The following is a 55,761-nucleotide window of genomic DNA, read 5'->3' on the forward strand; positions in this document are numbered from 1 at the left end:
CCGCGTCGGGTGCACGCCGGGTACGCGCTGGGCTCTCTGGCCACCGGGGCGTTCGGCACCGTGCCGGGGCTGTTGCTGCTGCCCTACCTCACCGACACCCTCGGCGTGGCCGCCGGGGTGGCCGCCCTGCTGGTGCTCGGGCCGAAGGCGTGGGACGTGCTGGTCAACCCGGTGGCCGGGCGGATCTCCGACCGCACCCGGTCGCGCTGGGGTGCCCGCCGGCCGTACCTGCTGGTCGCCGGGGTGGCCATGGCGGTGCTCTTCGCGGCCATCTTCGCCGGGCCGGTGGACGCCGGCCCGGCCGCCGGGGCGTACGTGGCGGTCGCCTTCCTGGCCACCGCCACCGCGTTCGCCTTCTTCCAGGTGCCGTACGTGGCGATGCCGGCCGAGCTGACCGGCGACTACGCGGAACGGACCCGGCTGATGAGCTGGCGGATCGCGCTGCTGGCGGTGGCCATCCTGGTCTCCGGGGCGGTCGCCCCGCTGATCGTGTCGGCCGCCGGTGGCGGCGTCGCCGGGCACCGCTGGATGGGGCTCTTCGTCGCGGCGCTGATCGTGCTCGGCGCGGTCGGCGCGTTCCTCGGCACCCGGGGCGCCCCGACCGGCACGGTGGCCGAGAGCGAGCCCACGCTGCGCGGGCAGCTCGCGGTGGCCGCCCGGAACCGGCCGTTCCGGGCGCTGCTGGTCTGCTTCGTGGTGCAGTCCGCCGGGGTGGCCACCGTCCTGGCCGGGGTCAACTACTTCGCCGGGCAGATCCTGCGCGACCCCGACGGCGGGCCGACCCTCCTCTTCGTCTGCTTCGTCGGGCCGGCGCTGCTGGTGATGCCGCTCTGGACCCGGGTGGGCGCCCGGGTGGGCAAGCTGGCCGCCCTGGTCGCCGCGTCGCTGATCCTCGCGGTCGGCGCGCTCGCCCTGGTGGCCGCGCCGGTGCTGCCCGCGGTGGCGGTCTACCTGGTGGTCGCGCTGGTCGGCTGCGGGTACGCCGGGCAGCAGGTCTTCGCGCTGGCCATGCTCCCGGACTGCATCGCCTGGGACGAGGCGCGCACCGGCCGGCGGCAGGCGGGGGTGTTCACCGGGCTCTGGACGGCCGGGGAGACCTTCGGGCTGGCGCTCGGCCCGGGCATCTACGGCCTGGTCCTCCAGGTCTCCGGCTACGTCCCGTCCGACACCGGGGCGGCGGCCGCCCAGTCCGACACCGCCCGCCTCGGCGTGCTGCTCGGCTTCACCGTCCTCCCCGCCCTGCTGGTGGCCGTGGCCCTCGTGGCGCTGCGCCCCTACGACCTCACCCCCGCCCGCCTCGCCGAAGCCGGTCGCACCGGCGAGCCCGCGGCCCCGCGGGGCGACGACCAGCCGCTGATCAGCACGGAAGGGGCACCACGAACTCCATGACCGACGAGGAGAAGGACGCGCGGGCGCTGCCAAGGCGGGGCGTGCCGGCGGACCGGGTGCTGGCCGAGGTCCGGGAACTGCGGGGCCTGGACCGGCCGACGCACGGGGGCCGGCTGTTCGCGTACGTCTACGACCCGGCCGTGCCGGGGCTGGACGAACTGGCGGTGGCCGCGTACGCGGAGAGCGCGCACGTCAACGGCCTCGACCCGACCGCCTTCCCGTCCCTGCTGGCGATGGAGAACGCGCTGGTCGGCGCGGCGGCCCGGCTGCTCGGCGGCGGTCCCGGCAGCGCCGCCCCGGAGGTCGTCGGCAGCGTCACCAGCGGCGGCACCGAGTCGCTGATCCTGGCCGTGAAGGCGGCCCGGGACGCCCACCCCGGGATCACCGCACCGCGGATCGTGGTGCCGGCCAGCGCGCACGCCGCGTTCGCCAAGGCGGCGCACTACCTGCGGGTGGCCCTGGACACCGTGCCCGTCTCCGCGGCGACGCTGCGCCCCGACCCGGCCGACGTGGCCGCCGCGATCCGCCCGGAGACCGTGCTGGTGGTCTGCTCCGCCCCGTCGTACGCGCACGGCGTCGTCGACCCGGTCACGCAGATCGCGGAGGTGGCCGCGGCGGCCGGGGTGCGCTGCCACGTGGACGCCTGCTTCGGCGGCTGGACCCTGCCCTGGCTGCGCCGGCTCGGCCTGCCGGTGCCGCCGTTCGACTTCGCCGTGCCCGGGGTCACGTCGATCTCGGTGGACCTGCACAAGTACGCCTACGCCCCGAAGGGGGTGTCGGTGCTGCTGCACCGGGACGCGTCGCTGCGCGCCCCGCAGTACTTCGCGTACGCCGACTGGCCCGGCTACACGATGATCAACCCGGTGATCGCCTCCACCCGATCCGGCGGGCCGATCGCCGCCGCGTACGCCACCCTGCGGCACCTCGGTGACGACGGCTACCTGCGGCTGGCCGGGCTGACCCGGGACGCGGTGGCCGGCCTGGCGGACGCGGTGCGCGGCGTGGCCGCGCTGCGGCTGATGGCCGAGCCGGAGTCCACCGTCGTCTGCTTCACCAGCACCGACCCCGAGCTGGACCTGTTCGTGCTGGTCGACGAGCTGGCCGCGCGCGGCTGGCACACCCAGCCGCAGCTGTCGTACGCCGACCTGCCGGCCAGCGTGCACCTCACCGTCACCGCGTCGGTCGCGCCCCGGGTGGTCGAGTTCGGCCCGGACCTGGTCGCCGCGGTTGCCGCGGCCCGGGCCGCCGGGCCGGTGCGGCTCCCCGACGAACTGCGCGCCCTGGCCACCGCGTTGACCCCGGACGCGCTCACCCCGGACCTGGTCGCCGGTCTGGCCGCCGGCCTCGGCCTGGGCGCCGAATCCGACCCGGCCCCGGCTGGCGGCGGCGCGCCACCGGAGCGGATGGCCCTGGTCAACGCGCTGCTCGACGCCGCGCCGCCGGCGCTGCGGGAGCGGCTGCTGGTCGAGTTCGTCGGCCTGCTCCAGCGTCCGACGTACTGAGTGCCCGGTGCGGCGGGTCGCCGACGCCGCACAGGGACCCCGGCCTCACCGCCAGACGATCGTGTCCTGGTTGTCGCTGTCGTCCCGTTCCAGCAGGAAGTTGCTGCCCGGCCCGAGCGCCGCCACGCTCAGCGGCGCGGTCCCGGCAGGCAGGGCGACCCCCGGCCGCACCCGGACGGCCAACCGCAACGGCAGTTCCCCGCCGGGTTCGAGCGACCCGAACCGGCAGACCAACGGCGTACGGTCAGCCACGTCGGCGCCGCAGCCACCCCAGCCGTCGACGTCCGGTTCGAGCTGCGCGGGCAGCTCCAGGCGCAGCTGGACCGCGGTGACCTCCCGACCGCCGAGGTGGCGGATCCGCGCCTCGATCCAGCCCACCCGGGAACCGTCGTCGGCCTCGGTGAGCCGCAGCTCCGCCACACTGATCGCGAGGTTGGCGGAGTACGGGTTCGGGCCGAAGGACGTCGGCCCCTCGGTCTGCCCGAACCGCTCGCCGTTCCAGCGGTAGCCGCGCCACTGTCGTTGCGACCACTCGCCGGGCCACCCGCCGCCCGGTGCGAGGTCGGCGACCTGCACCCGGACCAGGCCGTCGGGTCGGACCTCCACCCCGGTGAGCCACTGTGGAGTCTCCCGCGCGGTGGCCACCACGCGGCCCAGCGTCACCACCCTGCCGGCCGGATCCCGGTCGAACGCCACGACCTGCGCCGGCCCGCCGGTGCCGAGCAGGCAGTGCACCAGCGCGACCGTCTCGGTGGCGCCGTCGCCGTCGACGTCCCCGTGCGCGAGCCCCTCCAGCACGTTGGTCCCGTCCCGCACGGGGTCGCCGGCCAGCCGGACGTCGGTGACCGGGCAGCTCGGGCCGGGCCGCCAGCCCGGCAGGGAGACCGGTGCGGCGAGCAGTTGCGCCCGGCTGATCCGGCCGTCCGGTGCCCGGGTCGGGCTGGCGCTGGTCGGCTCCGGCGACGCCGACGGGCTGGCCGAGCCGGTCGCCGACGGGGAGGCGGACGGGCTGCCGGTCGGATCCACCGGCCCGGGTCGCGGGCCCGGATCGGTCAGCGCCGCGTACCCGAAGATCGGGCCGGTGCCCAGGGCGAGGACCGCCGCGACGGCCGTGCCGAGCGTCCGGCGCCGGCGCTGCCGCACCACCCGGCGGACCGCCGCCGGCCCCGGCGGCTCGACCTCGGTCAGCACCTCGCTCCGGTACCGGGCGAAGCGCTCGGCCAGGGCGACTGCATCGTGCTCAGACATCGCGTGCCTCCTCGGTGTCCCGCAGCGACGCGGCCAGGGCGCTCCGCCCACGGTGCAGCCAGGACTTGACGGTTCCCTCGGCGACGCGTTCCTGCGCCGCGATCTCGGCGACGCTCAGGTCGGCGAGGTAGTGCAGCACCACCGCCCGGCGCTGCCGGGGCGGCAGCAACGCCAGCGCGGCGTCCAGCGCCACCCGGTCCGGGGTCGGTCCGGCCACGTGCACCTCGCGCTGCCGGTGCAGGAACGCCTGCGCGGTGCGCAGCCGCCGCCACCGGCTGTGCGCGAGGTTCCAGGCGACCCGCCGGATCCAGGCCAGCGGGTCGTCGTAGCCGGCCACCCGGTCCCACCGGGCGAAGGCCCGGCAGAACGCCTCCTGCACCAGGTCCTGGGCCTGGCCCAGGTCGCCGGTGTACGCCCGCAGCTGCACCACCAGACCACGGAAGTGCGCGTGGTAGAAGTCGTCGAAGAGCACCGGCGGCCCGTCGGGTGCCGCCCCGGGTAAGGGGCCGGGCGCTGCTCCGCCGGCCCGCGCGTCCTCCGTCACAGCCACTCGTCCTCCCCCGTGGATGCCCGGGGCGGTGAGCCCCGACACCGGTCACACCGGTCGATGGCGGCAAAGGTTGCAGTGGGTCCGGGGACCGTACTGTCGGGTCGCCGTCCGCCCGGCCCGGGGTGCCGCGCTCATCATCCCGACAGCCGGCGTCGATCTGCCCGGGCGCGCCGTCACCCCGGCAGGCGCGGCTCTCGGCCCTCGGGTTGCGGCCACGGCGCTGTGGTTGACTGTCGGGTGAAGGACAGGAAGGGGGCGGTCGTGCAGTTGCCGGGGGTGCTCGGCGAGCCGATCCGGTTCGTGCTGAACTGGGGCCGCCGCTACTCGCTCTGGGTCTTCAACTTCGGCCTGGCGTGCTGCGCCATCGAGTTCATCGCGAGCAGCATGGGCCGGCACGACTTCATGCGGCTGGGCGTCATCCCGTTCGCCCACGGCCCGCGGCAGGCCGACCTCATGGTGGTCTCCGGCACGGTGACCGACAAGATGGCCCCGGCGATCAAGCGGCTCTACGACCAGATGCCCGAGCCGAAGTACGTCATCTCGTTTGGCGCCTGCTCCAACTGCGGCGGTCCCTACTGGGACTCCTACTCGGTGACCAAGGGCGTCGACCAGCTCATCCCGGTGGACGTCTACGTGCCCGGCTGCCCGCCCCGGCCGGAGGCGCTGCTGCACGGCATCCTGCGGTTGCAGGAGAAGATCGCCGCCGAGCAGTCCGGCCTCGGCGGGGTGCCCCGGCCGGATCCGCTCGCCCCGCCGGTGGACGTCCGGCCCCGGGACGGGGCTGCTCCGCGCTCGGCGGAGTCGCTCACCGCGCCGCCGGTCCGCCCGCCGGCCTCCTGAACCGCCCGACCGGCCGCCCGGCTCCGCTCGGTCGGCCGAGCGTCCGGCTGGTGTGCGCGGGCTAGCCTGCGCACCATGAGCAACTCCGCGGAACGGCGTTCCGCCCACATCGTCGACGTGCTGACCGAGGAGTTCGGCGCCTCGATGGCGCTCGACCCGGCCGCCTTCCGGCGCAAGTTCCGCAAGATGGCGGCCTCGCCGTTCGCCTTCTACCGGGGCAGCGCCTCGCTCTTCTACGCCGACCAGCTCGGCGACTTCGCCGACGACCGGTTCCTCGACGGGCGGACCAGCCGGGTGTGGATCCACGGCGACCTGCACGCGGAGAACTTCGGCACCTACATGAACGCCTCGGGCCAGCTGGTGTTCAACGTCAACGACTTCGACGAGGCGTACGTCGGGCCGTTCACCTGGGACCTGCGGCGGCTGGCGGCCAGCGTGGCCCTGCTCGGCTACGGCAAGGCGCTCTCCGACCGCTCCATCGGCGACCTGGTCGCCGGCTTCGCCCGGTCGTACCTGACCGAGCTGCGGGCCATCGCGGCCGGTGGGGACGACGCGATCGGCTCGATCACCCTGGACAACGCCGACGGGGTGCTGCGCCGGGTGCTCCAGCAGGCCCGCCTGAACACCCGGGTCGACCTGCTCGCCACGCAGACCACCATCGACAACTACGAGCGCCGGTTCTCCCTCGGCGACGGGGTCTTCGAGGTCGACGCGGAGACCCGGGACCGGGTCCGCGCCGCCTTCGAGCAGTACCTCGGCACCCTGCCCCCGTCCTCGGCGCGGCTGCGCCCGGTGGCGGCGCGGATCAAGGACGTGGTGCTGCGCAAGGGCGTCGGCATCGGCTCGGCCGGGCTGCCGTCGTACAACCTGCTGCTGGAGGGGCACACCCAGGCGCTGGAGAACGACGTTGTCATCTACATGAAGCAGGCGCAGGTGCCGGCGGTCGCCCGGCACATCCGGGACGGGTCCGTCGCCGGCTACTTCCAGCACCAGGGGCACCGCACCGCCGAGTCGCAGCGCGCGCTCCAGGCGCACGCGGACCCGTGGCTGGGCTTCACCGAGCTGGACGGGGTCGGCCAGCTCGTCGCCGAGGTCTCCCCGTACGCGGCCGACCTGGACTGGGCCGACGTCAACGAGCCGGAGGAGCTGGCCGGGGTGCTCTCCGACCTGGGCCGGGCGGTGGCCCGGATGCACTCGGTAGCCGACGACGAGTCCAGCCACGACCTGGTCGACTACTCCACGGAGGAGGCGATCGTCGCGGCGGTGGACGCCGACGAGGCGGGCTTCGTCACCCACCTGGTGGACTTCGCGCACACGTACGGCGACCGGGCCCGACAGGACCACCAGCTCTTCGTCGACCTGTTCCGCAACGGCCGGCTGCCCGGCATCTGACCGCCGGCCGCGCGGCCCGTCCCGCCGGCGGGCCGCCCTGGTCGGGCGTCAGGCGGCGAAGTCCAGCACCACCTTGATGTCGTCCGGCTCCGGCGTGTACGCCTCGACGTAGCCGTTCACCGGCACCCGCCGGGTGATCAGCGACTCCAGCCAGGACTGGTCGGCCCGGGTCAGCGCGTCGGCGGCCCTGTCCCAGTGCCGGCGGTTGGCGTTCACCGAGCCGAAGACGACGTTGTTCTCCAGCACCAGGGTGCGGTTCAGCGCCCCGGCGTCGAGGTCGATCGTGCGGCCGCCGCTGGAGACGCCGGCCAGGCAGACCACGCCGGTCGGGGCGGCCTGGCACATCACGTCGATCACGACGCTCGGCGCCCCGGTGCACTCGACCACCACGTCCGGCTCGAAGTCCAACTGGTCGACCTTCGTCGAGTGGTACGTCGCGCCGAGCGCGCCGACCAGCGCCGGCTTCGGACCCTCGGTGGCCAGGTCGAGCACGTGCACGGAGAGCCCGCGCTGGGTGGCCAGCAGGGCGGCGAGCAGGCCGATCGGACCGGCGCCGGTGACCAGCGCGGTCTGCGGCTGCCACTCGGCGCGGTGCCCGATCCGGTCGATGTGGTCCCACGCCTTCGCCACCACGCTGGTCGGCTCGAGCAGCATGCCGACCCGGGCCAGCGCCGGGTCCAGCCCGACGGCGAACCGGGGCGGGATGCGCCAGCGGTCCCGGGCGAATCCCGCCAGCGCCTTGATGCCGTGCTCGGTGTACCGGCCGTTGCGGCACATGTCCCACTCGCCGACGGCGCAGTTCGGGCAGGGCACCGGGTCCGGGTACCGGACGATCCCGGCCACCAGGTCGCCCGGCTGGAGGGTGCCGGTCGGGTCCTCCAGCACCCGGCCGAGCGACTCGTGGCCGAGCACCAGGCGGTCCATGCCGGGCGGCGCCTCGCCGTAGTGCCCGCCGATGATCTCGTGGTCGGTCCCGCAGATGCCGACCGCGAGTGCCTCGACCAGGATCGCGCCCTCCTCGGTCGCCGGTTCCGGGTAGTCCTCGGTGAGCGACAGCGAGTTGGCGACACCGGGGGTCACAGTCACAGCGCGCACGAGACTCATCCTTCCCCGCCGGCCGGCCCGCCGCCGGGTAAAGCCCGCAGATCGCCCTGCCGGGGCGGGCCGGGGACGCCGTCCGGGCCGCCCGGGTGCCCGGCTCGGACCGGCGCGCCCGGCGGAGCAGGCCCTAGGATCAGCCGCATGACTCCGGAAGAGGTCGGCCAGCGGATTGTCACGCTGCTCGCGCCGGCCGAGGCCACCGCGTCGGTCTCCGGCGGTCAGGCGCACGCCCGCGCCACCGTCGACGTACCGCCGGCGAGCTGGGCGGAGGCGTTGCGCGCCGCGCGCGACGACGCCGAGCTGGGCTGCGACTTCTTCGACTGGCTCTCCGCGGTCGACGAGCTGGCCGACGGCTTCGCGGTGGTGGCCCACCTCTGGTCCACGGCCCGCCGGCACGGCGTGCTGCTGCGCACCCGGGTGCCCCGCGAGGCCCCCGCGGTCGCCTCGGTGGTGGACGTCTACCCCGGCGCCGGTTGGCACGAGCGGGAGACGCACGAGATGTTCGGGATCGACTTCACCGGCCACCCCGGCCTGCGGCCGCTGCTGCTGCCGCCCGAGTTCGAGGGGCATCCGCTGCGCAAGGAGTTCGTGCTGGCCTCCCGGGTGGCCAAGCCGTGGCCGGGCGCGAAGGAGCCGGGCGAGTCCGAGGCGGGCGGCGGACGCCGGCCGATCCGGCCGCCGGGGGTACCCGCGCCGGGTGAGTGGGGGACGACGCCGACGCCGGCCGGCGCGGGCGGGGCCGGCGAGGGCCCGCGCGGCGGCGTCCCGGCCCGCCCGGCCCGGGAGCGCCCCGCCCGGCCGCCCCGTGCCTCCCGGCCCGCCGCCGGCCCGCCGCCGGCCGACCCGGCCGCCGCCGACGCCGGCCCGCTGCCGGGCGCGCCCGGTGGCCGTGGCGCGGGGACCGCCCGCTCCGGTCCGCCGGCGGACCGGCCGTCCGAGCAGGGGCCGGCCGCGACCGAGCGGGCCGGCGACGACGGAGGTACGGCCTGATGCCGCTCTGGCTGGAGCTGGTGATCCGGGTGGGCGGCGTGCTGGTCGCCTTCCTCACCCTGCCGCTGCTCGTCGGGCAGGCCGAGCACAAGGTGATGGCGCACATGCAGGGCCGGCTCGGCCCGATGTACGCGGGCGCGTTCCACGGTTGGGCGCAGCTGATCGCCGACGGGGTGAAGTTCGTGCAGAAGGAGGACGTCACCCCGGCCGAGGCGGACCGGGCGGTCTTCCGGCTGGCCCCGGCCGTCGCCCTGGTGCCCTACCTGCTCGTCCTGCTGGTCATCCCGCTCGGCCCCGGCGACCTGGTCGGGCAGCCGCTGGACATCGGCCTGTTCTTCGTGCTGGCCGTGGTCGGGGTCGGCGTGGTGGCGGTGCTGATGTCGGCCTGGGCGTCGGCCAACAAGTACAGCCTGCTCGGCGGGCTGCGCGGCGCCGCGCAGCTGCTCGGCTACGAACTGCCGCTGGTGCTCGCGGCGGCGTCGGTGGCGATGGCGGCGGGCACGCTCAGCCTGCCCGGCATCGTCGAGGCCTGGCAGCCCTGGTGGCTGCTCTGGCAGGCGCCCGCGATGATCATCTTCTTCGTGGCCGGGCTGGCCGAGATCCGCCGGCCGCCGTTCGACATGCCGATCGCCGACTCCGAGCTGGTGTTCGGCTACATGACCGAGTACACCGGCCTGCGGTTCGCCTTCTTCCTGCTCGCCGAGTACGTCGGGATCGTGGTGATCGCCGCGCTGACCACCGTGCTCTTCCTCGGCGGCTGGCACGGCCCGTTCGCCGACGCGCAGCTCGGTTGGCTCTGGACGCTGCTGAAGGTCTTCGCCGTGTCGTTCCTGGTCATCTGGCTGCGGGTGGCGTTCCCCCGGCTGCGCGAGGACCAGTTGCAGCGGCTGTGCTGGCTGGTCCTGGTCCCGGCCGCGCTGGCCCAACTGGTCCTCACCGCCGCCGTCCGCGTAGCCCTCTGACCCGGGCGCTCCCCGCCAGCCCCGCGTTGATCATGAGGTTGACGGCGTCGCCGTCGGCGTGTCGCGCCGCCAACCTCATGATCAACGGGATCGGGTTACCCGCCGGGTCAGCGGAGGGGGGTGTGGGTGGGGTCGATGCGTTCGGCGGTGGGTGGGGGTGGCGGGGGAGTGCCGTCGCCGAAGGGGCGGCCGCCGAGTGCCTCCCGGCCGTGCGGGGTGAGCCAGTTCGTGAGGTCCGGCCCGAGCGGCACCACCCCGGTCGGGTTGATGTCCCGGTGCACCTCGTAGTAGTGCCGCTTGATGTGGTCGAAGTCGATGGTGTCGCCGAATCCGGGGGTCTGGAACAGGTCCCGGGCGTACGCCCAGAGCACCGGCATCTCGCTGAGCTTGCTCCGGTTGCACTTGAAGTGGCCGTGGTAGACCGCGTCGAAGCGGGCCAGCGTGGTGAACAGCCGCACGTCGGCCTCGGTGATGGTGTCGCCGACCAGGTAGCGCTGCCCGGCCAGCCGCTCGCTGAGCCAGTCCAGCCGGTCGAAGAGCCGGCGGTACGCCGACTCGTACGCCTCCTGGCTGCCGGCGAAGCCGCACCGGTAGACGCCGTTGTTGACGTCCCGGAACACCATCGCGTTGACCTCGTCGATCTCGTCGCGCAGCCGCTCCGGGTAGAGCTCCGGCGCGCCCTCGCGGTGGTACGCCGTCCACTCGGTGGAGAGGTCCAGGCTCATCTGCGCGTAGTCGTTGGTCACCACCTGCCCGGTCGGCACGTCCACGATCGCCGGCACGGTGATGCCCCGGTCGTAGCCGGGGAACCGGGCGAAGTACGCCTTCTGGAGGCGCTCGATGCCGAGCACCGGGTCGCGCCCGCCCGGGTCCAGGTCGAAGGTCCAGCTCCGGGCGTCGTGGGTCGGCCCGGCCACCGCCATGGAGAGCACCCCCTCCAGCCCGAGCAGCCGGCGGACGATGATCATCCGGTTGGCCCAGGGGCAGGCGAAGCTGACCGCCAGCCGGTAGCGGCCGGGCTCCACCGGATAGCCGTCCCGCCCGTCGGCGGTGACCCGGGTGGCGATGTAGCGCTGGTCCCGGGTGAACTCGCCGCCCGGCTCGACGTACTTGCCGCCGGTCGTCCCGCCTGATTCGCCGCCCACGCCGTCTCCTCCGGTGCCGTCGTCGTCTGTCCCCATCATTGCGGATCTCCGGCCGGCCGGCCCGGGGTGCGCTGACTACGCTGCCGGGATGACCGATGTGGAGGCGGCGGCCCGACGCTTCATCGCCGATGTCTGGAACGCCGGCCGGGAGGAGTCCGCGTACGACCTGATCGCCGCGGAGTGCCCCGGACCGGGCGGCTCCGGGCCGGAGGCCACGCTCGCCTGGCACCGGGACCGCCGGGCGGCCTTCCCGGATCTGCGCTACAAGATCGTGGACCTGGTGGCCGCGGGGAACCGGGTGGCGGTGCACTGGCGGGCGGCGGGCACCCAGGCCGGGCAGTTCGGTCCGGTGCCGCCGACCGGCCGGGTGGTCAGCTACTCCGGCGCCACCTTCCTGCGCTTCGACGACACCGGCCGGATCATCGACGTGTGGAGCTGCAACGAGCTGTTCCAGGTCCTCCAGCAGCTCGGCGTCGAGATGCTCCCGCCCGTCGGCGGCGTCAGCGCGACCGGGGGGTGATCCGGCCGAGCCGGGCACCGGGGGGTGGTCGCGCGCGCCGCGGGCACAGGGCAGGATGGTCGGCATGAGCGACCGCAGCGAGCGCAGCGAGGCGGGCGGCACCGGTGATCGCGGCCTGCCCGGCGCGGGTCTGGTCAAGGGGCTGGCCGTCACGCTGAAGACGATGACCCGGCGCTCCACCACCCAGCAGTACCCGGACGTCGCCCCCGAGCTGCCGCCCCGGTCCCGTGGCGTGATCGCGCTGCTCGAGGAGAACTGCACGGTCTGCATGCTCTGCGCCCGCGAGTGTCCGGACTGGTGCATCTACATCGACTCGCACAAGGAGGAGGTGGCGGTGCCCGGCGCCGCCCGCCCCCGGCAGCGCAACGTGCTCGACCGGTTCGACATCGACTTCTCGCTCTGCATGTACTGCGGCATCTGCGTCGAGGTCTGCCCCTTCGACGCGCTCTACTGGTCGCCCGAGTTCGAGTACGCCGAGTACGACATCAAGGACCTGCTGCACGACAAGGACCATCTCGGGCAGTGGATGGGCACCGTGCCGCCGCCGCCGGCGCACGACCCGAACGGCGAGCCGGCCAAGGAGGAGACCGCCGCCGCGCGCAAGGCCGCCGTCCCGGCCGCCCCCGCCGACCGGCCGGCCGCCCCGACCGTGCGCCCGGAGCCCGGCGAGGGCACCCCGTGAGCGCGAGGAGTGAGCCGGGGTTGCGAGCCCCGCAGTCGCGAGCCGAGGCCGGCCCCGTGAGCGCGAGGAGTGAGCCGGGGTTGCGAGCCCCGCAGTCGCGAGCCGAGGCCGGCCCCGTGAGCGCGAGGAGTGAGCCGGGGTTGCGAGCCCCGCAGTCGCGAGCCGAGGCCGGCCCCGTGAGCGCGAGGAGTGAGCCGGGGTTGCGAGCCCCGCAGTCGCGAGCCGAGGCCCGCCCCGTGAGCGCGCCCGCCGGCCGGGCCGGGACCGCAGGGGTGGCGCGGTGACCGGTGCGGACGTGCTGCTGCTCGCCCTGGGCGCGGTGGTGGTCGGCTCGGGTGCGCTGGTGGTGGGCACGAAGCATCTGGTCCGGGCCGGCCTCTACCTGGTGGTCTGCCTGGGCGCGCTGGCCGGGATCTACCTGGTGCTCGGCGCCGAGCTGGTGGCCTGGGTGCAGGTGCTGATCTACGTGGGCGCCGTGGTGGTGCTGCTGCTGTTCGCGGTGATGCTGACCCGGGCTCCGATCGGCGCCTCCGACGACCTGGACCGGCCCGGCTGGCCGGCCGCGCTGATCGGCGGTGGGTCCGGGCTGGGGCTGGCCGCCCTGCTGGTCGACGCGTACCGCTGGACGGCGGTGGAGCTGCCCGACGCGGGCACCGCGGAACGCCTGGGCGAGGAGATCTTCGCCAGCTGGGTGCTCCCGTTCGAGGTGCTCTCGGTCCTGCTGCTGGCCGCCCTGGTCGGCGCGATCGTGCTCTCCCGTCCCGACATCGGCCGGCCGGGCGCCGGGCGGGACCGCGCCGAGCAGGGGCGGTCGCGGTGAGGCCGGTCATCCCGTACGTCACCGCGGCGCTGCTGTTCGGCCTCGGCGTCTACGGCGTGCTGCGCCGGCGCAACGCGGTGCTGGTGCTGATGGCGGTCGAGCTGATGCTCAACGCGGTCAACCTGGTGCTGGTCACCGCGGACACCACCGCGAAGGCGGCGCTGCCGCACGGCGGGCAGGTCTTCGCGCTCTTCGTGATCGTGCTGGCCGCCGCCGAGATCGGGGTCGGGCTGGCGATCGTGCTCCAGCTCTACCGGCTGCGGGCCACCGTCGCCGTGGACGAGGTCCCGCTGACCGAGCCCGCGACCGAGCCGAGCCCCCTCGCCGTCGAGGCGGGAGCCCGGTCCGGGGCGGCCGACCGCCCGGAGGGGGAGCGGTGAGCACGACCACCCTGCTCGGCGCGCTGCTGCCGGTCGTACCCCTGGTGGCGGGCCTGCTCGGCCTGCTGCTGCCGCCCGCGCCCCGCGACGCCGGTGCGGGCCGGGCGCGTCGCGCGGCGATCGCCCTCGGGGTGGCCGGTGCGGCCGGCGCGCTCGCGCTCGCGGTGGCCCTGCTGGTCACCCTCGACGGGGCGGCGGAGGCCTCCACCACGTGGGTCGACCTGGGCGGGTTGACCGTCACCCTCGGGGTGCGGCTGGACGGCGCCGCCGCGCTGGTCGCCGTCGCGGTCGCCGCGGTGGCCCTGGCCGTGCAGGTCTACTCGATCGGCTACCTCAAGCGCGGCCCGCACGACGACGTCGACGTCGACCACCGCTACCCGCCCTACGCCGCGCAGATCAGCCTCTTCACCGCCGCCATGCTGCTCGTGGTGGTCGCCGGCGACCTGGTCCTGCTGCTGGTCGGCTGGGAGGTGATGGGCATCTGCTCCTACCTGCTCATCGCGCACGACCGCCGGCTGCCCGAGGCGCCCGCGGCCGCGATGAAGGCGTTCCTGGTCACCCGGGTCGGCGACGTCGGCTTCCTGCTCGGCATCGCGCTGCTCGGCGTCTCGGCGGGCAGCTTCCGGATCGCCGACGTGCTGGCCCACGACCACGCCACCGGCACGCTCACCGCCGCCTGCCTGCTGCTGCTGGCCGGGGTGGCCGGCAAGAGCGCCCAGTTCCCGCTGCACACCTGGCTGCCCGACGCGATGGCCGGCCCGACCCCGATCTCCGCGCTGATCCACGCCGCCACCATGGTCGCCGCCGGGGTGTACGCGGTCACCCGGCTCTATCCGCTGTTCCAGCGCGCCCCGGTCGCACTGGCCGTGCTCGGGGTGATGGCCGCGGTGACCCTGCTGCTCGGCGCGCTCGCGGCCACCGCGCAGGACGATCTCAAGCGGGTGCTCGCCTGGTCGACGGTCTCCCAGATCGGCTACATGACCGGCGCGCTCGCCGTCGGCTCGCCACCGGCCGCGCTGTTCCACCTGCTCACCCACGCCGCGTTCAAGGCGCTGCTCTTCCTCGCCGCCGGTGCGGTGATCCACGCGGTCGGCACCACGCTGATGTCGCGGATGGGCGGGCTGCGCCGGAGCATGCCGCTGACCTTCTGGTGCACGGTGATCGGTCTCGGCGCGCTGGCCGGGCTGCCGCCGCTGTCCGGCTTCTGGAGCAAGGACGGTGTGCTCGCCGCCGCCCAGGAGGCCGCCCTGCACGACGCCGGCCCGGCCGCGTCCTGGGTGGGCTGGCTGGTCTGGCTGGCCGGTCTGGCCGGCGTCGCGCTCACCGCCTGGTACGCCACCCGGCTGCTGCTGCGCACCTTCTTCGGCACGTCCCGCACCCCGCTCGCCGCGCCGCACGACCCGCCGGCGGTGCTGCGCTGGCCGGTGCTGCTGCTCGCCGTCCCGGCCGCGCTGCTCGGCCTGGCCGGCTTCGCCGGTCCGTTCGCCGACCGGGTCCGGCCGGCGCCGCTGGCCACCCCCGAGTTGCCGTCCGACCTGCTGCCGCCGGCGGCGCTGGTGCACCTGACCCCGGCCGTGCTGCTGCCGCTGGCGCTGCTGGCCGTCGGGGCCGGGCTGGCGTGGGCCGGCTGGCGGCGGGATCCGGCCGGTGACCCGGCGACCGCGCTGGGTCCGCTGCGCCCGGTGTTCGCCCGCGCGTTCCGGCTCGATGACGTCCAGCGCACGCTGGTCGTACGCCCCACGGGCGCGCTGGCCCGCGGCGTGCGTACCGCCGACGAGGTGGTGGTGGACGGCGCGGTCACCGGCAGCGGCCGGGCCGCGGTCGGCCTCGGCGGCGGGTTGGCGTCGCTGCACCGGGCGGCGCTGCCCCGGGCCGCGGCCGGCGTGCTCGCCGGCGCCCTGCTGATCGGCCTGGCCGCCGCGCTGATCGGAGGGGCGGCATGAGCGCGAGGAGTGGGCCGGGTTTGCGAGCCCCGCAGTCGCGAACCGAGGTGACGCCGTGAGCGCGAGGAGTGGGCCGGGTTTGCGAGCCCCGCAGTCGCGAACCGAGGTGACCCCGTGAGCGCGAGGAGTGAGCCGGGGTTGCGAGCCCCGCAGTCGCGAACCGAGGTGACCCCGTGAGCGCGAGGAGTGAGCCGGGGTTGCGAGCCCCGCAGTCGCGAACCGAGGTGACCCCGTGAGCGCGAGGAGTGAGCCGGGGTTGCGAGCCCCGCAGTCGCGAACCGAGGTGACGCCGTGAGCGCGGGAGAGTTCCTGCTGGTCGCGGTGCTCGCGGTGCCGGCGCTCGGCGCGGTCGCGGTGGCCGCGACGCCCCGGGACCGGGCGGCCCGGGTGGTCGGCACGGTGGCCGCCGCGGTCACCCTGCTGGCCGCCGCGCTGCTCGGCCTCGGCGACCGGGCCTGGTCCGGCTACGCCCCGACCGGTGCGGCGGTGCGCCCCTGGCACCGGGTCGACCTGCCCTGGGTGCCCGGCCTGGACCTGCGCTTCCACCTCGGGGTGGACGGCATCTCCTGGCCGCTGGTGGTGCTGACCGCCCTGCTCACCCTGCTCTGCTGCGGCTACACGCTGTGGAAGGTGCCCGACGGCGGCAGCGGCCGGGCCCTGGTGGCCCTGCTGCTGGTCGTCGAGGTCGGCATCCTGGGCACCTTCCTCGCCCTCGACCTGGTGCTCTTCTTCGTCTTCTTCGAGGTCGTCCTGCTGCCGATGTACGCGGTCATCGCCGGCTGGGGCGGCGCGGACCGGCGGCGGGCGGCCCGCAAGTTCGCCCTCTACACCCTGCTCGGCTCCGTGCTGCTGCTGGTCGGCGTCTACGTGGTGGTGGCCGCCGCGGGCACCGCCGACATCGTGGCGCTCACCGGCGGGGCCGGGCTGTCCCGGGGCACCCAGCTGGCCGCGTTCACCCTGCTGGCGCTGGCGTTCGCGGTGAAGAGCCCGCTCTGGCCGCTGCACTCCTGGCTGCCCGACGCGCACACCCAGGCGCCCACGGTGGGCAGCGTGGTCCTCGCCGGGGTGCTGTTGAAGATGGGCACCTACGGCCTGATCCGGGTCGCGGTCGGGGTGGCGCCGGAGGGGGCCCGCTGGGCGGCCCCGGTGCTCGGCGCGCTGGCGGTCGCCGCCATCCTGGTCGGCGCGCTGGTCTGCCTCGCCCAGGACGAGCTCAAGCGGCTGATCGCGTACTCGAGCGTGGGTCACATGGGCTTCGTGCTGCTCGGCGTCGCCACCCTCACCACCACCGGCATCCAGGCCGCGCTGATCGGCAACGTCGCGCACGGGGTGATCACCGGGCTGCTCTTCTTCCTCGCCGGCGCGGTGAAGGACCGGGCGCACACCGGGTCGCTCGCCGACCTGTCCGGGCTGCGGGAGACCGCGCCCCGGCTCGCCGGGCTGCTCGGCTTCGCCGCGGTCGCCTCGCTGGGGCTGCCCGGCCTGGCCGGGTTCTGGGGCGAGGCGTTCGCGGTGATCGCCGCGGTCGAGGTCGGCGGGGCGTTCTGGACCACGCTCGGGGTGCTCGCGGCGGTCGGCGGGGCGCTGACCGCCGCGTACTTCCTACGGCTGCTGCGCATGGTGACGCACGGCCGGCCCAGCCCGGCGGTCGCCCGGTTCACCCCCGGGCTGGCCGGGGCCGAGGTGACCGCCTGGGCGCCGCTGGTGCTGCTGGCCCTGGCGGTCGGGCTGGCCCCCGTACTGGTGCTCGGCGTCGCCGAGGCGCCGGTCGACGCACTCGTGGAGGTGCTGCCGTGAGCGTGCTACGTGCGCCGAGGGGGCTCGGCGCGGTGGCCGGCCGGCGAGGCGGGGTGACGGCATGAGCGTGGTGCAGAGCGTCGACAACGTGGCGCTGCTGCCGGCGTACCTGGCCGCCGGCACCGCCGTGCTGGTGCTGGTCACCGACCTGGTGCTGGCCCGGCCGCGGGCCACCGTCGCGGCGGCCGCCCTCGGCGCGGTGGCCACCGCGCTCGGCTCGGCGCTGGTGGGCGCCGGAGCCGAACGACGCACCTTCTGCGTCGGTGCCGACTGCTCGTACGTCTTCGGCGGGCGCGCGGCCCTGGTCGGCGCGGTCGTCGCCCTGCTCACCCTCGGCGTGCTGGCGCTCTCCGGCCCGGCGCTGCGGGCCGGGCAGTCGCCGGTCGGGGAGTACGCCTTCCTGCTCGCCTGCTCGATGACCGGCGGTGTGGTGCTCGGCGCGGCCGGCGACCTGATCACCCTGATCGTGGCGCTGGAGACGCTCACCCTGCCGCTCTACGTCCTGGTCGGGCTGCGCCGGGGCAGCCTGGCCAGCGCCGAGGCGGCGGTCACCTTCTTCGTGGTCAGCGTGGTCGCCACCACCCTGACGCTGCTCGGCGCCGCGCTGCTCTACGCGGCCACCGGCGCGCTGCACCTGGGCCGGCTCGGCACGCTCTTCGCCGACCGGCCGGAGCTGTTCGACCTGCCGCTGACCGGCGTCGCCGTGGCCCTGGTGGTGCTCGGGCTGGCGTTCAAGGTGGCCGCGGTGCCGTTCCACGCCTGGGCGCCGGCCACCTACGACGGCGCGCCGCTGCCGGTGGCGGCCTACCTCTCCACCGCCTCGAAGCTGGGCGGCGTGGTGGCCCTGCTCGCCGTGGTGCAGCACGCGCTGCCGGCCGAGGTGACCGGTCCGGTGCTCGCCCTGCTCGCGGTGCTGACCATGACGGTCGGCAACCTGGTGGCGCTGCGCCAGCGGCGGACCGTCCGGCTGCTCGCCTGGTCGTCGGTGGCCCAGGCCGGCTACATCCTCGCCCCGCTCGGCGCGCTGGCGCTGGCCGCCGGCCGCACCGGTGACGCCCGCACGGCCGCGTACGCCGCCGCCGTCGCGTACGCCGTCTTCTTCGTGGTGCTGGAGCTGGCGGCCTTCGCGGGCGTGGTGGCGCTGCGGCCGGCCGGTGCGGACGGCGGGACGCTCGACGACCTGCGCGGCGCGGCCCGCCGGCACCCCTGGCGGGCGGCGGCGCTCGGGCTGGCGCTGATCGGGCTGGCCGGCCTGCCGCCGGGCCTGGCCGGGCTGTTCGCCAAGGTGACCGTGGTCCGGGCGCTGCTGGACGGCGGCGCCGGCTGGCTGGCCGTGGTGGTGGCCGTGAACGCGGTCGTCGGCCTCGCCTACTACCTGCGGCTCACCGCCGCCCTCTACGCCCCGGCCGCCGCCAACCCCCCGGGCGCAGGCCCGGCGGTCGCCACCTCGCCGGGTACCGGCCCGGCCGCCACCGCCTCGCCGGATGCCGGTCCGGCGGTCGCCGCCGTGCCGGCCGGCGCGGTCGCCGTGGTGCTGGCGGCGGCCACCCTCGTCGCCCTGGTCATCGGCGTCGCTCCGCAGCTCGTGCTCGACCTCGCCGCCCGCTGAGCCGGGCGCGCATGGTCGCGCTCCCAGGTAACTCACAGCCATACGACGGATGGTTGGCGGGTACCGGGTTGTTGAACCGGTCAGCGGATCCCTGGTGATCCGTGCACCGAAGGAGCGATCGTGCATCACAACCGTCTGAAGACCGCCGCGCTGCTCGGCCTGCTCACCTCGCTGATCCTGGCGGTGGGTTACTGGTTCGGCGGCAGTGGTGGACTGGTCATCGCCGTCGTCCTGTCACTGCTGATGAACGGCATCACCTACTTCTACTCCGACAAGCTCGCACTGCGCTCGATGCGGGCGCAACCGGTCAGCGAGGCGGAGTTCCCCGAGCTGTACCGGATGGTCCGCGAGCTGGCCACCGAGGCCCGGCAGCCGATGCCGCGGCTCTACGTGAGCCCGACGTCGCAGCCGAACGCGTTCGCGACCGGGCGCAACCCGCAGCACGCGGCCGTCTGCGTGACGCAGGGGATCACCGAGATCCTCGACTACCGCGAGCTGCGCGGGGTGATCGGGCACGAGCTGTCACACGTCTACAACCGGGACATCCTCATCTCCAGCGTGGCCGCCGGCCTGGCCGGCATCATCACCACCCTGGCGAACATCGCCTGGTTCATCCCGCTGGGCGGCGGGGACGACGAGGACGCCCCGAACCCGGCCGTGCTGCTGCTCACCATCATCCTGGGCCCGATCGCCGCGACCATCATCCAGCTGGCGATCAGCCGGAGCCGGGAGTTCCAGGCGGACGCGTCCGGCGCCCAGCTGACCCGCGACCCGCTGGCCCTGGCCAGCGCCCTGCGGAAGATCCACATGGGCACCCAGCGCCGGCCGCTGCCGGCCCAGGGGCAGCTCACCAGCACCGCCCACCTGATGATCGACAACCCGTTCCGGGGCGGCGGCGTGGCCGCTCTCTTCTCCACCCACCCGCGGATGGAGGAGCGGGTCGCCCGGCTGGAGCGGATGGCCGCCGGCGCCGGCCCGGTGCAGTTCCAGCGCTGAGCTGAGGGCGCCCGGCGCCGGCCTCCGGCCGCCGGGTGAGCGTCCCACCACCTCCGCCCGTGCCCGGTCCTCCGGGCGCGGGCGGAGTCGTGTGCGCGGGCACAAACCGTTTCTCCGGCGGGTGGCCGAGCGTTAGGGTCGAAACGTCTCCCACCCGTTACATTCCCTGCCGAGGAGGTCGACCGTGGCCGCACTGCGCCAGTACCTGGGCGTCTGGCGGATCCCCGGGGCGCAGATGCTGCTGGTCACCGGCATCGTCGGCCGGCTCGGGATCGGCATGACCCCGCTGGCGCTGCTGCTCGTGGTCGAGCAGGTGACCGGCCGCTACTCGCTCGCCGCGGTGGCCGGCGGCATCTACGCCCTCTCCGGCGCCGCGCTGAGCCCGGTCGCCGGGCGGATCGCCGACCGGGTCGGCCCCACCCCGGTGCTGCTCGGCACCGCGGTCGCCCACCCGCTCGCGCTGCTCGGCCTGCTCTGGGCGGCCCGCGCCGAGGGCGGCAGCCTGGCGTTGGTCTTCCTGGCCGCCGGGGTGGCCGGGGCCACCTACCCGCCGCTGACCGCCGCGATCCGGGGCGCCTGGAACGACCTCACCGGCCCGGCCTCCGGCCGGTACCACCTGCGCAACACCGCGCTCGCCGCGGAGACCACCCTGTTCGAGATCGTCTTCGTGCTCGGGCCGCTGCTGGTGGCCGGGTTCGTGCTGGTCGCCGACGCGATGGCGGCGCTGGTCGGCTCGGCCGTGGTGACCCTGGTCGGTACCACCGCGGTGGCGCTCGGCCGGGTCATGCGCGGCTGGCGCCCGCACCCGCACGAGCACCGCGCCCGAGGGCTCGGGCCGCTGCGGGTCGCCGGGTTCCCCGCGCTGCTGCTCTGCGTGGCGAGCCTGGGTATCGCCTTCGGCGCGGCCGGCGTCATCGTGCCGGCGTTCGCCACCAACTACACCGCCGACGACCCGGACAGCCTCGCCGGGGTGCTGCTGGCCGTCTGGGGGATCGGCAGCGCCGCGGGCGGGTTCTGGTTCGGCGTCCGCCGGCCGGCGCCGAACATGACCCGGCAGTTCGCCTGGCTGCTCGGCGCGGTGGCGGCCAGCTTCGCCGTCTTCGCGCTGATGCCCACCCCGGCGGCGCTGGGCACCGCGCTGGTGATCGGCGGCGCCACCATCGCGCCCGCGCTCACCCTGGAGAACACCCTGGTCGGCCGGATCTCGCCGGCCAGCATGCTGAACGAGGCGTACACCTGGGTGGTCACCATGTCGGTCGGCGCGAGCGCCGCCGGCGGCGCGGTGGCCGGGCTGATCGTCGACCACGCCGGCGGGGTGCCCTGGGCCTTCCTCTTCGCCGGGGCGGCGGTCGCCGTCGGGGCCGGGGTCGCCGCGCTGCCCGCCGGCCCCATCGCCCGCGCGGAGACCACGGCGGTACGCGCCGAGGAGCGCGTCCCGGCCTGAGGTCTGGACCCGGGTCGGGGCGGGTACGCCAGGACCATGTTCGTCTTCTTCTCGAACCGGATCGGCTGCCTCGGCTCGCTGTTGATCAGCGCGATCCTGACGGTCATCCTGCTGCTGATCTTCGCCGGCTAGACGCCGGGCCGGGAGGTACCGGTACCGGGCCGGGCCGGCCGCCACGCCGGCAATCGCGTTGGCCATCGCTTCGCCCGTCCGCGCGCAGGTGATCGCTCGGAGCGGCTCTGGGCCGGCCGACGAGGGACCGGTCCGGCCGCCGCCGGGCCGTCAGGTTTGAATCAGCGGCGTCGCTGGTCGAGGAGCTGGTCGAGGGCCACGGCCGTGTTGATGAGGGCCAGGTGGCTGAACGCTTGGGGGAAGTTTCCGACCTGTTCGCCGGTGGCGGCGATCTCCTCGCGTAGAGGCCGAGGTGGCTGCTGAAGGTGAGCATCTTCTCGAAGGTGATCCGGGCGTCGTCGAGGCGCCCGGAGCGGGCGAGGGCTCCGGGATGGCCGGGGCTCCGTCGGCGGGTCACGGTCCGTGGGTGGTTGCGGTAGGCCATCCCGCCTGCCCTCGACCCGGGCAAGCCGAGCAGACCACCCCGCCCGGCCCGCCAGCGTCCGAACCTGTGTCAAGTCGGAACGGCGGCCCCGCTCGTGCCGGGCAGTGTGGGGCACACGGGGGGCACAAGACACTGTCAACCGTCGTCAACCAGCCACCAACGATGGCAGCCCGAGACGCCGTGTGAGCAGGTGTAGCCGGCCGTTCATGCTGGTGGCGGGACAGCGGCTCTAAGTTCCGCTCAACGTCTGAAGTTGTCGACTGTGAGCGGCTATAGGTAGCGGCAGACTTGCTCGGTCGGGCAGGTGTCGGGTTCGGCGTTGTTGGCGGCGCGGTGGAGCTCGGCCACGGTGACTCGGAGGGCGTGCAGGTCGGCGAGCTGGGTGTCGATGGCGTCGAGCTGTTGGGCGAGCAGTTGGCGTACGTGTCCGCAGGGGGCGTGGCCGGTGTCGCGGACGGTGAGAATGTCGCGGATCTGAGCGAGGGTGAGGCCGGCGGCACGGCCGCGGCGGATGAAGTCGAGCCGGCCAATGGCGTCCTCGCCGTAGTCCCGATAGCCGGCGGAGGTGCGTGCAGCGGGTGGGAGAAGGCCGCTGGCTTCATAGAAGCGCAGCGTCTTGGTGGTGGTGCCGGTTGCCTCGGCCAGTTCCCCGATCCGCATCCCGTGACCTCCCGTCGCGCCTTGACCTTCCCCCGTACTGGAAGGTCCAGTCTGGTCCTGGTAAAGCCGTGACGGCCAGGCGGTGTGCGTCATGCCACCAGGAGCCGCGTTTCTGGAAGGAGCTGACATGACCACAGAAGCAAACAAGGCAGTAGAGGGCCGGGTGTCTGTTGAGCTTCGTTCCGTGCCCGACTGTCCGAACCTCGCCCCGGCTCGGCAGGAGCTGCGCGGCGCGCTGGTCGACCTCGGGTTGCCGCTGGCGGTGGTTACCGAGGTCGTGGGCGACTACCCGTCGCCGTCGATCCTGGTCAACGGCGCAGACGTGATAGGCGACACCGGCGACGATTCGGCGGCATGCCGCCTGGATCTCCCCACTGGCGACCGTATCCGCGCTGCCCTGCGCCAGGCGATGGGCGCCGGGTCCGCTACCGCCGACACGGAGCCGAGCCTGGTGGATTGTTGCGCGCAGCCGGGCAACGCCATCCGGGCCGACCGGCCGCACCGCGCCGAGCAGCTACCCGACAGGCTCCGCCAGGTGCACCGCGCGATCCTGCGTCATTTCGCCTCCACCGGGACCGCCCCGACTGACGCCGACATCCGCGCTGCCGTCAACGGGGGGGACCTGGACACAGCGCAAGCGCTGCGGGAACTCGCTCGGGAAGACCTTGTCGCCCTCGACAGCTCTGGGCGGTTGGTGGCGGCCTACCCGTTCTCGCCAACGCCAACGCCGCACGTGGTGTCACTCGACCAGGTCGAGGTGTTCGCGATGTGTGCCATCGACGCGTTGGGGATGCCGTTCATGCTCGCCACCGACGCGTCGATCACCTCCGCCGATCCGCACACCGGCCAACCCGTCCGTGTGAGCATCACCAACGGTGTGGCCACCTACCAGCCGGCAGAAGCGGTGATCGTGTACGCGGCCACCGGGGACGCCGGCCGTTCCGTGGACACGTGCTGCTCCACCATCAACTTCTTCGCCAGCGCTTCCAACGCTCAGGCGTGGATTGCGGCCCATCCGAGCCTGGCGGCTACGGTTCTCGACCAGGACCAGGCCATCACGCTCGGCCGCGACATCTTTCAACCGCTACTTGCCTGAGACCGTCAGCAACACCGCCAGCCCGCCCGCTTCCGACCCCGACACGAGGTGCAGCCATGCACGGCTCCGGAAGGCGTCAACAGTTCACCGCCACGGTGGCCGCCGCCACACGCGGCCGAGTCCTGATTCCGGTTCCGTTCAAGGCGGACACTGTCTGGGGAGCGAAGCCCCGTCACCACATTCGCGGCACTGTGAACGGCATGGGTGTGCGTGGCGTCCTCGAGCCAGTTGGCGACGGTCTCGGGTTCACCCTCGGCCCGGCCTGGCTACGGTGCTGCGGTCTGGCCGCCGGGGACATCGTCGCCGTGACCATCGAACCGGAGGGTCCCCAACGTGACGACCTGGCCGAAGACGTCGCCGCCGCACTAGAGGCGCATCGGCAGGCCGGCGAGTTCTTCGACTCCCTGGCCCAGTTCTACCGGCGCGCTTACCTACGATGGATCAACGCCACCAAACGCCAACCCGATCAACGGCCCCGACGCATCGCCGAGGTTATCCAACTCCTCGAAGCTGGGCACAAGGAACGCCCCCGCCCGGAACAGCAGCAGGAGTAGCTAGCCGGCGCGTGGGGCGTACATGATGACGGCGACGCCGACGAGGCAGATGGCTGCGCCGATGAGGTCGTAGCGGTCGGGGCGGAACTTGTCGACGACCATGCCCCAGGCGAGGGAGCCGGCGACGAAGATCCCGCCGTAGGCGGCGAGGATGCGGCCGAAGTTCGGGTCGGGTTGGAACGTAGCGACGAAGCCGTAGAACCCGAGCGCGATGACTCCGGCCGCGATCCACAGCAGTCCTCGGTTTTCCCGCCAGCCCTGCCATACCAGCCAGGCGCCGCCGATTTCGGCGAGCGCGGCGAGGAGGAACAGCAGGATTGAGCGGGCAACCGTCATGCGTCGGACCGTAGCGTGATCACCTCGCGGTCGTGCTGGTCGGGCTGGCCGCAGGAGCAGTTGCCGCCGGCGCAGCCGGTGGTGTGGCGGCGTTTGGTGGCCCACCACCAGGACAGGCCGGCGAGCACGGCCAGGGCGACGGCGACGCCGGGCAGGAAGCGGTTGACCGCGGCCCAGCCGGCACCACCGAGGATCCCGGCGGCGAGCAGCGCCGGCAGCACGCAGCAGGCGGCGCAGGCGGCTCCCGCGAGTCCCGTCATGCCGGAGGGGAGTAGGCGGCGGAGTCGGTCAGCAGGTGTCGGCACGATCGGTCCTCTCGACCAGCTCAGCGAAGGGCAGGGGGCAGCAGGAGCTTCCGGCGCAGGCGACCAGGTCGTCACAACCGGCCGAGATGGCGGCCCGCAGGGTGTCACGGATGACGGTCAGGTCGGCGAGCTTCTGCTCCACCTCGATGAGCTTTTCCCTGGCCCGTGCCTGGAGGCCGCTGTCCGATCGACCGCCGTGCTGGTGCCGGCCGGCGTCGATCAGGTCGGCAACCTCGTTGAGGGTGAAGCCGAGGCGTTGCGCGGTCTTGATGACCCGCAGCAGGGTGACCGACTCGGCCGGGTAGAGCCGGTGCCCACCCGGCGACCGCTGCGGTGAGGCGAGCAAGCCACGACGCTCGTAGTAGCGCAGCGTCTGCTGGTTGACCCCGGCCGCGTCGGCCAGCTGGCCGCTGCGCAGGCCCGACCCGGTCATCCCTGATCCCGAACAGACACCGCCCGCTCAGCGAGGGCATCGAGCACGTCGACGTGCGCCACCGGTACCCGAACGTCCAACGCCAGCGCGTTCGGGCCGGTCCGGGAGAGGTCAAAAGCGAAGAACGAGCAGCAGGACGACTCACGGGCCGTCAGGTCCCGGGCCGTCTCCTCGACTTGCGCAGCGCCGTCGAGCCGCAACCGCAGGTGCTGTGCCGACAGTCGGTCGATGCCCCGCACGGCGTCAGTGAAGAACTGATCAAACTCGGCGAGCCGCAGCGGCCGTTCGGCGGTCGGCAGCGTGCAGGCATCCGGCACCCAGGCGTCGCCCGTCGTGATGTGGTGGTCACTCATACCCCGACGGTAAGCCGGTACCTAGGTACCAGATGCAAGCCCGAGCTGGAGTTCTCGGCCACTCAGTTGAGGCAGGCCGTCGGAGGCCGGACAAGGCCAACCAACGATGGCCATTGGCGACAACGTCTGCCCAGGTGGCGCAGCGTGATCCGGGCGATGCCCGGTGGAGTGGGTAGTGCTCTACCTGTAGTTGGTGAACTGCAGGGCGACACCGAAGTCATCGCCCTTGAGCAGGGCGATGACCGCCTGAAGGTCGTCCTTCTTCTTGCCGGTCACCCGCAGCTGGTCGCCCTGGATCTGGGCCTGGACGCCCTTCGGGCCCTCGTCGCGGATCTTCTTGCTGATCGCCTTGGCCTTGTCCGAGTCGATGCCCTGGATGACCTTGCAGTCGATCTTGAAGACCTTGCCCGAGGAGCGCGGGTCGCCGGCGTCCAGCGACTTGAGCGAGATGTTCCGCTTGATCAGCTTCTCCTTGAAGACCTCCAGCGCGGCCCGCACCCGCTCCTCGGTCTCGGCCTGGAGGCTGATCGCCTCCTCACCCGACCAGGAGATCTCGGCGCCGGTGCCCCGGAAGTCGAACCGCGTCGCGAGCTCCTTCTCGGCCTGGCGGAGGGCGTTGTCGACCTCCTGCCGGTCGACCTTGCTCACGATGTCGAACGACGGGTTCGCTGCCATGCTCATGCTCCTGCTGTCCGGCGGTTTGTGGTCCTGTGTCCCCCGCTGACCAGCGGTACGACCCCCTGACGGTACCCGCTTGCACCTTTGCCGGGGGTAGCCGCTATCCTTGCTTTCGCCGCCGCGTCGTGACGCGGTGGGGTGCCCTGGCGGGTTGCCCGAGCGGCCAATGGGAGCGGACTGTAAATCCGTCGCGAAAGCTACAGAGGTTCGAATCCTCTACCCGCCACCAGGTGCGAGAACGGCCCCTGACCAGCAGAGATGCGGTCGGGGGCCGACTTTTCTAGTCCCCCTGAATCCAGCCGTTACCCGCCATCGCTCGCAGTCCAGGGGCGTATCGGGGAGAGCATCGAACGCCCGGATTGTCCGGCGGGAGCGCGGACAACGGTGGGCGCCCGCTCAGACGCGGTGCACCAGCCGGAAGCGCTGGGTCAGCACCAGCGTGTCGTCATCGACGGTGAAGCCGGGGTCGCCGAGCTCTGCTCGCACTTCCGGACTGTGCCAGAACGTCTCGTGCCCCGCCCGCCACTGCGCCACCGACTCGTCACCCTCGCCCTCGTCGAGGGCGTGTTGCAGATCAACCTCGGCCAGCCGGACCACCCGCACCTCGGTCAGCTCGATCACCGCAACCCGCCGGTCCTCGGAGTCCACCACGGCCGATCGTTGGCCGACCTCAGGCAGCGGCTCGTCCGCGCGCTCATATCCGAGCACCAGGGCGGAGGTCGAGGTCTTCGCGCCGGACAGGATCGCGGCCACCAGTTTGTCCCGCAGCGGCCCGGGGAACGCGAACTCCGCCCGCGGAAGATCATCGAGGTCCATGTCAGGGAGGGTACGCCGGCGGTTAGCCGCGACCGACGTCTCGCTTACGACAACCACGTCTCGTCTGCCTGCGTCCGCCCACGTCCTCGACGTCGGCTGCTCGTCCACGGGCTGCTCGTCCCGGTCGTCTCCGTTCGGCCCCTTCGCTGTCACTGTTGCTGTCGCGTCCGCTACCCGAGCGCCTGCCGGGCGGCCTCGCCCATCGGGTCGTCGCGGGTGGGCAACTGCTGGATGGTCGGCAGCACGTCCTGCTGGAAGACGCCGTGCAGCCGGCGCAGTTCCCGGGCCGGATGCGCGGCGTCGTCGACCCGCACGTCCCAGAGCGGGTACGGCTGATCGCCGATCACCGTCACGGTCGCCGAGCGTGCGCCGTGCCGGTCACCGCCGGTCTCCTCGCCGGCCTCGATGGCCAGCACGAGCCGCTCCGCCAGGTCGAGTTCCCGGCTCTCCTCGAACACCCGGACGATCTCCGCGAGGGTCTCCGGGCCCACCAGGCGGTTGCCCTGCACCGCGTAACCCGGCCCGGTGTGGTGCCCCGCCCAGTCCCTGGTCCGGGAGCCGGTGAAGGCGTGCGAGCGACCCTGGCGGTCGACCATGCCGACCTGCCGCACCTCCCGACCCGGGTCCCGGGCCAGCAGCTCGGTCAGGACGTCCTGCGGCGAGCGGCCCTCGCGGAGCAGCGGCAGGCCGTCGTAGGCCAGGAACGGGTTGGGGGTGGCCTGGGTCGCCACCGCACCATCGCCGGAGTGGACGTGTGCGACGAGCTTGCCGACCGCGGGTCTGGCCGTCAGGGCTCCCACCCCGAGCTGGCCGCTACGCGGACACCGCGCGGCGATCGAGAAGGTCACGGTCGGCAGGTACCCGGACGAGCGCCGGCCATGCCGGGAGCCGGCCTCGGCCGCTGTCACCCATGCTGCCGCCGCGACCTACGCACTACGCGTCAATCCGGCACGTCAGTTGCGGATCACCCGTACGCCGGGCATCTGCCCCCTCACCGGAATGCTCGGGCGGCGGGACGATCAGGGTCGGCGGGCGGCCCACTCACCTAGCCGGAGCATCATGGATTCCAATCGCCGGCGGAACTCGTCGCGCAGCTGCTTGTCGATCCCCACCTGTACGCCGGCCGGAACGTCTGCCCAGAATTCCTGACTGAGACGGCATGAGTCGGGCCCGAGCGCCTCGATGGTGAGCGCGCCCCAGCTGGGACACCAGCCGACGAGGCTACGGGTCACGGCGCGGCGGCCGGGATCAAGCTCGACCACCTCGTGAAGCACGCCCATTCGGCCGGCTGGGGTCCGCTCTACGAAAGCCTGGATTTCGCCGACTCCCTCCCGGCCCGGGAGAGCCACGGCTACGTCCACCGAGTCGGAGAGCTCGAGGGAAGATGCCGGGTCCCACATGAACGAGAAGACCGCTTCCGCGCTCTTCGGCAGGTCGACGGAGGCTGTCTCTCTCACCTGAACGGGCCTGGTTGTCACTCTGATCATGCGTAGGCGTGTGCGCACGCCGCATTGTGTCAGGTGTTCGCTGGAGCTGGGGGACGGCGGCTGGTGACTGGCAGCACCGTGAGGCGCGCCGCGCGCCTTCGGCAGGTCCTCGGGGTGGCGAGTATTGCCGCGACGCTCGCCCTGCGTGGGGTCACCGGCGGGCTCACAGCCCGGCATCCAGCCTGGAGGAAACGACGCAGGCGTCACAGTCTGTAACGATCATTCGTAGGCCCGGCGTGCGGGTCGCTTCGGCGGGACAATGGAACCCGGCGAGGGAGGTCGGATGAGCGAGGAACGCGAGCGCGCTGACCGGTCGACGGACGAGGAGTTCGAAGCCCGGCGGCACGGCAGGTTCGGCAAGCTGCCCGACCGTGTCGCCCCGGAGGACCTGGTCGAGACGAAGGACACGGACCCCGCGCACGAGGAGCCGGGCGAGCCTCCGGTGCGCCGGGAGTGGGGGTAGCAACCGCAGCCGGGTGTTCGGCTGGCCGAGCCACCTGACATCGCCGGCGGGGTCCAGGCCGCTGCCGCCGGCGGGGGGCTCCGCAGGTCGGGCCTGCGTGTCCGGGCGGTCAGCGCCGTCCTCGGTCTCGCCGCCGGCCTGTGGGGCTGCCCGTGCCCTGACGCCGCCGGCGCGCCGCGGAGCCACAGCGGAATGCGCGATCCCGCAGCCCGTGCTCCGTGGGACGATGCGTGGCGACGGGGGAGGGTGGGAGTTGGCGCCGGAGGTGTCGTCGCGCAGGGCCTGGGGCGCGCTCGTCGTGCTGTCGCTCGCCGCGTTCGCGTTCATCACGACCGAGCTGCTGCCGATCGGCCTGCTCACCCACATCGCGCCGGATCTCGACCGCTCGCGTTCGCAGGTGGGCCTGCTGGTCAGCGGGTACGCCGTCGTGGTCGTGCTGGCGTCGGTGCCACTGGCCCGGCTGACCCAGCGGATCCCCCGCCGCGGGCTGCTCGGCGTCACCCTCGTGCTGTTCGCGGCGGCCGACGTCGTGGCCGCGCTCGCGCCGACGTACGCCGTGCTGGCCGGCGCCCGCGTCGTCACCGCGCTCACCCAGGCCCTGTTCTGGTCGGTCGTCTCGCCCGCCGTGACCGGCCTCTTCCCGCTCGCGGTGCGCGGGCGGGTGGTGGCGCTCTTCTCCACCGGCGCGGCGCTCGCCCCGGTGCTCGGCGTGCCCGCCGGCACCTGGCTCGGTCAGCAGGCCGGTTGGCGGGCGGCGTTCGCGGCGATGGCCGGGGTCGGGGTGGCGATCGCCGCCGCGGTCGTCGTGCTGCTCCCGTCGTACGCGCCGGCGGCCGGTGGTGCCGCCCGGGGCACCGCACCCGACGCCCGCCGCTTCGCGATGCTCCTGATCGCGACCGCCGTCGGCATCGGCGGCTTCCTGACCCTGCAGACCTACGTCACGCCGCTCCTGCTGGATGTCAGCGGCTTCACCGACGCCGCGCTGGCGCCCCTGCTGTTCGTCGCCGGCGCGGCCGGCGTGGTCGGCACGATCCTGGTCGGCCGGACCCTCGACGCCCATCCGATCGGGTCGCTGCTGGTGCCGCTGAGTGTCGGCGCCGCCGCCCTGCTCGGCCTGTACGCGCTCGGCGCGCGGCAACCCGCCACAGTGGTCCTGCTCGCCGGCGTCGGCCTCGCCTACGCGGCGTTCGCCACCGCGGTGCAGAACCGGAGTCTGCAACTCGCCCCCGGCAGCACCGACATCGCGTCGGCCGGCGTCAGCACCGCCTTCAACGCCGGCATCGCGGCCGGATCGCTGCTCGGCGGCGTCCTGCTGCCCGGCCCGGGGCCGCGGCTGCTCGCCCTCGTCGGCGGGCTGCTGACCCTCACCGCGCTCGCGGTGCTCGCCGTCGACGCGCGGCGGCCCGCCACCCGGCCCCGGTCCGTCCCCCCGGGGCCGGTGGCACACCCGCCCCGGAGCTGCGACGGCGACGAGACGACCGTCGCCGTCCGCTGACCCGGGCGCGGGGAACGGACCGAGGGGCCGGCGTCACGCGGCGAGCAGCGCCAGCGAGCCGACCACCGGTGCCGCGTACAGCAGCGGGAACGGGATGTGCGCGTACGAGCGCGCCCGGAGCACGGTGCCGACGGCCCCGGTGAAGTACAGCACCAGGCCGATCCCGGCCAGCACGCCGACGACCGGTACGACCAGGCCGACGACCAGGCCCGCCGCCCCGGCGGCCTTGGCCGTGCCGAGCCAGGGCCACCACGAGCGGGGTACGCCGTAGTCGGCCAGCGGCTCGACGACCCATTTCGCCCCGAGGAACACGGAGGCGGCGGAGAAGCCGACCATGGCGGCGGCCAGCACGGTGACGACGATGTAGGTGGTGGACATCAGCGATGCTCCTCGTCCTGCGGTTACCGGCACGGGCTCGACCCGACCGGACTGTGGTGACTTCCTCATCGCGGTGACACGCGGCGCCGCACCGGTGTGACCGGGCGCGGCCGAGGGTGAGCCACCGCACAGGCGGGGCGATCGGACCGGGCCGGTGGCATGCCCGGAAACCCGGCCGGAGCGCCGGATCGTGCCCGCCCGGCCACCGTGCCTCCCGGCGCCCCCTCGACATTGGTCGGAGCACAGACCGTGGCGGGGTGCTGGCATGGTGGAGCCGACGATGTATGGTGGTCGATGCACTAGTCCGGATCGCCGGGCGCCGCGAACGGAAGGCAGCGGTATACGGGATGTGATCCGATCCGTCGGAAACGAACCGGTCAAGCGGTTGCGACGGTATGCGGCAAAGGTCTTATTGCACGATGCGCGAGGTGGTCAGCGGTTCCGCAACCCCGTGATCTGGGCCGGCTCGACGGTGGCCGTGGCCCGAACGGCGCAGCCTCACCGACGCTCGGGCGGGGCTGGCTGGTGCGGCTTTCCAGTGGCCGCTTCCCTGTGGCACCATCGTGGAACCTCCACCGTCTTCCCCCTGCCGACAGGAGCACACTGATGTCTGGTCGTAAGCCTGGCCGGCTGTTCGGCGTGGCGCTGGCCCTCGCAGCACTCGCCGCGGTCGCCGGCGGTCTCATTCCGGTCGACTCCAACTTCGCCCTGATGGACTACGACTGGGCGGCTTCCGTCACCAGCGCAGTCGTCAGGTAACCGCTCGCCCCGTGGAGGGCCTCGGGCGGCTTCGGTCCCGAGCCTTTGCGACGCGACTCTGCAGAGGAGCGGGATGGCACGGAGTCAACCTTCAGCGCGAAGGCCGGTGGATTCGGCCTGGCTGATCACGGCTCCGATGGCCCTGATCACCGTCGCCTTCTGCACGGTGGCCAGCGCGGTCCAGCCGCCTCCCGTCGACGACCTGGCCATGGGAGTGATCCTCCTGTTCGCCATGGTCGCCGCCGGCACCCAGGTCCTGCAGTTCGTCGTCCGTCGGCAGGCGCTCGCCGTCACCCTCACCGAGATCCCGCTGGTCCTGGCCTTCTACTACCTCGAGCCGGTGACGGTGGTCCTCATCGCGGCGCTCGCGGCCCTGATCGGTCAGATGCGCCGGCGGCTCGCGGCGACCAAAGTCTGGTTCAACGTCGCCAAGGCGGGCGCGGCCGGTTCGCTGGCCGGCCTCGTGCTGCTGGCCATGCCGCCGACCGAGGGGGTGGGTCCGGCCACCTGGGGCGTGCTCTTCGTCGCGGTGAGCACCTTCACCCTCGCCGCCCTGGTCGCCGTCAGCGGGGTGATCAGTCTGCTGCAGGGCTGGCAGGCCGGGCTGGAGATGGTGCGGACGGCCGCCCCCACGCTGCTGACCGCGGTGGTGAACGTCGCCATCGGTCTGGTCGTGCTGATCGTGCTCGACAGCACCTGGTGGGCGATCCTCCTGCTCGGCGCGGTCGCGACCGCGGTGGCCTTCGTCTACCGGTCGTACTCGCGCTTCTTCCGCCAGCACCGGACCCTCAGCGACATGTACGAACTCACCCGGGCCGTGACGCAGAGCGGGCAGGACGGCACGCTCATCGACGCGCTCCTCGGCCGGGTACGCGGGCTGATGCAGGCCGAGTACGCGACGCTCTGGCTGCCACCGCAGGGGCGGCACCCGGAGGTCCTGCTGACCGCCCGGGTCGACGACCCCGGGCTGCTCGACTTCGCGCCCGCGCCGGTCGCGATCCGGGAGAAGGTGCTGAAGACCGGCCAGGCGGTGACCGCCGGCCGAGGGCTCGGCGACGGAGTCGACCTGCGCCAGCTCGGCGGGGACAGCCGGGTCAAAGAGATGATCGTCATCCCGCTGCGCTCCGGGCAGGCGGTGATCGGCACGCTCGAGGTCGTCAACCGGCTCGGCGACACCAACCACTTCGGCCCCGCCGACATCCCCGTCTTCGAGACGGTCGCGGCGCACGCCGCGGTCGCCCTGGAGAACTCCCGGCTGGTCGACCGGCTGCGGCACGACGCCTACCACGACGCGTTGACCAAGCTGCCCAACCGGCGGCGGATCGTCGGCGCGCTGGACGAGTCGGTCAAGATCCGGGCGCCGGGCGAGGTGGTGGCGCTGCTGCTCTTCGACGTGGACGGGCTGCGCCAGGTCAACGAGTCGCTCGGCCACGCCGCCGGCGACAAGGTCCTCGCCGAGGTCGCCGACCGGTTGCGGGCCTGCGTGCCGTCCTCGGCGCTGGTGGGCCGGGCCGGCGGCGACGAGTTCCTGGTCACGCTGCGGCTGGAGAGCGCCGAGGCGGCCCTGGACCTGGCCGCCCAGTTGCGGGAACAGATCCGCGACGAGATGGTCTTCGACGCGCTCACGCTGGACGTGGACACCGCGGTCGGCGTCGCCGTACACCCGGATCACGGCAGCGACGCGGCGTCCCTGCTGCAACGGGTCGACCTCGCGGCGACGGCGGCCAAGTCGGTGCCGGGCAGCGTGCAGCTGTTCAACCCGGCGCTGGAGTCCCGGTCGCTGCGCCGGCTGGGTCTCGCCGGCGACCTGCGGCGGGCGCTCGACGACGGCGAGCTGGAGGTCTACTTCCAGCCCAAGGTGACCCTGCGCGACCGCCGGCTGGTCGGGGTGGAGTGCCTGGCCCGCTGGGAGCACCCGGCGCACGGCACGGTCGCCCCGGAGGACTTCGTGGCGGTGGCCGAGCACACCGGCCAGCTGGGCCGGTTCACCGAGTTCGTGCTCCGCGAGGGGCTGCGGCGCAGCCGGGACTGGACGCACGGCGGCCAGCCGCTCGCCGTCGCGGTCAACCTCTCCGCCCGTACGCTCACCGACCAGCACTTCCCGGCCCGGGTCGAGGAACTGCTCGACGAGTACGGCGTACCGGCGCAGCGGCTCACCCTGGAGATCAAGGAGGCCGGGGTGCTGGACGGCACCGACCGGCCCATCCCCACCCTGCGCCGGCTGCGCGACCTGGGCGTACGGCTCTCGGTGGACGACTTCGGCACCGGCGACTCGTCCCTGGCCCACCTGCGCCGGCTGCCGGTGCACGAGGTCAAGGTCGACCGCTCGTTCGTGCAGGGCATGGCGACGGATCCGGGCGACCTGGCGATCGTGAACGCGGTGGTCACCCTCTCCCAGCAGTTCGGCCTGGCCGTGGTGGCCGAGGGCGTGGAGAGCGAGCTGACCCTGGAGCTGCTGCAGGACATCGGCTGCGAGATCGGGCAGGGTTTCCTGTTCAGCCGGCCCCTGCCGTACGAGCGGCTGGAGGCCTGGTTCGGCGCCCAGGTGGACCCGGAGACGATCTCCGCCAGCGAGCTGCCGCGCCTGCGAGTGGTGCCCTGACCTGGGCGTACGCCCCGGTGCACGGTGGGCGGGGGATCCGATTTCACCTCCGGCGCGGGGCCGTGTAGTCTTACCCCTGCGCGTCGCCCCGCGGGGAGATCGCGCAGGCCCCCTTAGCTCAGTCGGCAGAGCGTCTCCATGGTAAGGAGAAGGTCTACGGTTCGATTCCGTAAGGGGGCTCGAGGGTTCAGCTGGACCCACCGCGGCGGTGTAGCTCAGATGGCAGAGCAAGCGGCTCATAATCGCTGTGTCGCCGGTTCAAGTCCGGCCACCGCTACTCTCGTCCTCCGGGCGTGTTCCTGGTGGTCAGTAGGACGGGCGCCACTGGCGCCCACTTTGCATGTCCGCGTAGTCAGCGCGTAGGCTGACACGCCGTAGTTGTTACCCGTAGCGAGGAAGGCACTCCGCCGTGGCGAAGGCGACCGATGTCCGGCCGAAGATCACTTTGGCGTGTGTGGAGTGCAAGGAGCGCAACTACATCACGCGCAAGAACCGTCGTAACGACCCGGACCGCATCGAGCTGAAGAAGTTCTGCCCGCGCGACGGCCGGCACACGGTCCACCGCGAGACCCGCTGACCTGCGGCCGGCCCCGCCGGCCCGGTCCCCGAGCACACCCGAGCGCCGATCTGCACGGCACCGGCGCGGCCTCGAGCCGCCGCCGACCGCACAGATCGGCGCTCGTGTTCTGCGTGTAGGTTCGCGGCATGTCCCTGGACCCGTCCTTCGTCGGCCGGAGCTATCCGCCGACCGCCCCGTACCAGGTGGGCCGCGAAAAGATCCGCGAGTTCGCGACCGCGATCGGCGCCACCGACCCGGCCCACCACGACCCGGAGGCCGCCCGCGCGCTCGGCCACCCGGACGTGGTGGCTCCGCCCACCTTCCCCTTCGTGGTGACCATGGCCGCCAACCGGCAGATCGTCGAGGACCCGGCGCTGGGGGTGGACTACAGCCGCGTCGTGCACGGCGACCAGCGGTTCGCGTACACCCGGCCGGTCGTGGCCGGGGACGAGCTGGTCTGCGTCAGCACCATCGAGGAGATCACCTCCCGGGGCGGGCATGGCTTCCTGACCACCCGCACCGACGTCACCACCGCCGCCGGGGAGCCGGTGGTCGCGGTCTGGTCCAAGCTCGTCGTACGCGGGGAGGCCTGACATGGAGCTGCCACCGAAGACGTTCCGGGTGACCCGCGCGGACCTGGTCCGCTACGCCGGGGCCTCCGGTGACTTCAACCCGATCCACTGGAGCGACCGGATCGCCACCAAGGTCGGCCTGCCCGGGGTGATCGCCCACGGCATGTTCACCATGGCGCTGGTCGGCCGGGCGGTCACCGAGTGGGCCGGCGCGCCCGACGCGGTGGTCGACTACGGCGTGCGGTTCACCCGGCCGGTGGTGGTCCCGGACGACGACCAGGGCACCGAGATCGAGGTGACCGCCGTGGTCCGTGAGGTCACCGAGGACGGTCTGACCAGGCTCGACGTGACCGCGACCTGTCTCGGCGAGAAGGTGCTGTCGCAGGCCCGGGCGACCGTCCGGACGGCCCGCTGAGCGGGCTCGCGACGCGCGATGGGCAGACCGGTTGGGAAAGTCGTGCCGCTACCCGTACACTGGTCCGCCGTGGGGCAATCGACCCCTGCCCGGCCGTGCGCGGCAGGGTGGGGTGAGCGTTGCCGCACAGGGGTGTAGCTCAATTGGCAGAGCAGCGGTCTCCAAAACCGCAGGCTGCAGGTTCAAGTCCTGTCACCCCTGCGCCTCAGGCCTGACCGTTCCCGTGGGTCGCGCCGCCGTCCGGCGGCGCTCGGCCCGTGGTGGTGGCATCGGCGGGGTGGCTCCGAGGCATCGGGCCCCCGGTCGATCCGCCGGCCGCGGCCCGTCGCGGGACGGTTGGGCCCGGCCGGCGTGACCAAACGCCGCGCACGCCGACGGCGTGCGACCCGACATCCCGCACGGAGGGCGAAGTGGCCGACAACAAGCGGCGCGGCGAGGACGCCGGCGACGACCGTCTGCACGACGAGGTCGTCGACGACGTGGCCGACGACGACGCCACCGAAGCGGAAGAGCCGGTTTCCCGGGGCGGTGGCACCGCCACCCGGTCCCGGGCCAAGGCGGAGTCGGCCGACCGGCCGAAGACCCGGGCCGAGACCGACAAGGTGGGGCTGTTCGGCCGCATCGCCCGATTCATCCGCGAGGTCGTCGCCGAACTGCGTAAGGTCATCTGGCCGACGCGCAAGGAGCTGCTGACCTACACCGCCGTGGTGGTCGCCTTCGTCGCGGTGATGCTGACGATCGTGGCCGGCCTGGACTACGCCTTCGCCAAGGGCGTGCTGTGGGTCTTCGGCAACCCCAGCTGACCGGCTGACTGTGCCGATAGTGACGGAAGTGAGCGAGCGTGCCTGAGTACGACGAGACCGCCGAACCCGCGGACGAGCAGTCCACGGTCGCGACGGCGGCTGGTGACGAGTCGGTCGAGGCCGCCAGCGAGCCGGAGTTCCCCACCAGCGAGCCCGCGCCCGACGAGGACTACGACCCGGTCGCCGAGCTGCGCCAGAAGCTGCGCTACGCGCCGGGTGACTGGTACGTGGTGCACTCGTACGCCGGCTACGAGAACAAGGTCAAGACCAACCTCGAGACCCGGATCACCAGCCTCGACATGGAGGACTACATCTACCAGGTCGAGGTGCCGACCCGGGAAGAGGTCGAGGTCAAGAACGGCAAGCGGTCCCAGGTCCAGGCCAAGGTCTTCCCGGGCTACATCCTGGTCCGGATGGAGCTGACGGCCGAGTCCTACTCGTGCGTGCGCAACACGCCGGGGGTCACCGGCTTCGTGGGCGCGACCGACCGGGCCGACCGCCCGGCGCCGCTCTCCCTCGACGAGGTGCTCAAGTGGCTGGCGCCGGCCGTCGAGACCGAGCAGAAGAAGGCCAAGCCCGAGGTCAAGGTCCTCGACTTCGAGGTCGGCGACTCGGTCACCGTCACCGACGGCGCCTTCGCCTCGCTGCCGGCGACGATCAGCGAGATCAACGCCGACCAGCAGAAGCTCAAGGTGCTGGTGTCGATCTTCGGCCGGGAGACGCCGGTGGAGCTGAACTTCAACCAGGTCGCCAAGATCTGACGTACCTCCGCACCGGCGGTGGGCCTCCCGGCCGGCCGCCGGTGCGTCGTCTCGCCGCCCGCCGGACCTCGGCCGGGAGGGTGGTGGACGGCTGCGCTACCCTAGAACGTCGGCTGTCCGCACCGCGCTGACCGTGCGCGCCCGCAGGCCGGCGAAAATCCCAGTTCCAAGCCCCAGGAAGAGACATGCCTCCGAAGAAGAAGCTCGTCAAGACGTTCACGCTTCAGCTGCCGGCGGGCCAGGCCACCCCGGCGCCGCCGGTCGGCCCCGCGCTCGGCCAGCACGGCGTGAACATCATGGAGTTCTGCAAGTCCTACAACGCGCAGACCGAGTCCCAGCGGGGCGACATCGTCCCCGCCGAGATCAGCGTGTACGAGGACCGGACCTTCACCTTCGTGCTGAAGACCCCGCCCGCCGCCCGCCTGCTGATCAAGGCCGCCGGCGTGCAGAAGGGCTCCGGCGTCCCGCAGAAGGACAAGGTCGGCTCGGTCACCCGCGCCCAGCTGCGCGAGATCGCCGAGAAGAAGATGGCTGACCTCAACGCCAACGACCTCGACCAGGCTGAGAAGATCATCGCCGGCACCGCCCGGTCGATGGGCATCGTCGTCAACGACTGACGTCGGCCAGCACAGACCCGAACGGATCGTGGGAGGGCACGCGGTGACGCGGCCCGCCAGAGACCACAGGAGTAACCAGAACATGCAGCGCAGCAAGAGCTACCGCAAGGCCGCCGACGTCATCGACCGGTCCAAGCTCTACACCCCCGCCGAGGCCGTGAAGCTGGCCAAGGAGACCACCAACGTCAAGTTCGACGCCACGGTCGAGGTCGCCATGCGCCTCGGCGTCGACCCCCGCAAGGCGGACCAGATGGTCCGCGGCACGGTCAACCTGCCGCACGGCACCGGTAAGACCGCCCGCGTGATCGTCTTCGCCGCCGGCGCGAAGGCCGAAGAGGCCGCCGCGGCGGGTGCCGACGAGGTGGGCACCGACGAGCTGGTCGCCCGGATTCAGGGCGGTTGGCTCGACTTCGACGCGGCGATCGCCACGCCGGACCAGATGGCCAAGATCGGCCGGATCGCGCGGATCCTGGGCCCGCGCGGTCTCATGCCGAACCCGAAGACCGGCACGGTGACCATGGACGTCACCAAGGCGGTGCAGGACATCAAGGGCGGCAAGATCACCTTCCGGGTGGACAAGCACTCCAACCTGCACCTGATCATCGGCAAGGCCTCGTTCTCCGAGACCCAGCTGGTGGACAACTACGCCGCCGTCCTCGACGAGGTGCTCCGCGCCAAGCCGTCGGCGGCCAAGGGCACGTACCTCAAGAAGGTCACCCTCACCACCACCATGGGCCCGGGTGTCCCGGTCGACCCGAAGCTGGTGAAGAACCTCCACGAGGCCCCGGCCGAGGGCTGAGCACGACTCCCGCGCAGGGGCCCCGCCACGACTCGTGGCGGGGCCCCTGCCGTTCGTCCGGCTGTGGCAGGCTCGCGGCATGCGGCTGGAGAACGTCTGGTTGCGGTACCGCCGGCGGGGGCCGTGGGTGCTGCGGGGTGTGGATGCGCGGATCGGTCCGGGTGAGGTCGTGGTGGTGCTCGGCCGCAACGGCGCCGGGAAGTCCACCCTGCTGCAGATCGCGGCCGGGGTGCTGCGGCCGGTCCGGGGTCGGGTGACCGACCGCCCGCGGCGGGTCGGCTGGGTCCCGGAGCGCTTTCCCGCCGACCAGCCCTTCACCGTGGAGCGCTACCTGACCGGCATGGCACGGGTCGCCGGCCTCGACGCCGCGGCCGCCGGCCGGGCGGTGACCGACTGGACCTCCCGGCTCGGGCTGGCCGCGTTCCGCGCGGTCCGGCTGGCGGAGTTGTCCAAGGGCACCGCGCAGAAGGTCGGCCTGGCCCAGGCGATGCTCCGCCCGCCCGGCCTGCTGGTCCTCGACGAGCCCTGGGAGGGCCTGGACGCGGCCACCCGGGACCTGGTCCCGGCGGTGATCGACGAGGTGCTCGGCACGGGCGGGTCGGTGCTGGTCAGCGACCACCGAGGGGAGACCGTGCGGCTGCCCGGCGCGCGGCACTGGACGGTGGCCGACGGCACGGTCACCGAGGAGGCGCCGTCGTCCGCCGCGGGGATGGCGGTGGTCGAGGTCGCGGTGCCGGCCGCGCGGGTCGCCGGCACCGTCGCCCGGTTGCGCGCCGAGGGTCACCACATCCTGCGGGTACGCCCCGACGCCGCATCCGCCCGGTCCGGACGACCCGCCGGGGCGGCCGGTGAACCGGGACCGGACGGGTCGCCCGCCGGCTCCGTGACGGCCGACAGCGAGCCCGGGTCGACGGATCATGGTCGCGATGTGGCCGGTGCCCGGCCCGGCGGTGCGGCGGCCGGTTCGGCGGCAGCGGCGGCTGGCGAGCCGGGCGAGGTGGTCCGATGATCGCGCTGGTCCGGCTGCGGCTGGCCGGCTTCCTGCGGACCGGCCGGGCGCTCGCCCCGGTGCTCGCCGGCCTGGTGGCGCTCGGCGTCCTCTACGGCGGTGGCCGGGCGCAGCCGGCGGAGGCGTACGGCGTCTCGGCGGCGGTGCTCTTCCCGGTGCTCGCCTGGCAGACCAAGGTGCTGCTGGACGTGGAGCCGGACGGGCAGCGCCGGCTGGCCCGGGTGCTGGCCGGCGTCCGGGGCGAGGAGGTGGCCGGGCTGCTGGCGGCGAGCGTGGCGGCGTTCGGCACGGTGGCCGTCGCGCTGGTCTTCCCCTGGCTGGTCGGCGGGGTCACCGGCCCGGTCGAGCCGGGGGACCGGTCGGTGGTGCTGGGCGTCACCCTGGGCGCCTGGGTGCACCTGCTGGTCGTACCGGCGGCGGTGGCGCTCGGCGCGCTGGCCAGCCGGGCCAGTACGGGCAGCGCCGGGTACGGCGTCGCGGTGCTGGCGGTCGGCGGGGTCGGCGCCGTCGTCCTCGGCCTGACCGGCTCGGTCGCCCCCTGGCTGGCGCCACCGGTGATGGCCACCGCCCGGGCCGTCGCCGGCGACCTGACCCTGCCGACCGGCGCCGCGCTCACCGGCTGGGCGGCGGCGTGGAGCGCGCTCGCCCTCGCCGGCTACTCCTGGCGGCGCCGGTCCCGGCCCTGACGGCGGTCGGCGCGGGCTGGACGGGCCGGGCGGCACCGGTCCCGATCCTGACCGCGGTCGGGCGCCGGCTCGGCCGGGGGCGGGGTGGGCGGGGGAGTGAGCCGGGCCACCGGGGGCCGATTTGGCGGTCGCCGGGCGGGTCGCGTAACCTTGGCCGCGAAGTTCCACCCAGAGACCGCTGGTCACCGTGCCTCGGCACGGTCGAAGGTCCCGCGATGACGGGCGACCCGCGCAGGGCGGCAAGCGAAAATCGGCAGTGCAGCATGGTCCGCCGACCGTGTGCGCGCCCGCCGGCCCTCGCCCCGTGCGCCCTGCGCCGGGGCTTTTCTCGTTGTCGTGTCGCCTCCGCCACCGTCGACAGCTCCGCTGCCCGACGGTGACCAGCCTCGAGCAACGAGAGAGGAGGGACATGGCGGACAAGCCGATCCGGGCCGACAAGGCCACGGCCGTCGCTGAGCTGACCGAGAGCTTCCGGAACGCGGGTGCCACGGTGCTGACCGAGTACCGCGGTCTGACGGTTTCCCAGCTCACCCAGCTGCGGCGCTCGCTCGGCAAGGAGACCACCTACACGGTCGCGAAGAACACGCTGGCCAAGCGTGCCGCGACGGACGCGGGCATCTCCGGCCTCGACGAGCTGTTCACCGGTCCTACCGCGCTGACTTTCGTTTCGGGCGACGTCGTCGAGGCGGCGAAGGGGCTTCGCGACTTCGCGAAGGCCAACCCGAAGCTCGTCATCAAGGGCGGTGTCTTCGAGGGCAAGGCCATTTCCGCGGCCGAGGTCACGAAGCTCGCCGACCTGGAGTCCCGTGAGGTGCTGCTGGCCAAGCTGGCCGGCGCGATGAAGGGCAACCTGAGCAAGGCCGCGGCCCTGTTCCAGGCTCCGCTCTCGAAGGCCGCCCGTGCGGCGGCCGCCCTGGCGGACAAGCGCGAGAAGGAGGGCGCCGAGGCGGCCTGAGGCCTCCCGGCGTACCCAGTTCAGTCTTTGTAGATCCAGTTGGAAAGGACGCCAGACATGGCGAAGCTCAGCACCGACGAGCTGCTCGACGCGTTCAAGGAGATGACGCTGATCGAGCTCTCCGAGTTCGTGAAGCAGTTCGAGGAGACCTTCGAGGTCACCGCCGCGGCTCCGGTCGCGGTGGCCGCTGCCCCGGGTGCCCCGGGTGCCGCCGCCCCGGTCGAGGAGGAGAAGGACGAGTTCGACGTCATCCTCGAGGCTGACGGCGGCAAGAAGATCCAGGTCATCAAGGTCGTGCGCGAGCTGACCGGCCTGGGCCTCAAGGAGGCCAAGGACCTGGTCGAGGCCGCGCCGAAGCCGGTCCTGGAGAAGGCCAACAAGGAGACCGCGGAGAAGGCCAAGGCCAAGCTCGAGGGCGAGGGCGCCAAGGTCACCCTCAAGTGATCTGAGGTACGACCAGGCGCGCGTCCGGCTCACGTGAGCCGGGGCACACCGCGTCGCGGCGGGCGGTGATCCGGGAACGGATCGCCGCCCGCCGTGTTGGTGCCCCGGCCGGCAGCGGCGTGAGCAGGGCGTCCGTCGCCCGGCGCCGGACCGGCCGGCGCCGCCTGTCGGTAGTCCGTCGGTGGGAAAGACACGCGACCCGGGGACCGGCCCTTGACGCGGCACCGGGCTGCCAGGCACGCTGACACCAGCAAGACCTTCCGCGCTTGCAACGGCCACCACTTGGGTAATGGCAGCGGCGACACCATCGGCCGCGGCACCTGAGCGGCCCGGCGGGAACGTTGCGTTCCGAGCGGCCCGGTGCGACCCGGTTACAGGGTCCCGAGGCACGTTCCGCGACGACCTGCGGGGTGGGCTGGACAGCGGTTAGCCTCTCGGCTACACTGCTAGTTTGCGCTGCCTTCCGACTTGACCCCTGCTCGGAAATGTCCGTTTGCGGATATTTCTGGTGGGGTCATTGGAGTGCACGCGTACCAGCCGTTCTGCAGCACCGGTCCTCGGAAGGACGCATCTTGGCAGCTTCCCGCCCTGCGAAGACCAGTCGTACGTCGAGCGCTTTCGCTCCCCGCCGAGTTTCATTCGGCAGGATCACCGAACACCTCGAGGTCCCCAACCTCCTCGCCATCCAGAACGAGTCCTTCGACTGGCTCGTCGGCAACGAGGCTTGGCAGGGCCGGTCGGCGGACGACCCGCACGCACGCTCGGGTCTCGCGGAGATCCTCGACGAGATCAGTCCCATTGAGGACTTCTCCGGCACCATGTCGCTCTCCTTCTCGGCCCCGCGCTTCGACGAGGTGAAGGCCTCGATCGAGGAGTGCAAGGAGAAGGACCTCACCTACTGCGCGCCGCTCTTCGTGACCGCGGAGTTCACCAACAACACCACCGGCGAGATCAAGAGCCAGACGGTGTTCATGGGTGACTTCCCGATGATGACGCCGAAGGGCACCTTCATCATCAACGGCACCGAGCGCGTCGTGGTCAGCCAGCTCGTCCGGTCCCCGGGCGTCTACTTCGACAAGCAGCCGGACAAGACCTCCGACCGCGACCTCTCCAGCGTCAAGGTCATCCCGAGCCGGGGTGCCTGGCTGGAGTTCGACATCGACAAGCGCGACACGGTCGGCGTCCGCATCGACCGCAAGCGCCGGCAGGCCGTCACGGTCCTGCTCAAGGCCATCGGATGGTCGGCCGAGCAGATCCGTGAGCGGTTCGGCTGGTCCGAGCTGATGATGACCACGCTCGAGAAGGACCACATCGCCGGCCAGGACGAGGCGCTGCTCGACATCTACCGCAAGCTGCGCCCTGGCGAGCCGCCGACCCGTGAGAACGCCCAGACCCTGCTCGACAACCTCTTCTTCAACCCGAAGCGGTACGACGTCGCCAAGGTCGGTCGTTACAAGTTCAACAAGAAGCTCCAGCTGGACGTGCCGATCACCACCGGCACGCTCACCGAGGACGACATCGTCGCCACCGTGGAGTACCTCTGCCGGCTGCACGCCGGTGAGGAGGGCTACGAGGCCGACGACATCGACCACTTCGGCAACCGGCGCCTGCGTACCGTGGGCGAGCTCATCCAGAACCAGGTCCGGGTGGGCCTGTCCCGGATGGAGCGGGTCGTCCGCGAGCGGATGACCACCCAGGACGTCGAGGCGATCACGCCGCAGACCCTGATCAACATCCGCCCGGTGGTGGCGGCGATCAAGGAGTTCTTCGGCACCTCGCAGCTGTCCCAGTTCATGGACCAGACCAACCCGCTGGCGGGCCTGACCCACCGGCGCCGGCTGAGCGCGCTCGGCCCGGGCGGTCTGTCCCGGGAGCGGGCCGGCTTCGAGGTCCGCGACGTGCACCCGTCCCACTACGGCCGGATGTGCCCGATCGAGACGCCGGAAGGCCCGAACATCGGTCTGATCGGCGCGCTGTCCACCTTCGCCCGGGTCAACCCGTTCGGCTTCATCGAGACGCCGTACCGGAAGGTCGTCGACGGTCGGGTCACCGACCAGATCGACTACCTGACCGCGGACGAGGAGGACCGCTTCGTCAAGGCGCAGGCCAACGCGCCGCTGAAGGCGGACGGCACCTTCGCCGAGGACCGCGTCCTGGTCCGCCGTAAGGGCGGCGAGACCGAGGACGTCCCGCCGGCGGCCGTGGACTACATGGACGTCTCGCCGCGGCAGATGACCTCGGTCGCGACCGCGATGATCCCGTTCCTTGAGCACGACGACGCCAACCGGGCGCTGATGGGCGCGAACATGCAGCGCCAGGCGGTGCCGCTGGTCAAGGCCGAGGCGCCGCTGGTCGGCACGGGCATGGAGTACCGTGCCGCGGTCGACGCCGGTGACGTGGTGGTCGCCGAGGTCGGTGGCGTCATCGAGGACCTCTGCGCCGACTACATCACCGTCCACCAGGACGACGGCCACCGCCGGACGTACCTGCTGCACAAGTTCCGCCGCTCCAACGCCGGCTCCTGCGTCAACCAGAAGCCGGTGGTCTTCGAGGGCGACCGCGTCGAGGCCGGCCAGGTCATCGCCGACGGTCCGTGCACCGACGAGGGCGAGATGGCGCTCGGGCGCAACCTGCTCGTGGCGTTCATGACCTGGGAGGGGCACAACTACGAGGACGCGATCATCCTGTCGCAGCGCCTCGTGCAGCAGGATGTGCTCACCTCGATCCACATCGAGGAGCACGAGGTCGACGCCCGGGACACCAAGCTGGGTCCGGAGGAGATCACCCGCGACATCCCGAACGTCAGCGAGGAGATGCTCGCCGACCTCGACGAGCGCGGCATCATCCGGATCGGCGCCGAGGTGGTCCCCGGCGACATCCTGGTCGGCAAGGTCACGCCCAAGGGTGAGACCGAGCTGACCCCGGAGGAGCGGCTGCTCCGCGCGATCTTCGGTGAGAAGGCGCGTGAGGTCCGGGACACCTCGTTGAAGGTGCCGCACGGTGAGACCGGCACGGTCATCGGCGTGCGTACCTTCTCCCGCGAGGACGGCGACGAGCTGCCGCCGGGCGTCAACGAGCTGGTCCGGGTCTACGTCGCCCAGAAGCGGAAGATCCAGGACGGTGACAAGCTCGCCGGCCGCCACGGCAACAAGGGCGTCATCTCGAAGATCCTGCCTATCGAGGACATGCCGTTCCTGGAGGACGGCACCCCGGTCGACATCGTGCTCAACCCGCTGGGTGTGCCGAGCCGGATGAACATCGGCCAGGTGCTGGAGACGCACCTCGGCTGGGTGGCCAAGACCGGTTGGAGCGTCGACGGTGACGACACGGACTGGAAGCGTCAGCTCCGGTCGATCGACGCGCACGAGTCCGAGCCGGACACCAACGTGGCCACGCCGGTCTTCGACGGTGCCCGCGAGGAGGAGATCTCCGGTCTGCTCGCGTCGACGCTGCCCAACCGGGACGGCAAGCAGCTGATCGGCTCCAGCGGCAAGGCGCAGCTGTTCGACGGCCGCTCCGGCGAGCCGCTGCCGGACCCGATCGCGGTCGGCTACATCTACATCCTGAAGCTCAACCACCTGGTCGACGACAAGATCCACGCCCGGTCGACCGGCCCGTACTCGATGATCACGCAGCAGCCGCTGGGTGGTAAGGCGCAGTTCGGTGGCCAGCGCTTCGGTGAGATGGAGTGCTGGGCCATGCAGGCGTACGGCGCCGCCTACGCCCTGCAGGAGCTGCTGACCATCAAGTCCGACGACGTCCTCGGCCGGGTGAAGGTCTACGAGGCCATCGTCAAGGGCGAGAACATCCCCGAGCCGGGCATCCCGGAGTCGTTCAAGGTGCTGCTCAAGGAGCTGCAGTCGCTGTGCCTCAACGTCGAGGTGCTCTCCAGCGACGGTGTGGCCCTGGAGATGCGCGAGACCGACGACGAGGTGTTCCGGGCCGCGGAGGAGCTGGGCATCGACCTGTCCCGGCGCGAGCCGAGCTCGGTCGAAGAGGTCTGAGGTGAGCGGTCGGGAGCCGGCTCGCCGGCTCCCGACCCCACCCACTAGCTAGCAGTACAGACGACGACATAGGGGACATAGTGCTCGACGTCAACTTCTTCGACGAGCTGCGTATCGGCCTCGCCACCGCCGACGACATCCGTCAGTGGTCCCACGGCGAGGTCAAGAAGCCTGAGACGATCAACTACCGCACCCTGAAGCCGGAAAAGGACGGGCTCTTCTGCGAGAAGATCTTCGGTCCGCAGCGGGACTGGGAGTGCTACTGCGGTAAGTACAAGCGGGTCCGGTTCAAGGGCATCATCTGCGAGCGCTGCGGCGTCGAGGTGACCCGGTCCAAGGTCCGTCGCGAGCGGATGGGGCACATCGAGCTGGCCGCTCCGGTGACCCACATCTGGTACTTCAAGGGCGTGCCGAGCCGGCTGGGCTACCTGCTGGACCTCGCCCCCAAGGATCTCGAGAAGATCATCTACTTCGCCTCGTACGTCGTGACCAGCGTGGACGCCGAGGCGCGTCACCGCGACCTCTCGACCATCGAGAACGAGATCCTGGCCGAGAAGCGGCAGGCCGAGAACAGCCGCGACTCGGAGATCGAGAAGCGGGCCGCCAAGCTCGAGGCCGACCTGGCCGAGCTGGAGGCCGAGGGTGCCAAGGCGGACGTCCGGCGCAAGGTCAAGGAGGGCGGAGAGCGCGAGATGCGCCAGATCCGCGACCGGGCCCAGCGCGAGATCGACCGCCTGGACGAGGTGCTGGACACCTTCCGCAAGCTGGAGCCGAAGCAGCTGGTCACCGACGAGCTGCTCTACCGCGAGCTGCGGGACCGGTTCGGTGAGTACTTCACCGGCGGCATGGGCGCGGAGGCCATCAAGGCGCTGGTCCAGAACATGGACCTCGACGCCGAGGCGGAGAGCCTGCGGGAGACCATCCGCTCCGGCAAGGGGCAGCGGAAGATCCGCGCGCTCAAGCGGCTCAAGGTCGTCGCGGCGTTCCTCAACACCCGCAACTCGCCGCTCGGCATGGTGCTGGACTGCGTCCCGGTCATCCCGCCGGACCTGCGCCCGATGGTGCAGCTCGACGGTGGTCGCTTCGCGACCTCCGACCTGAACGACCTGTACCGCCGGGTGATCAACCGGAACAACCGGCTCAAGCGGCTGATCGACCTCGGCGCGCCCGAGATCATCGTGAACAACGAGAAGCGGATGCTGCAGGAGGCCGTCGACGCGCTGTTCGACAACGGCCGCCGCGGCCGGCCGGTCACCGGCCCGGGCAACCGCCCGCTCAAGTCGCTCTCCGACATGCTCAAGGGCAAGCAGGGCCGGTTCCGGCAGAACCTGCTGGGCAAGCGCGTCGACTACTCCGGCCGTTCGGTCATCGTGGTCGGCCCGAAGCTCAAGCTGCACCAGTGCGGCCTGCCCAAGCAGATGGCGCTGGAGCTGTTCAAGCCGTTCGTGATGAAGCGGCTGGTCGACCTCAACCACGCGCAGAACATCAAGTCCGCCAAGCGGATGGTCGAGCGGCAGCGGCCGGTCGTGTGGGACGTGCTGGAAGAGGTCATCGGCGAGCACCCGGTGCTGCTCAACCGGGCGCCGACCCTGCACCGGCTGGGCATCCAGGCCTTCGAGCCGCAGCTGGTCGAGGGCAAGGCCATCCAGATCCACCCGCTGGTCTGCACCGCGTTCAACGCCGACTTCGACGGTGACCAGATGGCGGTGCACGTGCCGCTGTCCGCCGAGGCCCAGGCCGAGGCGCGGATCCTGATGCTGTCGTCGAACAACATCCTCAAGCCGGCCGACGGCAAGCCGGTCACCATGCCCACCCAGGACATGGTCATCGGCCTCTACCACCTCACCCACCTCACGCCCGACGAGAAGGGTGCGGGCCGGGCGTTCAGCTCGGACGCCGAGGCGCGGATGGCGTACGACAACGGCGAGCTGCACCTGCAGGCTCCGGTGAAGATCCGGCTGCGCGGCGTGGTCGGGGTCGACAACGGCGCCGGTGCCGAGCCGTGGACCGCCCCGGAGGGCTGGGTCGAGGGCGAGGCGCTGACCGTGGAGACCACCCTCGGCCGGGTGCTGTTCAACGAGACGCTGCCGCAGGGCTACCGCTTCGTGAACTACGAGATCCGCAAGGGTCAGCTCTCCGCGATCGTCAACGACCTCGCCGAGCGCTTCCCCAAGGTGGCCCTGGCGGCCACCCTGGACGGGCTCAAGGAGGCCGGCTTCCACTGGGCCACCTGGTCCGGCGTGACGATCGGCATGGAGGACGTCATCGCTCCGCCGCGCAAGGCGGAGATCCTGGAGCGGTACGAGAAGGAAGCCGACCGGATCGACAAGCAGTACCAGCGTGGTCTGATGACCGCCGAGGAGCGCCGCGGCGAGCTCATCGAGATCTGGACCAAGGCGACCAACGAGGTCGCCAAGGAGATGGACACCGCGCTGCCGCAGGAGAACCCGCTGTGGAAGATGATCAACTCGGGTGCCCGCGGTAACCTGCTCCAGCTCCGGCAGATCGCGGCGATCCGTGGTCTGGTGGCCAACCCCAAGGGTGAGATCATCCCGCGGCCGATCAAGGCCAGCTACCGGGAGGGTCTGTCCGTGCTGGAGTACTTCATCTCCACGCACGGTGCCCGCAAGGGTCTCGCCGACACCGCCCTGCGTACCGCCGACTCGGGTTACCTGACCCGTCGTCTGGTGGACGTCTCGCAGGACGTGATCATCCGCGAGGAGGACTGCGGCACCGACCGGGCGATCCCGATGCAGATCGGCCAGCGCACCGAGGACGGCCGGCTCATCGTGCACGAGCACGCGGAGACCAGCGTGCACGCCCGTACCCTGGCCGACGACATCAAGGGGCCGGACGGCACCGTCGTCGCCGAGCGGGGCGCGGACATCAACTCGATCCTGGTTGACAAGATCGTCGCCGCCGGGGTGGAGACGGTCCGGGTGCGCAGCGTGCTCACCTGCGAGTCGAAGCTGGGCGTCTGCGGTGCGTGCTACGGCCGCTCGCTGCCGACCGGCAAGACCGTGGACGTCGGCGAGGCGGTCGGCATCATCGCCGCCCAGTCGATCGGTGAGCCGGGTACGCAGCTGACGATGCGTACCTTCCACACCGGTGGTGTCGCGGGTGAGGACATCACCCAGGGTCTGCCGCGTGTCCAGGAGATCTTCGAGGCCCGGGTCCCGAAGGGTAAGGCGCCTATCGCCGACACCCCCGGCCGGATCCGGATCGAGGACGGCGAGCGGTCGCGGAAGATCATCGTGGTGCCGGACGACGGCAGCGACGAGATCGTCTACGACAAGATCTCCAAGCGGGTCCGGCTGCGGGCCCACGACGGCGATCACGTCGAGGTCGGCGAGAAGCTCACCGAGGGCACCATCGACCCGCACGAGCTGCTGCGCATCCTCGGCCCGCGCGCGGTCCAGGTCCACCTGACCCAGGAGGTCCAGGAGGTCTACCGCTCGCAGGGTGTGCTCATCCACGACAAGCACATCGAGATCATCATCCGCCAGATGCTCAAGCGGGTGACGGTCATCGACTCCGGCTCGACCGAGTTCCTGCCGGGTGTGCTGGTCGACCGGGCGCTGTTCGAGTCGGAGAACCGCCGACTCGTCTCCGAGGGCGGCGAGCCCGCCGCCGGTCGCCCGGTGCTGATGGGTATCACCAAGGCTTCGCTGGCCACGGATTCCTGGCTGTCGGCGGCCTCCTTCCAGGAGACCACCCGGGTGCTGACGGACGCGGCGATCCACGCCCGCAGCGACTCGCTGATCGGCCTCAAGGAGAACGTGATCATCGGTAAGCTCATCCCGGCCGGTACCGGCATCAGCAAGTACCGCAACGTCCGGGTCGAGCCGACCGAGGAGGCGAAGGCCAAGGTCTACTCGATGACCGGCTACCCGGAGACCGACTACGGCTTCGGGCCGGCCAGCGGCCAGGCGGTCCCGCTGGACGACTTCGACTTCGGGTCGTACCGCTAGTCCGCACGAACGTACGAGGCCCCCGGCAGTCGCCGGGGGCCTCGTCGTGTCCGGACCGGGGGAGTGCCCTGCCGGTGGCGGGTCGCCGGGGCATGATGGTGACATGACGACCGCACCCGGGCAGGTGCCCGTCGCCCCGCAGCCGCTGCGCCACCCGCTCGACCCGGACCCGGCCCGGGCCACCAAGGCCAGGGCGGTCTTCGCGCTGGGGCTGATCGGCGCGCTCACCGGCCTCTTCGTGGGCGGGGTGGTGCCGGCCACGGTGGCGCTCCAACTGGCCCGGCAGGCGCGCCGGGAGGCGTACGCCTCGGGCGGGTTCCTCACCGGCGCGGCCTGGCTGCGCCGGGGGGAGCGGCTGGCCTGGACGGGCCTGGTGCTGGTCGCGGTCAGCCTGGTGGCCGCGGTGGTGGTCGGTGTGGTCCGGCTGGCCGACGCGCCCTTCGGGCAGGACTTCGCGCCGAACGTGGACTGACGCCGGCGAGGGAACAGCTCCGCCGGGCGCGGCCGGCCGGGGCCGCGGCGGTAGCCTGGCGTGGTCCGTCGCGCGGCGGTGGACGGCGACGGCCGACAGGAGGAGTTCGTGACGGAACCGGCGCGCCCCACGGGCGGTGACCCCGGGCAGCCCGGCGGCGCGGACGCCGCGCCGGCCACCGGCAGCGAGTGGGCCCGCCCCGATTCCGTGCCCGGCGGCGCGCCGCCGTCGGCCCCACCCGCCGGCTATCCGTCCGCCCCGTCCTCGCCGCCGTCGGCCCCGCCCGCCGGCTATCCGTCCGCCCCGTCCTCGCCGCCGGGCACCCCGGAGGCGGCGCAGCCGTCGTCCCCGCCCGCGGAACACGCCCCCATGCCGGCGTGGCCGGCGGGCCCGCCGCCCGGCGCGGCCGCCCCGGCGCCGGACCGGCCGCCGGCCGGTGGCGCTCCGGCGGTGCGCCCGTGGGGGTCTCCGGCCGGCCAGCCGCCGGTCAGCCCGTGGGGCGCAGCGTCGGGTCAACCGTCCGGGAGTTCGTGGGGATCGCCGGCGGACCAGCCGTCCGGCGGCCCGTGGGGGTCTCCGTCGGGTCAGCCGTCGGCGACTCCGTGGGGTGCCCCGGCCGGTCGGCCGGTCTCCGGCTGGCCAGCGCCGGCGGGCCAGCCGTACCCCGGCGCGTGGGGGTCGCCGGGTCGGGCCGCTCAGCCGGGCGCCGGGCCGGCCCTGCCCCCGCCGTCCCGGGAGACGCCCCGCCCGCCCCGGCGGGTGGACGCGGTGCCCGGCACGCCGTTCGCCGTGGTGCACCTCGACGTGCCACCGGTCACCTCGGGCCTGGCGGTGGGCTCGCTGGTGGCCGGGATCGCCGCGATCGGAGTCTCGGTGCTGGTCATCTGCTTCGGCGCGGCCGGGGCGTCCGCCGGCGGCGTCTGGGCCTCCGGCGCGTTCACCGTGCTCGGCGTGCTGGCCGGAGCGGGCGCGGCGGTGGCCGGCCTGCTCGGCCTGCGGCAGATCCGCCGTCCGGCGGCGCCGCCCGCCGTCCGCTTCACCGGCCGCGGCCTGGCGCTGGCGGGGATCAGTTGCGGCGCGTCGGGGCTGGGGCTCAGCCTGCTCGGGCTGGCGCTGGCGGTGCTGCTGTCGTTCGGCTGAGCCGACCGGTGACCGGGCGCCGGCCACCGCGCAACGCCGGCCGGGCGCTGCGGGCGTGGTTGAGCGCGACCGGGCCTGGTGTCCGGACTCGTCCCGATCGGGGGTAGGCGACCGCTTTGCGAGCGGACGACGTCCGTGTCGGGGCAGTGGTGCCCACCGGGTGGGACCGGCCGACCCGGGGCCGACGGGCCGCGTCGCGGAGAAGCCGGTACACTTGTGTCTGTAGGTGCCCATCACGGGCGGGCGGGCACGACGGAACGATCCACGGGCGGTGACACGGCCGGGCGAGCCATTCCGTTTTGACCTGCGCGGCTGTGGTAGGTACTCTTTCCCCTTGTGCCCGGGCCAGCCCGGGCAACTCGTGCGTGCGCTGGTTCCGGTGAGCCGGAGAGCGGCCGGCAGCACGACAGAGCCAGAAGACCCGGCGCGCGGAGAGCCGTGTGCCGGTGACAGACCCCGGTACGAGCGCGCGCGTCCGCACCGGGACCGTGATCTGGGCGACACGCCCGACCGCGGGTGCCGGGACCTCCCTGCGGGGCCCTGGTCGGAAGGTAAGAGGGTCGATCATCAGGTCGGCTACGGCAGACGGCGCGGCCGCAACAACTGCGGCCGAAGGGAGCGGAGAAACCCGGTGCCCACGATCCAGCAGCTGGTCCGAAAGGGCCGCCAGGCGAAGACGAGCAAGACCAAGACCCCGGCGCTGAAGGGTTCCCCTCAGCGGCGCGGCGTGGTCGCTCGTGTCAAGCTCAGCAGCCAGATCGAGGTGACCGCCTACATCCCGGGTGTCGGCCACAACCTGCAGGAGCACTCGATCGTGCTCGTCCGCGGCGGCCGGGTGAAGGACCTCCCCGGCGTGCGTTACAAGATCGTCCGCGGTTCGCTGGACACCCAGGGTGTCCGTAACCGCAAGCAGGCGCGCAGCCGTTACGGCGCGAAGAAGGAGAAGAGCTGACATGCCGCGTAAGGGACCCGCTCCGCGGCGGCCGCTGGTCGCTGACCCGGTGTACAACTCGCCGCTGGTCACCCAGTTGGTCAACAAGATCCTGCTGCGCGGCAAGCGCCAGCTCGCCGAGAGCATCGTGTACGCGGCCCTCGAGGGCTGCCGCGAGAAGTCCGGCACCGACCCGGTCGTCACCCTGAAGCGGGCGATGGACAACGTCAAGCCGACCCTCGAGGTGCGCAGCCGTCGTGTCGGTGGCGCCACCTACCAGGTGCCGGTCGAGGTCCGTCCGGCCCGGGCGACCACCCTGGGCCTGCGCTGGCTGGTCACCTACTCCCGCGCCCGGCGCGAGAAGACCATGGTCGAGCGGCTGATGAACGAGCTGCTGGACGCGAGCAACGGCCTCGGTGCCGCCGTCAAGCGGCGCGAGGACACGCACAAGATGGCCGAGTCCAACAAGGCCTTCGCGCACTACCGCTGGTAACACCCGGGTTCCGGCGCCGCTGCGGCGCCGGAACCGCCACCAGTTGAGTCGAGACGACGATAAGTAGGGATTGAAGTGGCCGCCGCAGACGCGCTCGCCAACGTACGCAACATCGGCATCATGGCGCACATCGATGCCGGTAAGACCACTACCACCGAGCGGATCCTGTTCTACACCGGTATCACGTACAAGATCGGTGAGGTCCACGAGGGCGCTGCCGTCATGGACTGGATGGAGCAGGAGCAGGAGCGCGGTATCACCATCACTTCCGCCGCCACCAAGTGCGAGTGGAAGGGCCACACGATCCAGATCATCGACACGCCCGGTCACGTCGACTTCACGGTCGAGGTGGAGCGGTCGCTGCGGGTGCTGGACGGTGCGGTCGCGGTCTACGACGGTGTCGCCGGCGTGGAGCCCCAGACGGAGAACGTCTGGCGGCAGGCGGACAAGTACAACGTCCCCCGGATGTGCTTCGTCAACAAGCTCGACCGGACCGGCGCCGACTTCTTCCGCTGCGTGCAGATGATGATCGACCGGCTCAACGCGACCCCGCTCGTGCTGCAGATCCCGATCGGGCTCGAGGGCGACCACATCGGCGTCGTCGACCTGATCGGCATGCGCGCCCTCACCTGGCGCGGGGAGACCCAGAAGGGTGAGGACTACGCGATCGAGGAGATCCCGGCCGAGCTGGCCGACTCCGCGGCCGAGTGGCGCGAGAAGCTGATGGAGACCCTGGCCGACGTCGACGACTCGGTGATGGAGAAGTACCTGGAGGGCGAGGAGATCTCCGTCGAGGAGATCAAGGCCGCCATCCGGCGCGCCACCATCGCCGGCAAGGCCAACCCGGTGCTCTGCGGCTCCGCGTTCAAGAACAAGGGCGTCCAGCCGATGCTCGACGCCGTGGTCGACTTCCTGCCGTCGCCGCTGGACATCCCGGCGATCGAGGGCACCGCGACCGACGGCGAGACCCCGCTGCAGCGGAAGCCGTCCACCACGGAGCCGTTCTCCGGCCTGGCGTTCAAGATCCAGACCGACAAGCACCTCGGCAAGCTCACCTACGTCCGGGTCTACTCGGGCGTGGTCGAGTCCGGGTCCCAGGTGGTCAACTCCACCAAGGACCGCAAGGAGCGGATCGGCAAGATCTACCAGATGCACGCCAACAAGCGGGAGGAGCGCAGCTCCGCCAAGGCTGGCGACATCATCGCGGTGCAGGGTCTCAAGCAGACCACCACCGGTGACACCCTGTGCGACCCGGCGAACCCGGTCATCCTGGAGTCGATGACCTTCCCGGAGCCGGTCATCGAGGTCGCCATCGAGCCGAAGACCAAGGCTGACCAGGAGAAGCTCAGCACCGCCATCCAGCGGCTGGCCGAGGAGGACCCGACCTTCCGCGTCAAGCTGGACGAGGAGACCGGCCAGACGGTCATCTCCGGCATGGGCGAGCTGCACCTGGACATCCTGGTCGACCGGATGCGCCGCGAGTTCAACGTCGAGGCCAACATCGGTAAGCCGCAGGTGGCGTACCGCGAGACCATCCGCCGCCCGGTGGAGAAGGTCGAGTACACCCACAAGAAGCAGACCGGTGGTTCCGGCCAGTACGCCCGGGTGATCATCAGCCTGGAGCCGCTGCCGCTGGACAACGACTCGCCGACCTACGAGTTCGCGAACGCCGTCACCGGTGGCCGCATCCCCCGGGAGTTCATCCCGTCGGTGGACGCGGGCGCCCAGGACGCCATGCAGTACGGCATTCTCGCCGGCTTCCCGCTGGTGGGTGTCAAGCTGACCCTGGTGGACGGTCAGTACCACGAGGTCGACTCGTCCGAGATGGCGTTCAAGATCGCCGGTTCGATGGCGCTGAAGGAGGCGGCCCGCAAGGCCGACCCGGCGCTGCTCGAGCCGATGATGGCCGTTGAGGTCACCACTCCGGAGGAGAACATGGGTGACGTCATCGGCGACCTCAACTCCCGCCGTGGCATCATCCAGGCGATGGAGGAGCGCGGCGGTGCCCGCGTCGTCCGCGCCCTGGTGCCGTTGTCGGAGATGTTCGGCTACGTCGGCGACCTGCGGTCGAAGACCCAGGGCCGGGCTAGCTACAGCATGCAGTTCGACTCCTACGCCGAGGTTCCGGCCAGCGTGGCGAAGGAGATCATCGCCAAGGCGACGGGTGAGTGACTCACCTGAGCTGATGATCCGTGGACGGTCGCGGGAGGGTGCTCCCGCCCGCGGCCACCACGGTCGGGTTGCGTGAGACCGGGCCTGTAGGCTTCACCGCCGCAGAACCCACCAAGCTCTCCGGCCGCCAGGCCGGAAAGGCTGTCGACAGAGTCCTAAGCGCCGACCGGCGCGCCGGGCGTACGAACCAAGAAGTCCACAGGAGGACACCAGTGGCGAAGGCGAAGTTCGAGCGGACTAAGCCGCACGTCAACATCGGCACCATTGGTCACATCGACCACGGTAAGACGACGCTGACGGCGGCCATCACCAAGGTCCTGCACGACCAGTTCCCGGACCTGAACCCGTACACGCCGTTCGACGAGATCGACAAGGCGCCGGAGGAGAAGGCCCGCGGCATCACGATCTCGATCGCGCACGTCGAGTACCAGACCGAGGCGCGGCACTACGCGCACGTCGACTGCCCCGGTCACGCCGACTACATCAAGAACATGATCACCGGTGCCGCGCAGATGGACGGCGCGATCCTGGTGGTGGCGGCGACCGACGGCCCGATGCCGCAGACCCGCGAGCACGTGCTGCTGGCCCGCCAGGTCGGCGTGCCGTACATCGTCGTGGCGCTGAACAAGAGCGACATGGTCGACGACGAGGAGCTCCTGGAGCTCGTCGAGCTCGAG

The 55,761-nt window shown here is 72.4% G+C and carries 54 protein-coding genes, 4 tRNA genes and 1 pseudogene (2 of these 59 only partly in view); 44 read left to right on the forward strand and 15 right to left on the reverse strand.

Going from position 1 to position 55,761, the window contains the following annotated elements:
• Both AC1WTP_RS05365 and AC1WTP_RS05370 read left to right on the forward strand, forming a co-directional pair.
• Positions 1–1,389, forward strand: the 3' portion of a protein-coding gene (locus tag AC1WTP_RS05365) for an MFS transporter (protein WP_481648142.1). Its footprint begins 45 nt before the window's first position; the window shows 1,389 of its 1,434 coding nt (coding positions 46–1,434); its start codon lies off the left edge, out of view; its stop codon occupies positions 1,387–1,389.
• The gene (locus tag AC1WTP_RS05370; protein ID WP_481648143.1) at positions 1,386–2,891 is read left to right on the forward strand and encodes a pyridoxal phosphate-dependent decarboxylase family protein; all 1,506 of its coding nucleotides are present in this window, start codon (positions 1,386–1,388) and stop codon (positions 2,889–2,891) included. Before AC1WTP_RS05365 ends, AC1WTP_RS05370 begins: the two co-directional genes overlap by 4 nt.
• Positions 2,892–2,936: 45 nt before the next feature.
• Here AC1WTP_RS05370 and AC1WTP_RS05375 read toward each other — a convergent pair whose 3' ends face one another.
• The gene (locus AC1WTP_RS05375; protein ID WP_481648144.1) at positions 2,937–4,139 is read right to left on the reverse strand and encodes a hypothetical protein; all 1,203 of its coding nucleotides are present in this window, start codon (positions 4,137–4,139) and stop codon (positions 2,937–2,939) included.
• Entirely contained in the window at positions 4,132–4,689 is a 558-nt protein-coding gene (locus AC1WTP_RS05380; protein WP_481648145.1) for an RNA polymerase sigma factor, read from the reverse strand. Before AC1WTP_RS05380 ends, AC1WTP_RS05375 begins: the two co-directional genes overlap by 8 nt.
• 261 nt (positions 4,690–4,950) lie before the next feature.
• Here AC1WTP_RS05380 and AC1WTP_RS05385 point away from each other — a divergent pair, with 261 nt between their 5' ends.
• Positions 4,951–5,529: an NADH-quinone oxidoreductase subunit B gene (locus tag AC1WTP_RS05385; RefSeq protein ID WP_481648274.1), complete on the forward strand. Its 579-nt coding sequence runs from the start codon at positions 4,951–4,953 to the stop codon at positions 5,527–5,529.
• A 75-nt stretch (positions 5,530–5,604) separates the two neighbouring features.
• Positions 5,605–6,921 (forward strand): DUF2252 domain-containing protein, encoded by a 1,317-nt coding sequence (locus tag AC1WTP_RS05390; protein WP_481648146.1) that lies wholly within the window; start codon positions 5,605–5,607, stop codon positions 6,919–6,921.
• Between the two features lie 48 nt (positions 6,922–6,969).
• On the opposite strand, the gene AC1WTP_RS05395 is transcribed toward AC1WTP_RS05390, so the two are convergent.
• Complete coding sequence (locus tag AC1WTP_RS05395; protein WP_481648147.1) at positions 6,970–8,016, reverse strand: glucose 1-dehydrogenase; 1,047 nt, start codon at positions 8,014–8,016, stop codon at positions 6,970–6,972.
• Between the two features lie 147 nt (positions 8,017–8,163).
• Here AC1WTP_RS05395 and AC1WTP_RS05400 point away from each other — a divergent pair, with 147 nt between their 5' ends.
• Both AC1WTP_RS05400 and AC1WTP_RS05405 read left to right on the forward strand, forming a co-directional pair.
• Complete coding sequence (locus AC1WTP_RS05400) at positions 8,164–9,012, forward strand: NADH-quinone oxidoreductase subunit C (RefSeq protein WP_481648148.1); 849 nt, start codon at positions 8,164–8,166, stop codon at positions 9,010–9,012.
• Positions 9,012–9,974 (forward strand): complex I subunit 1/NuoH family protein, encoded by a 963-nt coding sequence (locus tag AC1WTP_RS05405; RefSeq protein WP_447134597.1) that lies wholly within the window; start codon positions 9,012–9,014, stop codon positions 9,972–9,974. Before AC1WTP_RS05400 ends, AC1WTP_RS05405 begins: the two co-directional genes overlap by 1 nt.
• A 107-nt stretch (positions 9,975–10,081) precedes the next feature.
• Here AC1WTP_RS05405 and AC1WTP_RS05410 read toward each other — a convergent pair whose 3' ends face one another.
• The gene (locus AC1WTP_RS05410) at positions 10,082–11,155 is read right to left on the reverse strand and encodes a glutathione S-transferase family protein (protein WP_481648275.1); all 1,074 of its coding nucleotides are present in this window, start codon (positions 11,153–11,155) and stop codon (positions 10,082–10,084) included.
• A gap of 52 nt (positions 11,156–11,207) precedes the next feature.
• On the opposite strand from AC1WTP_RS05410, the gene AC1WTP_RS05415 reads away from it, so the two are divergent.
• From AC1WTP_RS05415 to AC1WTP_RS05455, 9 genes are all read left to right on the forward strand, one after another.
• Complete coding sequence (locus tag AC1WTP_RS05415; RefSeq protein WP_481648149.1) at positions 11,208–11,639, forward strand: ester cyclase; 432 nt, start codon at positions 11,208–11,210, stop codon at positions 11,637–11,639.
• Positions 11,640–11,694: 55 nt separating this feature from the next.
• Complete coding sequence (locus AC1WTP_RS05420; RefSeq protein ID WP_481648150.1) at positions 11,695–12,321, forward strand: NuoI/complex I 23 kDa subunit family protein; 627 nt, start codon at positions 11,695–11,697, stop codon at positions 12,319–12,321.
• 280 nt (positions 12,322–12,601) lie between these two features.
• Positions 12,602–13,141, forward strand: a complete 540-nt coding sequence (locus AC1WTP_RS05425; protein ID WP_481648151.1) for an NADH-quinone oxidoreductase subunit J family protein — start codon at positions 12,602–12,604, stop codon at positions 13,139–13,141.
• Positions 13,138–13,521 carry an NADH-quinone oxidoreductase subunit NuoK gene (gene nuoK / locus AC1WTP_RS05430; RefSeq protein WP_481648152.1) on the forward strand — a complete coding sequence of 128 codons (384 nt, stop codon included), beginning with the start codon at positions 13,138–13,140 and terminating at the stop codon, positions 13,519–13,521. Before AC1WTP_RS05425 ends, nuoK begins: the two co-directional genes overlap by 4 nt.
• Complete coding sequence (locus AC1WTP_RS05435) at positions 13,518–15,464, forward strand: NADH-quinone oxidoreductase subunit 5 family protein (RefSeq protein WP_481648153.1); 1,947 nt, start codon at positions 13,518–13,520, stop codon at positions 15,462–15,464. The genes nuoK and AC1WTP_RS05435 overlap by 4 nt, the downstream gene beginning before the upstream one ends.
• A gap of 291 nt (positions 15,465–15,755) precedes the next feature.
• Positions 15,756–17,261 carry a complex I subunit 4 family protein gene (locus AC1WTP_RS05440; RefSeq protein WP_481648154.1) on the forward strand — a complete coding sequence of 502 codons (1,506 nt, stop codon included), beginning with the start codon at positions 15,756–15,758 and terminating at the stop codon, positions 17,259–17,261.
• Between the two features lie 61 nt (positions 17,262–17,322).
• The gene (locus AC1WTP_RS05445) at positions 17,323–18,870 is read left to right on the forward strand and encodes an NADH-quinone oxidoreductase subunit N (protein ID WP_481648155.1); all 1,548 of its coding nucleotides are present in this window, start codon (positions 17,323–17,325) and stop codon (positions 18,868–18,870) included.
• Positions 18,871–18,990: 120 nt separating this feature from the next.
• Positions 18,991–19,866 (forward strand): zinc metalloprotease HtpX, encoded by an 876-nt coding sequence (gene htpX, locus AC1WTP_RS05450; protein WP_481648156.1) that lies wholly within the window; start codon positions 18,991–18,993, stop codon positions 19,864–19,866.
• A 184-nt stretch (positions 19,867–20,050) separates the two neighbouring features.
• Positions 20,051–21,310 (forward strand): MFS transporter, encoded by a 1,260-nt coding sequence (locus tag AC1WTP_RS05455; RefSeq protein WP_481648157.1) that lies wholly within the window; start codon positions 20,051–20,053, stop codon positions 21,308–21,310.
• Between the two features lie 293 nt (positions 21,311–21,603).
• Here AC1WTP_RS05455 and AC1WTP_RS05460 read toward each other — a convergent pair.
• Together AC1WTP_RS05460 and AC1WTP_RS05465 are read right to left on the reverse strand one after the other, a co-directional pair.
• Positions 21,604–21,806, reverse strand: a pseudogene (locus AC1WTP_RS05460) (glycoside hydrolase family 15 protein); the annotation flags it as partial.
• 330 nt (positions 21,807–22,136) lie between these two features.
• Positions 22,137–22,526: a heavy metal-responsive transcriptional regulator gene (locus AC1WTP_RS05465; RefSeq protein WP_481648158.1), complete on the reverse strand. Its 390-nt coding sequence runs from the start codon at positions 22,524–22,526 to the stop codon at positions 22,137–22,139.
• 127 nt (positions 22,527–22,653) lie between these two features.
• On the opposite strand from AC1WTP_RS05465, the gene AC1WTP_RS05470 reads away from it, so the two are divergent.
• Both AC1WTP_RS05470 and AC1WTP_RS05475 read left to right on the forward strand, forming a co-directional pair.
• Positions 22,654–23,622, forward strand: coding sequence for an alkylmercury lyase family protein (locus AC1WTP_RS05470; RefSeq protein ID WP_481648159.1), 969 nt, complete (start codon positions 22,654–22,656; stop codon positions 23,620–23,622).
• 56 nt (positions 23,623–23,678) lie between these two features.
• Positions 23,679–24,176 carry a YdeI/OmpD-associated family protein gene (locus AC1WTP_RS05475; protein WP_481648160.1) on the forward strand — a complete coding sequence of 166 codons (498 nt, stop codon included), beginning with the start codon at positions 23,679–23,681 and terminating at the stop codon, positions 24,174–24,176.
• Here the strand turns inward: AC1WTP_RS05475 and AC1WTP_RS05480 are convergent, their stop codons facing one another.
• The 5 genes from AC1WTP_RS05480 to AC1WTP_RS05500 all read right to left on the reverse strand — a co-directional run bounded on the left by AC1WTP_RS05480 (position 24,177) and on the right by AC1WTP_RS05500 (position 26,278).
• Positions 24,177–24,512 (reverse strand): YnfA family protein, encoded by a 336-nt coding sequence (locus tag AC1WTP_RS05480; RefSeq protein WP_481648161.1) that lies wholly within the window; start codon positions 24,510–24,512, stop codon positions 24,177–24,179. It lies immediately after the preceding gene.
• A complete protein-coding gene (locus tag AC1WTP_RS05485; RefSeq protein WP_481648162.1) occupies positions 24,509–24,772 on the reverse strand; it encodes a hypothetical protein in 264 nt (87 codons plus the stop codon). The genes AC1WTP_RS05480 and AC1WTP_RS05485 overlap by 4 nt, the downstream gene beginning before the upstream one ends.
• 28 nt (positions 24,773–24,800) lie before the next feature.
• Positions 24,801–25,250: a MerR family transcriptional regulator gene (locus AC1WTP_RS05490; RefSeq protein ID WP_481648163.1), complete on the reverse strand. Its 450-nt coding sequence runs from the start codon at positions 25,248–25,250 to the stop codon at positions 24,801–24,803.
• A complete protein-coding gene (locus AC1WTP_RS05495) occupies positions 25,247–25,603 on the reverse strand; it encodes a hypothetical protein (RefSeq protein WP_481648164.1) in 357 nt (118 codons plus the stop codon). The genes AC1WTP_RS05490 and AC1WTP_RS05495 overlap by 4 nt, the downstream gene beginning before the upstream one ends.
• A 180-nt stretch (positions 25,604–25,783) precedes the next feature.
• Positions 25,784–26,278 (reverse strand): YajQ family cyclic di-GMP-binding protein, encoded by a 495-nt coding sequence (locus tag AC1WTP_RS05500; protein ID WP_481648165.1) that lies wholly within the window; start codon positions 26,276–26,278, stop codon positions 25,784–25,786.
• A 148-nt stretch (positions 26,279–26,426) separates the two neighbouring features.
• Here AC1WTP_RS05500 and AC1WTP_RS05505 point away from each other — a divergent pair.
• Positions 26,427–26,510: transfer RNA gene (locus AC1WTP_RS05505), tRNA-Tyr, on the forward strand.
• Positions 26,511–26,677: 167 nt separating this feature from the next.
• On the opposite strand, the gene AC1WTP_RS05510 is transcribed toward AC1WTP_RS05505, so the two are convergent.
• The 3 genes from AC1WTP_RS05510 to AC1WTP_RS05520 form a co-directional block, all read right to left on the reverse strand.
• The gene (locus AC1WTP_RS05510) at positions 26,678–27,097 is read right to left on the reverse strand and encodes an ASCH domain-containing protein (RefSeq protein ID WP_481648166.1); all 420 of its coding nucleotides are present in this window, start codon (positions 27,095–27,097) and stop codon (positions 26,678–26,680) included.
• A 170-nt stretch (positions 27,098–27,267) separates the two neighbouring features.
• A complete protein-coding gene (locus AC1WTP_RS05515) occupies positions 27,268–28,005 on the reverse strand; it encodes a DUF1028 domain-containing protein (protein ID WP_481648167.1) in 738 nt (245 codons plus the stop codon).
• 111 nt (positions 28,006–28,116) lie between these two features.
• Positions 28,117–28,584, reverse strand: coding sequence for an SRPBCC family protein (locus AC1WTP_RS05520; protein ID WP_481648168.1), 468 nt, complete (start codon positions 28,582–28,584; stop codon positions 28,117–28,119).
• Between the two features lie 283 nt (positions 28,585–28,867).
• On the opposite strand from AC1WTP_RS05520, the gene AC1WTP_RS05525 reads away from it, so the two are divergent.
• Both AC1WTP_RS05525 and AC1WTP_RS05530 read left to right on the forward strand, forming a co-directional pair.
• Entirely contained in the window at positions 28,868–29,047 is a 180-nt protein-coding gene (locus AC1WTP_RS05525) for a hypothetical protein (RefSeq protein WP_481648169.1), read from the forward strand.
• Between the two features lie 265 nt (positions 29,048–29,312).
• The gene (locus AC1WTP_RS05530; protein WP_481648170.1) at positions 29,313–30,542 is read left to right on the forward strand and encodes an MFS transporter; all 1,230 of its coding nucleotides are present in this window, start codon (positions 29,313–29,315) and stop codon (positions 30,540–30,542) included.
• A 33-nt stretch (positions 30,543–30,575) separates the two neighbouring features.
• On the opposite strand, the gene AC1WTP_RS05535 is transcribed toward AC1WTP_RS05530, so the two are convergent.
• Positions 30,576–30,920: a DoxX family protein gene (locus tag AC1WTP_RS05535; protein ID WP_481648171.1), complete on the reverse strand. Its 345-nt coding sequence runs from the start codon at positions 30,918–30,920 to the stop codon at positions 30,576–30,578.
• A 606-nt stretch (positions 30,921–31,526) separates the two neighbouring features.
• Here AC1WTP_RS05535 and AC1WTP_RS05540 point away from each other — a divergent pair.
• The 24 genes from AC1WTP_RS05540 to tuf form a co-directional block, all read left to right on the forward strand.
• Positions 31,527–31,679, forward strand: coding sequence for a hypothetical protein (locus AC1WTP_RS05540; RefSeq protein WP_481648172.1), 153 nt, complete (start codon positions 31,527–31,529; stop codon positions 31,677–31,679).
• Between the two features lie 73 nt (positions 31,680–31,752).
• The gene (locus tag AC1WTP_RS05545) at positions 31,753–34,281 is read left to right on the forward strand and encodes an EAL domain-containing protein (protein ID WP_481648173.1); all 2,529 of its coding nucleotides are present in this window, start codon (positions 31,753–31,755) and stop codon (positions 34,279–34,281) included.
• Between the two features lie 107 nt (positions 34,282–34,388).
• Positions 34,389–34,461 (forward strand) — tRNA-Thr (locus AC1WTP_RS05550).
• 24 nt (positions 34,462–34,485) lie between these two features.
• Positions 34,486–34,558 (forward strand) — tRNA-Met (locus AC1WTP_RS05555).
• A gap of 132 nt (positions 34,559–34,690) precedes the next feature.
• Positions 34,691–34,858 carry a 50S ribosomal protein L33 gene (gene rpmG, locus AC1WTP_RS05560; RefSeq protein ID WP_007073056.1) on the forward strand — a complete coding sequence of 56 codons (168 nt, stop codon included), beginning with the start codon at positions 34,691–34,693 and terminating at the stop codon, positions 34,856–34,858.
• 128 nt (positions 34,859–34,986) lie between these two features.
• Positions 34,987–35,433, forward strand: coding sequence for an FAS1-like dehydratase domain-containing protein (locus AC1WTP_RS05565; RefSeq protein ID WP_481648174.1), 447 nt, complete (start codon positions 34,987–34,989; stop codon positions 35,431–35,433).
• A 1-nt stretch (position 35,434) separates the two neighbouring features.
• Positions 35,435–35,827 (forward strand): MaoC family dehydratase, encoded by a 393-nt coding sequence (locus AC1WTP_RS05570; RefSeq protein ID WP_481648175.1) that lies wholly within the window; start codon positions 35,435–35,437, stop codon positions 35,825–35,827.
• A gap of 128 nt (positions 35,828–35,955) precedes the next feature.
• A tRNA-Trp gene (locus AC1WTP_RS05575) sits at positions 35,956–36,028 on the forward strand.
• A gap of 209 nt (positions 36,029–36,237) precedes the next feature.
• Positions 36,238–36,630 (forward strand): preprotein translocase subunit SecE, encoded by a 393-nt coding sequence (secE, locus tag AC1WTP_RS05580; protein ID WP_481648176.1) that lies wholly within the window; start codon positions 36,238–36,240, stop codon positions 36,628–36,630.
• A gap of 38 nt (positions 36,631–36,668) precedes the next feature.
• Positions 36,669–37,391 (forward strand): transcription termination/antitermination protein NusG, encoded by a 723-nt coding sequence (gene nusG / locus AC1WTP_RS05585; protein WP_481648177.1) that lies wholly within the window; start codon positions 36,669–36,671, stop codon positions 37,389–37,391.
• Positions 37,392–37,576: 185 nt separating this feature from the next.
• On the forward strand, positions 37,577–38,008 hold the full coding sequence (rplK, locus tag AC1WTP_RS05590; protein WP_447134642.1) for a 50S ribosomal protein L11: 432 nt from the start codon (positions 37,577–37,579) through the stop codon (positions 38,006–38,008).
• An 82-nt stretch (positions 38,009–38,090) separates the two neighbouring features.
• Complete coding sequence (gene rplA, locus AC1WTP_RS05595; RefSeq protein ID WP_481648178.1) at positions 38,091–38,807, forward strand: 50S ribosomal protein L1; 717 nt, start codon at positions 38,091–38,093, stop codon at positions 38,805–38,807.
• A 79-nt stretch (positions 38,808–38,886) separates the two neighbouring features.
• On the forward strand, positions 38,887–39,816 hold the full coding sequence (locus AC1WTP_RS05600) for an ABC transporter ATP-binding protein (RefSeq protein WP_481648179.1): 930 nt from the start codon (positions 38,887–38,889) through the stop codon (positions 39,814–39,816).
• On the forward strand, positions 39,813–40,502 hold the full coding sequence (locus AC1WTP_RS05605; protein ID WP_481648180.1) for a hypothetical protein: 690 nt from the start codon (positions 39,813–39,815) through the stop codon (positions 40,500–40,502). The genes AC1WTP_RS05600 and AC1WTP_RS05605 overlap by 4 nt, the downstream gene beginning before the upstream one ends.
• Before the next feature lie 409 nt (positions 40,503–40,911).
• Positions 40,912–41,457 (forward strand): 50S ribosomal protein L10, encoded by a 546-nt coding sequence (gene rplJ, locus AC1WTP_RS05610; RefSeq protein WP_481648181.1) that lies wholly within the window; start codon positions 40,912–40,914, stop codon positions 41,455–41,457.
• A gap of 57 nt (positions 41,458–41,514) precedes the next feature.
• Positions 41,515–41,901 (forward strand): 50S ribosomal protein L7/L12, encoded by a 387-nt coding sequence (gene rplL, locus AC1WTP_RS05615; RefSeq protein ID WP_363766717.1) that lies wholly within the window; start codon positions 41,515–41,517, stop codon positions 41,899–41,901.
• Positions 41,902–42,473: 572 nt separating this feature from the next.
• Complete coding sequence (gene rpoB, locus AC1WTP_RS05620) at positions 42,474–45,905, forward strand: DNA-directed RNA polymerase subunit beta (RefSeq protein ID WP_481648182.1); 3,432 nt, start codon at positions 42,474–42,476, stop codon at positions 45,903–45,905.
• Between the two features lie 80 nt (positions 45,906–45,985).
• Entirely contained in the window at positions 45,986–49,876 is a 3,891-nt protein-coding gene (locus AC1WTP_RS05625) for a DNA-directed RNA polymerase subunit beta' (RefSeq protein ID WP_481648183.1), read from the forward strand.
• A gap of 103 nt (positions 49,877–49,979) precedes the next feature.
• Positions 49,980–50,348, forward strand: coding sequence for a hypothetical protein (locus AC1WTP_RS05630; protein ID WP_481648184.1), 369 nt, complete (start codon positions 49,980–49,982; stop codon positions 50,346–50,348).
• A 759-nt stretch (positions 50,349–51,107) separates the two neighbouring features.
• Positions 51,108–51,488: a hypothetical protein gene (locus tag AC1WTP_RS05635; RefSeq protein WP_481648185.1), complete on the forward strand. Its 381-nt coding sequence runs from the start codon at positions 51,108–51,110 to the stop codon at positions 51,486–51,488.
• 631 nt (positions 51,489–52,119) lie between these two features.
• Complete coding sequence (rpsL, locus tag AC1WTP_RS05640) at positions 52,120–52,440, forward strand: 30S ribosomal protein S12 (RefSeq protein ID WP_447134650.1); 321 nt, start codon at positions 52,120–52,122, stop codon at positions 52,438–52,440.
• 1 nt (position 52,441) lies between these two features.
• Entirely contained in the window at positions 52,442–52,912 is a 471-nt protein-coding gene (gene rpsG / locus AC1WTP_RS05645) for a 30S ribosomal protein S7 (RefSeq protein WP_076466673.1), read from the forward strand.
• Positions 52,913–52,987: 75 nt separating this feature from the next.
• Positions 52,988–55,084, forward strand: coding sequence for an elongation factor G (fusA, locus tag AC1WTP_RS05650; protein WP_481648186.1), 2,097 nt, complete (start codon positions 52,988–52,990; stop codon positions 55,082–55,084).
• A 212-nt stretch (positions 55,085–55,296) separates the two neighbouring features.
• On the forward strand, positions 55,297–55,761 hold the start of the coding sequence (tuf, locus tag AC1WTP_RS05655) for an elongation factor Tu (RefSeq protein ID WP_447134652.1). 729 nt of this gene lie beyond the right edge of the window; the window shows 465 of its 1,194 coding nt (coding positions 1–465); its start codon is at positions 55,297–55,299; its stop codon lies off the right edge, out of view.

The sequence above is a fragment of the Micromonospora sp. R311 genome, assembly GCF_056780015.1.

Bases quoted from the DNA above. Each gene is read 5' to 3' on its own strand.
- AC1WTP_RS05495 (WP_481648164.1), bottom strand. From the start codon at position 25,603: ATGAGTGACCACCACATCACGACGGGCGACGCCTGGGTGCCGGATGCC.
- AC1WTP_RS05475 (WP_481648160.1), top strand. From the start codon at position 23,679: ATGCACGGCTCCGGAAGGCGTCAACAGTTCACCGCCACGGTGGCCGCC.
- AC1WTP_RS05490 (WP_481648163.1), bottom strand. From the start codon at position 25,250: ATGACCGGGTCGGGCCTGCGCAGCGGCCAGCTGGCCGACGCGGCCGGG.
- AC1WTP_RS05390 (WP_481648146.1), top strand. From the start codon at position 5,605: ATGAGCAACTCCGCGGAACGGCGTTCCGCCCACATCGTCGACGTGCTG.
- rplJ (WP_481648181.1), top strand. From the start codon at position 40,912: ATGGCGGACAAGCCGATCCGGGCCGACAAGGCCACGGCCGTCGCTGAG.
- AC1WTP_RS05630 (WP_481648184.1), top strand. From the start codon at position 49,980: ATGACGACCGCACCCGGGCAGGTGCCCGTCGCCCCGCAGCCGCTGCGC.
- AC1WTP_RS05525 (WP_481648169.1), top strand. From the start codon at position 28,868: ATGAGCGAGGAACGCGAGCGCGCTGACCGGTCGACGGACGAGGAGTTC.
- AC1WTP_RS05520 (WP_481648168.1), bottom strand. From the start codon at position 28,584: ATGATCAGAGTGACAACCAGGCCCGTTCAGGTGAGAGAGACAGCCTCC.
- AC1WTP_RS05420 (WP_481648150.1), top strand. From the start codon at position 11,695: ATGGTCGGCATGAGCGACCGCAGCGAGCGCAGCGAGGCGGGCGGCACC.
- AC1WTP_RS05565 (WP_481648174.1), top strand. From the start codon at position 34,987: ATGTCCCTGGACCCGTCCTTCGTCGGCCGGAGCTATCCGCCGACCGCC.
- AC1WTP_RS05470 (WP_481648159.1), top strand. From the start codon at position 22,654: ATGACCACAGAAGCAAACAAGGCAGTAGAGGGCCGGGTGTCTGTTGAG.
- AC1WTP_RS05540 (WP_481648172.1), top strand. From the start codon at position 31,527: ATGTCTGGTCGTAAGCCTGGCCGGCTGTTCGGCGTGGCGCTGGCCCTC.
- AC1WTP_RS05485 (WP_481648162.1), bottom strand. From the start codon at position 24,772: ATGACGGGACTCGCGGGAGCCGCCTGCGCCGCCTGCTGCGTGCTGCCG.
- AC1WTP_RS05480 (WP_481648161.1), bottom strand. From the start codon at position 24,512: ATGACGGTTGCCCGCTCAATCCTGCTGTTCCTCCTCGCCGCGCTCGCC.
- AC1WTP_RS05370 (WP_481648143.1), top strand. From the start codon at position 1,386: ATGACCGACGAGGAGAAGGACGCGCGGGCGCTGCCAAGGCGGGGCGTG.
- AC1WTP_RS05375 (WP_481648144.1), bottom strand. From the start codon at position 4,139: ATGTCTGAGCACGATGCAGTCGCCCTGGCCGAGCGCTTCGCCCGGTAC.
- rpsG (WP_076466673.1), top strand. From the start codon at position 52,442: ATGCCGCGTAAGGGACCCGCTCCGCGGCGGCCGCTGGTCGCTGACCCG.
- AC1WTP_RS05415 (WP_481648149.1), top strand. From the start codon at position 11,208: ATGACCGATGTGGAGGCGGCGGCCCGACGCTTCATCGCCGATGTCTGG.
- AC1WTP_RS05405 (WP_447134597.1), top strand. From the start codon at position 9,012: ATGCCGCTCTGGCTGGAGCTGGTGATCCGGGTGGGCGGCGTGCTGGTC.
- AC1WTP_RS05605 (WP_481648180.1), top strand. From the start codon at position 39,813: ATGATCGCGCTGGTCCGGCTGCGGCTGGCCGGCTTCCTGCGGACCGGC.
- AC1WTP_RS05410 (WP_481648275.1), bottom strand. From the start codon at position 11,155: ATGGGGACAGACGACGACGGCACCGGAGGAGACGGCGTGGGCGGCGAA.
- AC1WTP_RS05500 (WP_481648165.1), bottom strand. From the start codon at position 26,278: ATGGCAGCGAACCCGTCGTTCGACATCGTGAGCAAGGTCGACCGGCAG.
- rplK (WP_447134642.1), top strand. From the start codon at position 37,577: ATGCCTCCGAAGAAGAAGCTCGTCAAGACGTTCACGCTTCAGCTGCCG.
- AC1WTP_RS05570 (WP_481648175.1), top strand. From the start codon at position 35,435: ATGGAGCTGCCACCGAAGACGTTCCGGGTGACCCGCGCGGACCTGGTC.
- AC1WTP_RS05445 (WP_481648155.1), top strand. From the start codon at position 17,323: ATGAGCGTGGTGCAGAGCGTCGACAACGTGGCGCTGCTGCCGGCGTAC.
- AC1WTP_RS05510 (WP_481648166.1), bottom strand. From the start codon at position 27,097: ATGGACCTCGATGATCTTCCGCGGGCGGAGTTCGCGTTCCCCGGGCCG.
- AC1WTP_RS05400 (WP_481648148.1), top strand. From the start codon at position 8,164: ATGACTCCGGAAGAGGTCGGCCAGCGGATTGTCACGCTGCTCGCGCCG.
- AC1WTP_RS05545 (WP_481648173.1), top strand. From the start codon at position 31,753: ATGGCACGGAGTCAACCTTCAGCGCGAAGGCCGGTGGATTCGGCCTGG.
- rplA (WP_481648178.1), top strand. From the start codon at position 38,091: ATGCAGCGCAGCAAGAGCTACCGCAAGGCCGCCGACGTCATCGACCGG.
- AC1WTP_RS05600 (WP_481648179.1), top strand. From the start codon at position 38,887: ATGCGGCTGGAGAACGTCTGGTTGCGGTACCGCCGGCGGGGGCCGTGG.
- AC1WTP_RS05535 (WP_481648171.1), bottom strand. From the start codon at position 30,920: ATGTCCACCACCTACATCGTCGTCACCGTGCTGGCCGCCGCCATGGTC.
- AC1WTP_RS05465 (WP_481648158.1), bottom strand. From the start codon at position 22,526: ATGCGGATCGGGGAACTGGCCGAGGCAACCGGCACCACCACCAAGACG.
- rplL (WP_363766717.1), top strand. From the start codon at position 41,515: ATGGCGAAGCTCAGCACCGACGAGCTGCTCGACGCGTTCAAGGAGATG.